This is a genomic window from Bacteroides neonati (assembly GCF_000499785.1).
Classification (GTDB): Bacteria; Bacteroidota; Bacteroidia; order Bacteroidales; family Bacteroidaceae; genus Bacteroides; species Bacteroides neonati.
The window spans coordinates 992,070-1,034,304 of sequence record NZ_HG726020.1; the positions used below are offsets into that span (position 1 = coordinate 992,070).

The 42,235-nt window shown below is 43.5% G+C and carries 34 protein-coding genes (1 of these 34 running past the window's edge); 18 read left to right on the forward strand and 16 right to left on the reverse strand.

Annotated elements, in window-relative coordinates; translation table 11 throughout:
- The 8 genes from TY03_RS07170 to TY03_RS07205 form a co-directional block, all read left to right on the forward strand.
- Positions 1-1,008, forward strand: the 3' portion of a protein-coding gene (locus TY03_RS07170; RefSeq protein ID WP_042368592.1) for an HD domain-containing protein. 219 nt of this gene lie to the left of the window's left edge; 1,008 of the gene's 1,227 nt are visible here — the last part of the coding sequence; the start codon falls outside the window, past its left edge; its stop codon occupies positions 1,006-1,008.
- A gap of 98 nt (positions 1,009-1,106) precedes the next feature.
- Complete coding sequence (lpxD, locus tag TY03_RS07175) at positions 1,107-2,147, forward strand: UDP-3-O-(3-hydroxymyristoyl)glucosamine N-acyltransferase (protein WP_042368594.1); 1,041 nt, start codon at positions 1,107-1,109, stop codon at positions 2,145-2,147.
- A gap of 3 nt (positions 2,148-2,150) precedes the next feature.
- Positions 2,151-3,536, forward strand: a complete 1,386-nt coding sequence (locus TY03_RS07180) for a bifunctional UDP-3-O-[3-hydroxymyristoyl] N-acetylglucosamine deacetylase/3-hydroxyacyl-ACP dehydratase (protein WP_042368596.1) — start codon at positions 2,151-2,153, stop codon at positions 3,534-3,536.
- A 2-nt stretch (positions 3,537-3,538) separates the two neighbouring features.
- Complete coding sequence (gene lpxA, locus TY03_RS07185) at positions 3,539-4,306, forward strand: acyl-ACP--UDP-N-acetylglucosamine O-acyltransferase (protein WP_042368598.1); 768 nt, start codon at positions 3,539-3,541, stop codon at positions 4,304-4,306.
- 25 nt (positions 4,307-4,331) lie between these two features.
- A complete protein-coding gene (locus TY03_RS07190) occupies positions 4,332-4,898 on the forward strand; it encodes an IS1096 element passenger TnpR family protein (RefSeq protein ID WP_042369266.1) in 567 nt (188 codons plus the stop codon).
- A gap of 117 nt (positions 4,899-5,015) precedes the next feature.
- Complete coding sequence (miaA, locus tag TY03_RS07195) at positions 5,016-5,924, forward strand: tRNA (adenosine(37)-N6)-dimethylallyltransferase MiaA (RefSeq protein WP_042368600.1); 909 nt, start codon at positions 5,016-5,018, stop codon at positions 5,922-5,924.
- Positions 5,925-6,586: 662 nt separating this feature from the next.
- On the forward strand, positions 6,587-9,766 hold the full coding sequence (locus TY03_RS07200; protein ID WP_052332420.1) for a SusC/RagA family TonB-linked outer membrane protein: 3,180 nt from the start codon (positions 6,587-6,589) through the stop codon (positions 9,764-9,766).
- Positions 9,767-9,777: 11 nt separating this feature from the next.
- Positions 9,778-11,727 carry a RagB/SusD family nutrient uptake outer membrane protein gene (locus TY03_RS07205; protein ID WP_081713067.1) on the forward strand — a complete coding sequence of 650 codons (1,950 nt, stop codon included), beginning with the start codon at positions 9,778-9,780 and terminating at the stop codon, positions 11,725-11,727.
- 125 nt (positions 11,728-11,852) lie between these two features.
- Here the strand turns inward: TY03_RS07205 and TY03_RS07210 are convergent, their stop codons facing one another.
- Positions 11,853-13,334 carry a M56 family metallopeptidase gene (locus TY03_RS07210; RefSeq protein WP_081713068.1) on the reverse strand — a complete coding sequence of 494 codons (1,482 nt, stop codon included), beginning with the start codon at positions 13,332-13,334 and terminating at the stop codon, positions 11,853-11,855.
- 13 nt (positions 13,335-13,347) lie between these two features.
- Positions 13,348-13,713 (reverse strand): BlaI/MecI/CopY family transcriptional regulator, encoded by a 366-nt coding sequence (locus TY03_RS07215; protein ID WP_042368605.1) that lies wholly within the window; start codon positions 13,711-13,713, stop codon positions 13,348-13,350.
- Positions 13,714-13,954: 241 nt separating this feature from the next.
- On the opposite strand from TY03_RS07215, the gene TY03_RS07220 reads away from it, so the two are divergent.
- Positions 13,955-15,097 carry an OmpA family protein gene (locus TY03_RS07220; protein WP_042368607.1) on the forward strand — a complete coding sequence of 381 codons (1,143 nt, stop codon included), beginning with the start codon at positions 13,955-13,957 and terminating at the stop codon, positions 15,095-15,097.
- 143 nt (positions 15,098-15,240) lie between these two features.
- Here the strand turns inward: TY03_RS07220 and TY03_RS07225 are convergent, their stop codons facing one another.
- From TY03_RS07225 to TY03_RS07245, 5 genes are all read right to left on the reverse strand, one after another.
- Positions 15,241-15,453 carry an Arc family DNA-binding protein gene (locus TY03_RS07225; protein WP_042368609.1) on the reverse strand — a complete coding sequence of 71 codons (213 nt, stop codon included), beginning with the start codon at positions 15,451-15,453 and terminating at the stop codon, positions 15,241-15,243.
- Between the two features lie 97 nt (positions 15,454-15,550).
- A complete protein-coding gene (locus TY03_RS07230; RefSeq protein ID WP_042368612.1) occupies positions 15,551-15,850 on the reverse strand; it encodes a hypothetical protein in 300 nt (99 codons plus the stop codon).
- A gap of 28 nt (positions 15,851-15,878) precedes the next feature.
- Positions 15,879-16,844 carry an SPFH domain-containing protein gene (locus TY03_RS07235; protein ID WP_042368615.1) on the reverse strand — a complete coding sequence of 322 codons (966 nt, stop codon included), beginning with the start codon at positions 16,842-16,844 and terminating at the stop codon, positions 15,879-15,881.
- A gap of 111 nt (positions 16,845-16,955) precedes the next feature.
- Complete coding sequence (locus TY03_RS07240; RefSeq protein ID WP_042368616.1) at positions 16,956-17,762, reverse strand: LytR/AlgR family response regulator transcription factor; 807 nt, start codon at positions 17,760-17,762, stop codon at positions 16,956-16,958.
- 4 nt (positions 17,763-17,766) lie between these two features.
- Positions 17,767-18,510 carry a LiaF transmembrane domain-containing protein gene (locus TY03_RS07245; RefSeq protein WP_042368618.1) on the reverse strand — a complete coding sequence of 248 codons (744 nt, stop codon included), beginning with the start codon at positions 18,508-18,510 and terminating at the stop codon, positions 17,767-17,769.
- 253 nt (positions 18,511-18,763) lie between these two features.
- Between TY03_RS07245 and TY03_RS07250 the strand changes: the two genes are divergently transcribed.
- The 3 genes from TY03_RS07250 (at position 18,764) to TY03_RS07260 (ending at position 23,023) form a co-directional block, all read left to right on the forward strand.
- Positions 18,764-20,983, forward strand: coding sequence for a S9 family peptidase (locus tag TY03_RS07250; RefSeq protein ID WP_042368620.1), 2,220 nt, complete (start codon positions 18,764-18,766; stop codon positions 20,981-20,983).
- A complete protein-coding gene (gene lipA, locus TY03_RS07255; RefSeq protein WP_042368622.1) occupies positions 20,973-21,824 on the forward strand; it encodes a lipoyl synthase in 852 nt (283 codons plus the stop codon). The genes TY03_RS07250 and lipA overlap by 11 nt, the downstream gene beginning before the upstream one ends.
- 77 nt (positions 21,825-21,901) lie before the next feature.
- A complete protein-coding gene (locus TY03_RS07260) occupies positions 21,902-23,023 on the forward strand; it encodes a hypothetical protein (RefSeq protein ID WP_042369272.1) in 1,122 nt (373 codons plus the stop codon).
- Here the strand turns inward: TY03_RS07260 and TY03_RS07265 are convergent.
- The 3 genes from TY03_RS07265 to TY03_RS07275 are packed head-to-tail and all read right to left on the reverse strand — an operon-like array spanning position 22,989 to position 25,581.
- On the reverse strand, positions 22,989-23,693 hold the full coding sequence (locus TY03_RS07265; RefSeq protein ID WP_042368623.1) for an SAM-dependent methyltransferase: 705 nt from the start codon (positions 23,691-23,693) through the stop codon (positions 22,989-22,991). The genes TY03_RS07260 and TY03_RS07265 overlap by 35 nt on opposite strands.
- Before the next feature lie 13 nt (positions 23,694-23,706).
- On the reverse strand, positions 23,707-24,714 hold the full coding sequence (locus tag TY03_RS07270; RefSeq protein ID WP_042368625.1) for a gliding motility protein GldB-related protein: 1,008 nt from the start codon (positions 24,712-24,714) through the stop codon (positions 23,707-23,709).
- A 9-nt stretch (positions 24,715-24,723) separates the two neighbouring features.
- On the reverse strand, positions 24,724-25,581 hold the full coding sequence (locus TY03_RS07275; protein ID WP_042368626.1) for an enoyl-ACP reductase FabI: 858 nt from the start codon (positions 25,579-25,581) through the stop codon (positions 24,724-24,726).
- A gap of 220 nt (positions 25,582-25,801) precedes the next feature.
- On the opposite strand from TY03_RS07275, the gene TY03_RS07280 reads away from it, so the two are divergent.
- A complete protein-coding gene (locus TY03_RS07280) occupies positions 25,802-26,443 on the forward strand; it encodes an HAD family hydrolase (RefSeq protein WP_042368627.1) in 642 nt (213 codons plus the stop codon).
- Between the two features lie 225 nt (positions 26,444-26,668).
- Here TY03_RS07280 and TY03_RS07285 read toward each other — a convergent pair whose 3' ends face one another.
- Positions 26,669-27,013 carry a cupin domain-containing protein gene (locus TY03_RS07285; protein ID WP_042369274.1) on the reverse strand — a complete coding sequence of 115 codons (345 nt, stop codon included), beginning with the start codon at positions 27,011-27,013 and terminating at the stop codon, positions 26,669-26,671.
- A 483-nt stretch (positions 27,014-27,496) separates the two neighbouring features.
- On the opposite strand from TY03_RS07285, the gene TY03_RS07290 reads away from it, so the two are divergent.
- A complete protein-coding gene (locus tag TY03_RS07290; RefSeq protein ID WP_148335595.1) occupies positions 27,497-28,951 on the forward strand; it encodes an MFS transporter in 1,455 nt (484 codons plus the stop codon).
- A gap of 113 nt (positions 28,952-29,064) precedes the next feature.
- On the opposite strand, the gene TY03_RS07295 is transcribed toward TY03_RS07290, so the two are convergent.
- The 5 genes from TY03_RS07295 to TY03_RS07320 all read right to left on the reverse strand — a co-directional run bounded on the left by TY03_RS07295 (position 29,065) and on the right by TY03_RS07320 (position 35,915).
- Positions 29,065-30,693 (reverse strand): tetratricopeptide repeat protein, encoded by a 1,629-nt coding sequence (locus TY03_RS07295; RefSeq protein ID WP_052332421.1) that lies wholly within the window; start codon positions 30,691-30,693, stop codon positions 29,065-29,067.
- A 225-nt stretch (positions 30,694-30,918) separates the two neighbouring features.
- Positions 30,919-31,680: a DUF6261 family protein gene (locus TY03_RS07300; protein WP_042369281.1), complete on the reverse strand. Its 762-nt coding sequence runs from the start codon at positions 31,678-31,680 to the stop codon at positions 30,919-30,921.
- Between the two features lie 910 nt (positions 31,681-32,590).
- Complete coding sequence (locus TY03_RS07310) at positions 32,591-33,445, reverse strand: helix-turn-helix domain-containing protein (RefSeq protein ID WP_042368629.1); 855 nt, start codon at positions 33,443-33,445, stop codon at positions 32,591-32,593.
- Positions 33,446-33,481: 36 nt separating this feature from the next.
- Positions 33,482-34,705, reverse strand: coding sequence for a PLP-dependent transferase (locus TY03_RS07315; protein ID WP_042368632.1), 1,224 nt, complete (start codon positions 34,703-34,705; stop codon positions 33,482-33,484).
- A 43-nt stretch (positions 34,706-34,748) separates the two neighbouring features.
- Positions 34,749-35,915, reverse strand: coding sequence for a MalY/PatB family protein (locus tag TY03_RS07320; protein ID WP_042368634.1), 1,167 nt, complete (start codon positions 35,913-35,915; stop codon positions 34,749-34,751).
- A 211-nt stretch (positions 35,916-36,126) separates the two neighbouring features.
- Between TY03_RS07320 and TY03_RS07325 the strand changes: the two genes are divergently transcribed.
- The 4 genes from TY03_RS07325 (at position 36,127) to TY03_RS07340 (ending at position 42,179) form a co-directional block, all read left to right on the forward strand.
- Entirely contained in the window at positions 36,127-36,912 is a 786-nt protein-coding gene (locus TY03_RS07325) for a Cof-type HAD-IIB family hydrolase (RefSeq protein ID WP_042369283.1), read from the forward strand.
- A gap of 6 nt (positions 36,913-36,918) precedes the next feature.
- A complete protein-coding gene (locus tag TY03_RS07330) occupies positions 36,919-38,925 on the forward strand; it encodes an AAA family ATPase (protein WP_042368636.1) in 2,007 nt (668 codons plus the stop codon).
- Between the two features lie 93 nt (positions 38,926-39,018).
- Positions 39,019-41,562: an AsmA family protein gene (locus TY03_RS07335; RefSeq protein WP_042368637.1), complete on the forward strand. Its 2,544-nt coding sequence runs from the start codon at positions 39,019-39,021 to the stop codon at positions 41,560-41,562.
- A gap of 2 nt (positions 41,563-41,564) precedes the next feature.
- A complete protein-coding gene (locus TY03_RS07340; protein ID WP_042368639.1) occupies positions 41,565-42,179 on the forward strand; it encodes an L-threonylcarbamoyladenylate synthase in 615 nt (204 codons plus the stop codon).
- The last annotated feature ends 56 nt before the right edge of the window (positions 42,180-42,235 follow it).

The window sequence follows — 42,235 nt, forward strand, 5'->3', positions numbered from 1 at the left end:
ATGCAAAAAGGCCATTTTATCTTCGACAGTGAAGCCGAAGCCGTACAGGCAGCCATACTGCTGCACGATATCGGTCATGGCCCGTTCTCTCACGTACTCGAAAATACCATCATCAAAGACGTGTCTCACGAGGAGATTTCGCTGATGTTGATGGAACGGATGAACAAGCAGATGAACGGAAGGCTTAGTTTGGCCATTCAGATATTCAAAGACGAATACCCCAAGCGATTTCTTCACCAACTGGTTAGTGGGCAGCTGGATATGGACAGGCTCGACTATTTGAGTCGCGACAGCTTCTATACAGGCGTCATTGAAGGTAGCATAGGCTCTGCACGTATCATTAAAATGCTCGATGTAGCAGACGATCATCTGGTCGTCGAATCGAAAGGTATCTACTCCATTGAAAACTTCCTTACCGCGCGCCGGCTGATGTACTGGCAAGTATACCTGCACAAAACATCGGTAGGCTATGAGCGTATGCTCATTAGTGCTTTGTTGCGGGCCAAAGAGTTGGCTTCAAAAGGAGTCGATCTATTTGCTTCGCCCGCTTTGAAGTTCTTTCTCTATAACGATATCGACAAAGAGGCGTTCTACAGCCGCTGTGAGTGTCTGGAGAACTTCATCCAGCTAGACGATAACGACATCTGGACCTCTCTGAAGGCTTGGAGCACGCACAGTGACAAGACTCTTTCGACCCTGAGTTTGGGAATGATTAATCGTAACATCTTCAAAGTCGAAATTTCCAATACTCCCATTGGTATAGAAAGAAAAAAAGAATTAACTTTGCGCATCAGCGAACAACTAAACATACCACTTTCCGAAACGAGCTATTTTGTCTCTACCCCCAGTATTGAGAAGAATATGTATAACCCTGCAGATGACAGCATCGATATTATCTACAAGGATGGCACAATAAAAAATATTGCCGAAGCATCGGATATGCTAAACATTTCCCTACTATCTAAAAAGGTAAAGAAATACTATATTTGCTACCAACGTTTGCATTGACAAGTATAAAATATTCATTAAAGAGTAGGGATATCTAAAAAAAAAATCCGTTCTTTGTGTATTGAATCAAAATCATCTAAAATAAAATAGAGTAAAATATGGAGTTCTCGGCTAAGCAAATTGCAGCATTTATCCAAGGGGATATTATCGGAGACGAAAACGCAACTGTTCATACTTTCGCCAAAATAGAAGAAGGCATGCCCGGTGCTATTTCCTTTCTTTCGAACCCGAAATATACATCTTATATCTATGAAACGCAATCAACCATTGTATTAGTCAACAAAGACTTTGTGCCGGAGCACGAGATCAAGGCAACTTTAATTAAAGTTGACAATGCGTACGAGAGTCTCGCTAAATTGATGAACCTATACGAGATGAGTAAGCCTAAAAAAACGGGAATCGACCCATTGGCTTATGTTGCTCCAACGGCCAAAATAGGTAAAAACGTTTATATCGCTCCTCTGGCTTGCGTTGAAGACGGCGCAGAGATTGGAGACAATACAATTATACATCCGCATGTAACCATTGGCGAACAAGCCAAGGTCGGAAACAACTGCATTATCTATCCTAACGTAACGATTTATCATGACTGCCGTATTGGCAACGATTGTGTACTTCATGCCGGTTGTGTGATTGGTGCCGATGGTTTCGGCTTTGCCCCTACCGCAACGGGATATGAAAAAATTCCTCAGATCGGTATTGTGATTATCGAAAACAACGTAGAGATCGGAGCCAATACTTGTATTGACCGTGCTACTATGGGAGCAACCATCGTGCGCAGCGGTGCAAAGATGGACAACCTGATACAGATGGCACACAATGTAGAGGTAGGATCGCATACGGTAATAGCCGCACAGGTAGGTATTGCCGGTTCGGCCAAGATTGGCGAATGGTGTATGTTTGGAGGACAAGTGGGTATTGCCGGACACTCTAAAATCGGTGATAAAGTAGGCTTGGGTGCTCAAACAGGAGTACCGGGCAATATCAAATCGGGAAGTCAGCTCATTGGAACTCCCCCTATGGAGCTGAAACAGTACTTCAAATCATCTATTGCTCAAAGAAGCTTACCCGAAATGCAAAACGAAGTGCGCAGCTTGCGCCGCGAATTAGAAGAATTAAAACAACAATTAAATAAGTAACCAATGTTGAAACAACAAACTCTGAAAGATAGCTTTTCACTGAGAGGAAAAGGTCTTCACACTGGTCTTGACCTGACTGTAACATTTAATCCGGCTCCGGAAAACCATGGATACAAAATACAACGTATCGATGTAGAAGGTCAACCAACGATTGATGCTGTAGCCAACAATGTGGTAGAAACCACACGTGGTACTGTACTGTCGGCCAACGGAGTGAAAGTAAGTACCATCGAACACGGTATGGCCGCCCTATACGCATTGGGCATAGACAATTGCTTGATTCAGGTGAATGGCCCCGAATTCCCCATATTAGACGGTAGTGCCTTGTACTATGTACAAGAGATAGAGAAAGTAGGTATCGAAGAGCAAAGTGCTGTTAAAGATTTCTATGTTATCAAATCAAAAATAGAGTTCCGCGACGAAGAGACCGGTTCTTCTATTATTGTATTGCCCGACGAAAATTTCAGTCTGAACGTATTAGTATCATACGATTCGAGCATTATCCCCAATCAGTTTGCCACACTCGAAGACATGACCAAATTCAAAGAAGAGGTAGCTGGAAGCCGCACCTTTGTCTTTGTACGCGAAATAGAGCCCCTACTCTCGGCCGGACTCATCAAAGGTGGTGATCTGGACAATGCAATCGTTATTTACGAGCGCGAAATGTCTCAGGAAAACTACGATAAGTTGGCCGATGTCATGGGAGTACCTCACATGAATGCCAAACAACTGGGATACATCAACCACAAACCGTTGGTATGGCCTAACGAATGTGCCCGCCATAAGTTGCTCGACGTGATTGGTGACTTGGCACTGATTGGCAAGCCCATCAAAGGACGCATCATTGCTACGCGCCCCGGACATACAATCAACAATAAGTTTGCCCGCCAAATGCGTAAAGAGATTCGTCAACACGAAATTCAGGCTCCGAGCTACGACTGCAATCGCGAGCCGGTTATGGATGTAAACCGCATTCGTGAACTGCTTCCGCACCGCTACCCATTCCAGTTGGTCGATAAAGTAATAGAGATAGGTGCCAACTACATCGTGGGTGTGAAGAGCGTTACTGTAAACGAGCCTTTCTTCCAAGGACACTTTCCCAAAGAGCCGGTTATGCCGGGTGTTCTTCAAGTAGAAGCAATGGCACAAGTCGGAGGTTTGCTCGTATTGAACTCAGTCGATGAGCCCGAACGCTATTCGACTTATTTCATGAAAATCGACGGCATTAAATTCCGCCAGAAGGTAGTACCCGGAGATACACTGATCTTCCGTGTAGAAATGTTAGCTCCCATGCGTCGGGGTATCTCGACTATGAAAGGATACGCATTTGTAGGCGAAAAGGTGGTATGCGAGTGTGAGTTTATGGCGCAAATAGTAAAAAACAAGTAAATATGATAAGTCCCTTAGCATACATTCATCCCGAAGCAATCATCGGAGAAAATGTAGAGATCGGCCCCTTTGTCTATGTTGACAAGAATGTGGTGATCGGTAATAACAATAAAATTATGCCTAATGCCAATATCCTATACGGTTCACGCATAGGAAACGGCAACACCATTTTTCCAGGTGCCGTTATCGGAGCTATCCCTCAAGATCTAAAATTCCAGGGAGAAGAGACACTGGCCATTGTTGGCGATAATAACCTAATCCGAGAAAATGTAACGATCAACCGCGGTACAGCTGCCAAAGGTAAAACGGTGGTAGGTAACAATAACCTGTTGATGGAAGGTGTTCATGTAGCCCATGACGCCATCCTCGGAAACGGTTGTATCATCGGGAACTCCACCAAGATGGCAGGAGAAATCATTATCGACGATAACGCCATCATCAGTGGTGCGGTGCTGATGCACCAATTCTGCCGCGTAGGTAGTTATGTCATGATTCAGGGTGGAAGCCGCTTCAGCAAAGACATTCCTCCTTACATCATCGCCGGACGCGAACCCATTGCTTATTGCGGAATCAATATTATTGGGCTGCGTCGCCGCGGGTTCTCCAACGAAGTCATTGAAAATATTCATAATGCCTACCGCATCATCTATCAAGGAGGGCTGAATATATCTGATGCCTTGAATAAGATTGAAGCAGAAATAACGAAGAGTCCCGAAATAGAGTATATCGTAAACTTTATCCGCAGCTCTGAACGCGGGATCATCAAATAATGTGTCGAATATTAAATTATTCAATATGATATATAGATTTACAATTATATCTGATGAAGTGGACGATTTCGTCAGAGAAATACAGATTGATCCGGAAGCTACATTCTATGACTTCCATGAAGCGATAGTAAAATCAGTGGGTTATACCAATGATCAGATGACTTCTTTCTTTATTTGCGATGATGATTGGGAAAAAGAAAAAGAGGTTACACTCGAAGAGATGGACGACAATCCTGAAATGGATAGTTGGGTCATGAACGATACAACCATAGGCGAGTTGATTGAAGACGAAAAGCAAAAACTGATTTACGTATTCGATTATATGACCGAACGTTGCTTCTTCCTTGAACTTTCTGAAATCATCACAGGAAAAGACATTCAAGACGCTAAGTGTACGAAAAAAGAAGGAGAGGCTCCGAAGCAATTAATGGACTTCGAAGAGATGACTATTACATCTGGTTCACTCGATTTGGACGAAAACTTCTATGGCGACCAAGACTTCGATATGGAAGACTTCGATGCCGAAGGCTTCGACATGGAAGGCGGGTCGGCTGCTCCCGATGCGACTTCGTTTGAAGAAGAGAAATTCTAAATAGAAAAAAGCAAATGGTCAATGACGCGTTTGTGCCCGGCACAGCACGCATCATTGGCCATTTATTACTTAATCAACAACGATCCGTTATTTACTAATCACTCATTCCCAACGTTTATGTCTCAGAAAACGCTGATTGTCCTTATTGGTCCTACAGGTGTTGGTAAGACCGAGCTCAGTCTGCGCTTGGCAGAACATTTTCAAACCGGCATTGTATCGTCCGATTCAAGACAGTTGTATGCCGACCTAAAGATAGGTACGGCAGCTCCTACCGCCGAACAGCTAAATCGAGTGCCTCACTATCTGGTAGGCACATTGCAACTAACCGATTATTACAGTGCCGCCCAATATGAACAGGAAGCCCTCGCGGTGCTCGAGACTCAATTCGAACAACACGATGTGATGATACTGACCGGTGGTTCGATGATGTACGTAGATGCTATTTGCAAAGGCATTGACGATATCCCAAGCATTGACGCCGAAACGCGCGAGATTATGCTCCAACGCTACGAAAGCGAAGGGCTCGAAAAACTATGCGCCGAACTGCGCCTATTAGACCCCGAATACTATAAAATAGTCGATTTACGCAATCACAAACGTGTGATTCATGCACTCGAAATCTGCTATATGACCGGGAAAACCTATACGTCGTTTCGTACGCAGCAGAAGAAAGAGCGTCCGTTTCGTATCATAAAGATAGGCTTAACCCGTGACCGTGCCGAACTGTACGACCGTATCAACCAGCGGGTAGATATCATGATGCAAGAAGGGTTGCTCGAAGAGGCTCGCTCTGTTTATCCATACCGCGAGCTGAACTCGCTCAATACAGTAGGCTATAAAGAATTGTTTCAATACCTGGATGGCAACTGGGAACTACCCTTTGCTATCGAGAAGATAAAACAAAACTCACGTATCTATTCGCGTAAGCAGATGACTTGGTTTAAACGGGATGAAGAGATACAATGGTTTCACCCAGACCAGGAGAAGGACATACTCGATTACCTACAGTTGAAAATTCAAAAATAACGGTAAAATACCACGAGGCCGGGTCACGGACGATTTATGGCGTAAATCATTCCAAGTGATACTCTTTACTCCCAACTTCTTTCTACTAAATTTCTCACAAAACACATCTTATATATAACAAGAGAACTTTGTGCTTCATAATAAGCCCAATAACTAAACGCAAATAAGTACTAAGAGAACTCTAATAAATAATGTAGAGGTGATTTTTCTATTACTATTAACTTAATGAATCCAATTTATCGTTTTCGTCTACTATTTACCGATGGGATAGTGTGCTCAGGTTCTACCTGATCCGATAAAGCTCTTTGTTATAACTTCATTTTTTTATTTATATGATAAAATAATATATTAAATATTGTTTGGTATATAAATATATTTAATATATTTGCCGATAGAAATAAAAAAAACATATATATATTGCTTCTAATAGCAAACGGAATGCTTATTTATTAAGTATGAAACAAAGCTATTCTTTATATTTAATGCATAAAAGAACTTTCAATGGCATGATATTGATTGGTTGATATTATGAAAGATGCTCAAAATGAGTCTCTTTTTTCGAAGTGACAAATTCTTCTTTTATAAAGTTCTCTTAGAACTTTAATAAATAATGTAGAGACAACAAATGTATTTTTTTTATCACACAAATTAACTTAATCTAAATGAAAACAAAAAAGAAAATTCCAAGCATCTCAAAAGCATTCGCCTATGGAGATTCGTGCTCTCGGTACATAGTACTGGCCGTTTTTTTTGCATTACAGACATCGGTAGTTTTAGCAGAAAAAGCATCTGCAACACTGACTACAAACGAGATTCTACAAAAAAAAGTCTTCACAGTTACCGGATTGATTACCGATCAGAATGGAGATCCTGTTATTGGGGTTACTGTATTGGTAAAAGGAACAACAAACGGAGTTATCACCGATCTTGATGGCAAATATTCAATTAAAGCGACCGAAGGAGCTGTTCTTCAGTTTTCTTATATCGGATACACCACACAAGAGAAGAAGATAGAAGGAAAAACACTCAACGTACGTATGGTTGAAGACGCCAAAGTACTGGAAGATGTTGTTGTTGTAGGATTTGGCCGCCAGAAAAAGGCAAGCGTTGTTGGTTCGATCAGCGCCATCAAACCGGAAGCTTTCAAACTGCCGACGAGTTCTCTGAGCAGCAGTTTAGCAGGACGTATCGGGGGTGTGATTGCTGCCCAACGTTCGGGCGAACCGGGAGCCGACGGTGCCGAATTTTGGATTCGAGGCATTGCAACCAGCGGCAGCTCTACACCTCTCATTTTATTGGATGGCGTACAAATATCCGCAGGCGATCTAAACAGTATCCAACCGGATGATATTGAAAGCTTTTCAGTCTTAAAGGATGCCAGTGCCACAGCTCTATACGGAGTACGTGGAGCCAATGGTGTGATGCTCATCACCACCCGTGTAGGCAAAAGTGATGAGAAATTCCGCATCAATGCCCGTGTAGAAAACTCTTGGAGCATGCCATCTTATTCGTTGGATATGGCCGATGGCGTTACCTACATGGAGATGTATAATGAGGCGCTCCATAACGATGACCCTACAGCCACCCCGATGTATAGTCAAGAGCAAATAGAGGGAACCAGAAACAAACTGAATCCTTACTTATTCCCGAATGTAGACTGGAAAAAAGAGATATTCAAAAATGCAACCATGAACCAAAGAGCCAATGTAAACGCATCGGGCGGAGGACGCATTGCTCAATATTTTATTTCTGCCGGTATGTATCGCGACACCGGATTGCTCAAAAGTATCTCGCATTCGAGTTTCGATAACAATATTGATGCCCGGCGCTACAACTTTCAAGCCAATGTAAATGCCAATATTACCAAAACAACGAAAGCATCTATTAAGTTAAGCACCGTTATTTCGGACAACAAAGGGCCTGTAACGGCAACCCAAGATGTTTACCAACAAATTATAACCCGAACCAATCCTGTTAATTTTCCGATCATGTTCCCCTCCGGTTCGGGACCACAAGGAAATGAGAGCAACATTCTGTATGGTAATAAGAATTTTGGAGGACAGGTTTACTATAATCCCTATGCAGAAGTTGCCAAAGGTTATGTAAATACATTTGCCACCACAGCTATCACGACATTCGATCTGAAACAAGACTTATCGATGGTAACCAAGGGACTCTCTGCCCGGGGTATGTTCTCTTATAAAAACTGGAATTCGCAAACATTCAAACGCTATTTCAAACCATTCTATTATCAGGTAAACCAATCCGGTCAAGACCCAGATGGAAATTACAATTACACACTCGAAGGCATCAACACAGACGGTACAGACTATCTTCAATATGAACAATCGAGTACCGGCGACCGTACCCTCTACTGGGAAGGTGCTATTGACTATGCGCGCGATTTCGGTAATCATAGCGTAACGGGAATGTTACTCTACTATCAGCGACAATACAATCCTTTTGCGCCAGGCTCTCTGTTCAATGCAGTTCCTTATCGGACCACCGGTTTGGCAGGCCGCTTTACATACGGTTTCGACAGTCGTTACTATGCCGAAGTAAACTTCGGATATAACGGAACCGAGAACTTTGCACAAAACAATCAGTTCGGCTTCTTCCCCTCCATTGCATTAGGGTACAACATTGCTAATGAAGCCTTTTTCGAACCACTAAAAAAGGCAATCAACGAACTGAAGATCAGAGGTTCGTATGGACTTGTCGGTAACGACCAGATTCAAGGTGCCCGCTTTCCCTATTTAACGGAAATTAGTATGGGAGGAGGTCCTTCATACACCTTTGGACAAACATTTAACAATGGATACACGGGTGTAGGATTCACCCGTAACGGAAATGAGAAAGCAAAATGGGAAGTCGGGAAAAAGCTAAACGTAGGAGTTGACCTCGAACTATTCGGAAAGTTAAATCTTAGCTTGGACTACTTCATGGAAAAACGTACCGGCATTTTCTTAAAGCCCGAAACGGTACCTACCTGGTTAGGATATGGCAGTGTGATCCCTTATTTTAATATGGGAGAAGTGAAAAACAGCGGCTTCGAAATGACATTCAATTACAACCATGCATTTAATAAAAACACGACACTGATGCTTCAAGGCAACTTTGTCTACGCACATAATGAATGGGTAAAAGATAACTTACCGACCAGCTTATACCCTAATATGAGTCACATCGGCAATCCGGTAAACTCCATTTACGGTCTTATAGCCAACGGACTTTTCAAGGATTATGATGAGATACTGAATAGCCCCGCACAGAAATTTGGCAGCGGTGCGAAACCGGGAGATATCAAATATCAGGACGTTGCAGACGATATAGCCAACGGTAAAGGTATCACCTCCAATGACCGTGTGCTTCTAGGACGTCCTACAGCACCCGAAATCACCTATGGCTTTGGTGGCACATTACGATATAAGAAATTTGATGTAGGACTATTCTTTCAAGGTAATGCCCGCACATCATTTATTCTATCGGCTGGTACAATGGCGCCTTTTGGCCGTTGGAATGCCAATGTGGCGCAATGGATTGCCGACAGTTATTGGTCGGAAAGCAACCCAAACATCGATGCAACTTACCCCCGCCTATCAGCACTCGGAAGCGAAAACAATCATCAGAACTCATCCTTTTGGTTACGTGACGGTTCGTTCTTAAAATTAAAGAATGCAGAAATAGGCTATACATTCAAGTTCTTAAGAGCTTATGTAAACGCAACAAACCTACTTACGTTCTCCGACTTCAAGCTATGGGATCCGGAGATGGGTGGCAATGGATATTACAAATATCCAACACAACGTGTAGTTAACTTAGGTGTACAATTCAACTTTTAATAACAAGAAAAATGAGAAAATCAATCATTCTGGCATCCCTCTTTGCGATGCTCACCATATCCTCCTGCGATTACCTTGATGTAGTTCCGACCGAAATTCCAGTACTTCAGGATGCATTTAAAGACAAACCATCTGCCGAACGGTTCTTACTCGGAGGAATCTACGGGTATATACCGGTAGAAAGCTCGATTGCTAATAATCCGGCACACCTAAGTACCGACCAGTTGGATATTCCTTGGAGAAACGACAAAAGTAACTTTTTAGCTTATCATATCAATCTGGGTACGTTAGATGCAGCCAGTCCCTATTACGATCTGATGAATCTATACAAAGGATCTCGTGAAGCATACCTCTTTTTACAGAATATCGACAAAGTGCCCGGAGTAGAAGAGGACATCAGACAACGTTGGAAAGCAGAAGCCAACTACCTGATCGGTTATTTCCATTTCTGCCTGTTCAGACAATACGGTCCGATTATCTTATCCAGAGGAATTACAGAAATGGATGCTCCGGATAATGAAATTTTCGCGAAACGCCGACCGGTGGATGAATGTGTAGCTTTCATTCTTGAAAAAATAAATTATGCAATCGCCAACGGGCTACCCGATAGAATTGAAACTCCTGCAGATTACGGACGCATCACCACGCTGATTGCGCAGAGTATGAAAGCACGTGTTTTACTATACCATGCCAGCCCATTGTTTAACGGCAATGCCAATTATACCGACTTTGCGAATAGCGATGGGGAGAAGCTGTTTCCGGAGACCTTCAGCAACCAGAAATGGGAAGCAGCAGCAGATGCTGCTCTGGCAGCAATTAATCAGGCTCATGCAACAAACATTGCACTTTATAACTGTAGAACCAATAGTACACTTACTTTTGCTGACCCGGCTACACTAACGCGTGCTACCAATACAACGGGTATCACTCCGGTAAATAATAAATTTGTCAACTACAACCAGTTGTCAGCCGAAAAACAAAGAGAGTATGATTATCGCTACTCCATGGTAGATCCTTGGAACTGCGAATTAATCTGGGGATTCACCAACATTGAAGGAAATCAAACCTGGCAGCGCCACTCCATGCTACGTCCATACGTATTTAATGGTATGTCGCCAACACTAAAAATGGTCGAGACTTATTATACCAAAAACGGACTCCCCATCGACGAAGATCCGGCATTTGACTATGATAATCGCTACCAATTAGTTGCAGCCAATCAAACTGGTGAAGTAACAACCGAATCGACTCCAAAGTTACACCTCGACCGCGAACCACGTTTCTATGCCAGTGTTGCTTTCGATGGCAGCGTTTACGAGCTAAGAAGTTCAAACATTGTTTGTGAGGTACGAAAAAACAAAGCATATGGAAAACAAACTCAAGATGCTTCTTCAACGGGGTATTTGGTAAAAAAAGGAGTTCACCCCAAATCGGACTCTAAAGGAAACGGACAGACAAAGGATATCATCAAGTATCCGTTTCCAACCATTCGTTTAGCCGAATTATACTTAAATTATGCCGAGGCACTCAATGAATGCGAAGGAAGCAAGCGAAACGTAGATATCATTATCAGCTATCTCGATAAAATAAGAGAGCGATCGGGAGTACCCGGTGTACGACAAGCTTGGGCAAAAGCCAAACACCCCATCACTTCATTCTCAAAAGACGAATTAAGAAAGATCATCCACACCGAAAGAAACATAGAGCTTTCTTACGAAGGGCATCGTATGTGGGATGTACGTCGCTGGCAAGAGCTGAAGCAAGAGTTTAACGGTCCGATATATGGATGGAATGTTGACGGTACGACATCGGAATCCTTTTACAACACAAGCACTGACAACGTAGCAACTCCCAAAGTGGTAGGCGAACACAATATTCCTTCGGAGTATTACGGCCTATGGCCCATTTCGACCTCGGAGTTGCAAAAGAACAGCAATCTTGTACAGACCAAAGGGTGGTAAGTACCTCTAGGAATAGGAAGCAGAAGGGAGTATCCAAAGTCTCTCTTTAAAAAGATCTCTCCCACCACAAGTGATTGTGACGGGAGAGATTTTTGGCATCAGCATTCAAGTGCTCATGCGTTTCATTACTCGACATCTAAACCTTCAGAGTTACGGTAACGAATAACGATTACCGAATCTGAATATTGTTGGGGGTTATCTTTTGGACCTATAACAACAGCTCCTTTAGCGACAGCTCCTTTCTTCTTAAGCCATTCAGACTTATCTACTCCCTCTTTCAAGGTCAATAGTATCACGCCATGCTTCGCTTTTTCGCCATAAATAGATACGGCCGTTTTGTCTTTCAGTACAGATATGGATTCAATCCAATCAGGAGGAATGGTTTCTAACTTAGAAGCGAAAATCTCTTCTCCATCTACAATTAGCAATGGATCGGGTTTTCCACGTAAAACGATAGTCGGCACAATGTCTTTTTGTACACCCGCTCCAATAGCCCTAACTTGTGGTCGAACAGAATCGATCTTGACCGTTGTCGCAGGTACAAGAGGTGTAGCCACTACTGTTGCCACCTCACGAATATGAGTGGCCTTCACTGTAGCAGGTTGAAGAGGGGTGGACTTCAGCGTGTCACGCACTAATTGCTCTCCTGTCATTTCTTCCACTTTTGTTTCTACAATTGCCGCCAAATCATTAACTTTGATCGCTGAAATCTCATTGACTGTGTCGGAGATTTCGGGACGGGCAAAAGCAGTTACAGCGATAGCTGCCAACGGAAGTACATACAGGTACTTCAGACGTGCCCACGGATTTGATTTTTCTTTTAACATCATAGTGATACGTTTTTTAAGTTTACTGTGATTAAAGCTGTTGGCCATAGAGTAGAGCCTTGTGCCAACGGCTTTTTTTATTAATAATAATTGATACTCTTTCGGATTGACACCCTCGCGGATCACTGTTTCATCGGCCTCGTATTCATGTATATTCTGTAGCTCTTGCTTCAAAAGCCACGATGCCGGATTGAACCATTGAAAGAAAATACAAATATCAGCTATCAGCAAGTCTATCGAATGGCGGTAACGAATATGAGCCTTTTCGTGGATCAGTATTTCGCGTCCGTTCTCTTCGAAATCTTTTTGCGAAATAACGATAAAATTTATCCAACTGAATGGTGCTATATTTTTTTGATGTACAATGCGTATTATACCGTCTGGCAGTTTTTCCCGATGCCCCGAACGAAATAGTCTTACCATTTGCCACAAAGAATAAAGATGACGTCCGATAAAGAAGAAAACACCTATTAAATAAACAAGTAATGCCATTTGCATCCATGTTACAGAGAATTTCTCTGTTTCCGGCGTCACCACTGTGGATGAATCTCCTGCCATCATCAAAAGCATCTCAATCGACAACACGGCTTGATGCACCTCTCCGTTTGCTGCAGTGGAAACCTCGATCAAAGGAATGAGAAGTGATAGTAGTAAAATACTTAAAAGCACTATCCGATTGAAGCGATGAAACGTTTCGCGGCTTAGCAACAAACGGTAAAACAAGTAGAATCCTGCCAGGCAAAGGGTTGTTTTTAGTATATAGACAAAGAAGGTTCCCATAGTGTATCGCGTTTTATTGCTTGTTTGCCTTTTCTACCTCATCAATCAGCTCTTTCAGTTCTGCCAACGAAATATCTTCTTCTTTGACCAAGGAGGAAACTGCACTCAAGTAAGAATTATTAAAGTATTTACTGATCACATTTTTCAGCGTGCCCTTGCGGAAACCTTCCTCATCGATCACGGCATAATACTGATAGGTATTTCCATATACCTGATGCTTGAGGTAACCCTTCTCCTCAAGCCCACGCACAATCGTAGACAAGGTATTAAAGTGAGGCCTGGGTTCTTCGTAAAAAGCGAGTATTTCCTTCACAAACAGAGGCCCTTTCTTCCAAAAAAAGGTCATCAGTTCTTCTTCTTTGGTTGTTAATCCTTTCATCTTCGTATATTTTTTATGCAAATAACGAAAACTTTTAGTTTGCAAACTAATTCATTTAGTTAAAACAAACTAAAGCATTTAGTTTTAATAAAAATAAACCGGAAATAAAAATCTAAAAATTGAAAAGAATGCCTTACAACAAGCTGTGAATAGGGCAAGAATGAAAAGTTGTACAAGAAACATTATTTTAAAAATAAAACGTGTATCTTCGCCACGTTTTTAATAAAAAAAAGAAGTAAACATGAAAAAAACTATTTTGTTGGTAGCACTTAGTGTCGCTACCTTAAGTGTTAATGCACAGAGTTTATTGCGCGGCAGCAAGTTCACAGACAATTGGTCGCTTGGGGTTAACGGCGGAGGGGTTACACCACTTACCCACAGTGCCTTTTTCAAAAACATGCGTCCTACTGTTGGTGTTGAATTAAGCAAACAATTGACTCCAGTCTTTGGCTTTGGACTCGAGGGAATGTGGTCGGTCAACACAAGTTCAAGCCTTACGGCATTCGATCATTCAAATGTAAGTTTATTGGGTAAGGTCAATTTGAATAATCTATTTTTCTCTTATACCGGCACTCCACGTGTATTCGAGGTAGAAGCCGTTGCGGGAGCAGGATGGTTACATTCATATGCAATCGGTTCGGGTGATGCTAATTACCTTTCGAGCAAATTTGGCTTGAACCTAAACTTCAACCTGGGAGCAGAAAAGGCTTGGACCATTGCTGTAAAACCTGCGTTGGTGTACAATTTAGAGGGAACGGAAAATACCGGATGCCGCTTCGATGCCAACAATGCCGCAATAGAACTAACCGCCGGTATCGTTTACCATTTCAAAGGAAGTAACGGAAAGCACCACATGACGTTGGCCAAAGCTTACAACCAAGCTGAGGTGAATGACCTGAATGCAAAAATCAACGACCTGCGTACACAAGCTCAGGAAGATGCAAAGAATGCACAAGCATTATTGGATGCAGCTAACAGTAAAATCAGTGGTCTGGAAACTGAGTTGAAAGATTGCCGCAAGCAGGGTCCTATCGTAAAAACAATTACCAACACCAACCAAACATTGGAGTCGGTGGTTACTTTCCGTCAGGGAAAAACATCTATTGAGGCCTCACAACTACCCAATGTAGAGCGTATCGCGACTTACATGAAGAGTCATCCTTCTTCTACAGTGGTTATTAAAGGTTATGCTTCGCCTGAAGGCAGTGCAGAGATCAATGCAAAGATTGCTCAACAGCGTGCCGATGCTGTGAAAAACTCTTTGATGAGTAAATACGGTATTGCATCAAACCGCATTGCGGCCGAAGGCCAAGGTGTTGGCGACATGTTCTCTGAACCGGATTGGAATCGTGTAAGCATTTGTACGCTCGACGAAAGCAAATAAGCAGCGTTAACTACGTGCTTTCGCACTTACAGAAAGCAAGTGGTTAACCCACAGTTTCGAATAGTAACATCCCCCTTATTTTACTTTGCTCAGTTGGGTAAAGTTAAAATAAGGGGGATGTTTATCTAAAAGAGAGCGATCGTTTATTCATCACTGATCTCTTCTTGAGTGGTCTCTGTTTTCACATTTTTTATTTTCTTCAACCGCCCATTCTTTCGCAACGCTTCAGCTATCATCCACTGAAGTTGACCATTGGTGCTACGAAACTCGTCGGCTGCCCATTTTTCAATAGCGTCCATCGTTTCGGCATCGACCCGCAAGACAAAACTTTTCGTTGAAGATTCTTTTTTAGCCATTGTTATTATCTACATTTTACAAAATATTGCGTACTTATGCGCGTTTAACGTAACAGTTGACTACCGCTCCTTGTTCATAAGAATAAGTGTATACTCATCAAAATTGGGAAAAAATAAAATCGCCAATAAAGAACAAGTCTCCAAAAAACAGAAGACTAAAAATCAGAAAAGCAATACAGGTAGACCAGCTTATGCGCCCCTCTTGGTCGGACATACGGCGCACACGCATCAACGAGCTTCTCAAAAAGTCGCCAACGATTAATAGAATGAGAATACTCAATATCAACCCACGCCATGACTCCAGAAAGAAGGCATCGATCTCACCCAAAATAAACGTGAGTATGACTGCTATCAGAAAGAAAGTAGCATACAGCAAATCTTTTCTTTTCGAATTCATCTCTTTTCCTCCTTATATAGTAAGACAATTAATGATTTAGCGTTCCCGTATTGATCACCGGCTGAGCAGCCTCATCGGCACAAAGTACCACTAGTAAATTACTCACCATTGCAGCTTTCTTCTCTTCATCCAGTTCAACAATCTGCTCTTCGGAAAGTTTATGTAAGGCCATTTTCACCATCGAAACAGCTCCTTCTACAATCTTTTCGCGAGCCGAAATAATGGCCGAAGCCTGTTGGCGACGAAGCATTACCGCAGCAATCTCCGGTGCATAGGCCAGATAATTGATTCGAGCTTCGACTACTTCCATACCCGCCATGGCTAAACGTTCATTTAGCTTTTGTTCCAATTGGTCGTTGATTTCATCGCCACCCGAGCGAAGGGTTAGTTCGGAAGGATTGCCCGCCTCGCTATCATCATAAGCATACTGTCCGGCTACCTGACGAAGTGCGGCATCGCTCTGAATTTTAACGAAGTTCTCAAATGCAGTCATACGACCAACCACTGCATTGGCGGCAGCTGCTTGGTTTCCACTGGTACCGCCGGTAGTCATTGCCATGGTTTGCGAATCGATCTCGAACATCGCTTTATAGGTATCTTTCAGTTTCCATACCAATACAAGACCGATCAGAACCGGATTACCGATCTTATCGTTTACCTTAATCGGTTCTACATCCAGATTGCGTGCGCGCAGTGATAACGTCTTCTTATTCATAAAAGGATTGACCCAAAAGAATCCGGTATTCCTAAAGGTTCCTTTATATTGACCAAAAAACACCATTGCCCGTGCCTCATTGGGCTCTTGAGAAAAGTAGCCCGGAATACACAAAATAAACAACACAAGACATAACGCCACGAGCAGAAAGAGCAAAGTACTCCCCATCAACCAGCTGAAACATAACCAGCAAGCAATAGGGAGTAAAATCAAATGTACAAACAGCACCATAAAGCCATTCATAACAAAGCCACTAAAATCTTTTTCTTTTATTTCCATAATACATAGGTTAATTGATATTATTTTGATATCACAAAAATATCATATATCACTATAGGTGAACAAACAAAATAAAAGAATAAACAGTTGATTAACAATATTTAATAAGAATCACAAGTCAAGTCTTTCTTTCAACAGCCGATAGCCCGAATTACTGACTCTTAATTGCTCTCCATTTTTCAATAACAATCTATAGTTGTCTTTCCCAAACAATTCTACACGAGAAATGTGTTGTAAATTCACAATACTAGAACGATGGATACGCACAAATCCGGTATCGGGCAAATGTGCCTCAAAATACTTCATGGTTTGCTCCTTTACATATTGCCCCGAAGAGGTAATCAGCGCCACATAATCGCCACAGGCTTGAATATATAGTACGTCAACAATCGGGATGAGGTGAATGCGAGTACCGTCCTTCACCGTAATGCGATCGATTGACTCTTTGACTCGCTCTATCGGTTGCGACTGCATTTCTTGTTCCTCAGCCGCTTCTGTGTTAATCAGTAGCAGTTCGCGCACTGCTTGCAAGCGATAGCCCAGCAGAATAAGAAGCCATCCGAGCAAACCGATAAGCAACCGAAATGGCAAAGTAGCAAGGAATGGCGCATACACCGCTCCCAACAAGGTGCCGATGGCTTCTTGCACAATAAAACTACCACCCAGCCAAAACAGCATAGCAAACACCGTCATCAACACATCGACTTGAATCAACGACACGAAGTTGACAACAAACCATGAAAGATAGGCCAAAACAAAGAATAAAGCAATTGAAAATACTCCATCGAGAAGAGCAGGCAGCAAATCGGCAGAAGCATATTCCATCAAAAAAGCCGTCTGCAGCACTACTGCCAATAATGCCAATAACAGGGCAGACAGCCAACGCTTAGGAGTATTGACAAGGGGATTAGCCTTCATCGTATCAACTTTTTAATTCGACTCCACCCAACAATACCGAACCACGAATAACCAATATCCGGCCTTGATCTACCGTTGCAGCTTGAAAGCGTTTATCATCGCATCCACCTAGTATGGTACTACATTGTATATTCACCTTCCAGTCGGAGGGCAGATAAATTTCAATACCGCCGAACGTACAATCAAGATCGATATACGTTTCGCCCGGAGCCAAAGCGGTGCGCCTTAAATCGACAACCGTACCTCCAAAAAGATTACGAATACTGGCTCCTTTAAAAACCTCATCGAGTACGACCTGACGGACACTCCCAAATAAATTCTCGGAACGTAGAAAACCATCCACAGGCTGACTCTGACGATCATCGGTATGAAACTCGGTTTTCATCCGATTTTGCCAGGATGATTTATGATGAGAGCGTACAAAAAATGAAAGTCCGATAAGCACCAATGCCAGCGGGAAAGCTAAATCGCCCATGTGAATAGGAAACCAAGGCAGGTTTAATCGCGATATTAAGAAACAGCCTCCGATAGCCACAAGCACGAATCCGCTGAAAAGTTTTCGTTGAAAGATCGAATAAAGACCGATAACAATAAGAAGCATTTGCCACGACACGAATATCCGAAACAAAGAAGTTTCGATCCATCCCATATTACGTGCAAAAAGTAATATACCCGAAACAATGAATAGGAAGGCAACCAGATACTTACTAATGATGCCTTTTGACGCTGAAGTTTGTTTATGATCCATAATGCTGATTTTAAGTGATTACAAATGAATGATTTGAAACATGACAAAGATACTTTAATTTATTTCCCTCCAAAATGCTTTATCGCTCATTTCGGGTCAATAATCGATGAATCATCGATTACGGTCGACGAATTCGGCAGACATAATGTTAACAAACACCCTTGCAGAAAATAACACCGTCCCTTGTTCGTCTCTCACTTTATTGCTAACTTTGCGCTTCAACCCGAAAACTTAAAAAACCAAAGAAATAATTATGAGAAAGATAACACTGACGCTAATGCTTTGTATGGCTTGTTTGATGGCTGCGGCACAAACGAAGCAGACGCTCGAACTGAAAGACGTGGTAGCAGGTAAGTTTCGCCCGCAAGGTATCCGCAACGTAGTACCGATGACCGATGGAGAGCATTACACGCAAATGAATGCCGAAGGAACCCAAATCACCAAGTATTCGTTTAAAACAGGCAAGCCGGTAGAAGTACTTTTCGATGTAGCAAAGGCACGCGAATGTAATCTGAAGCATTTTGACAGTTATCAATTCTCTCCCGATGGCAGTAAGCTACTCATTGCTACCGAAACAACACCGATCTATCGCCATTCGTACAAAGCGGTACACTATCTCTATCCGCTCAAACGCAATGAGGCAGGTGTGACAACCAATAACATTCTCGAGCGTCTCTCAGACGGAGATCCACAGCAAGCACCCGTATTCTCGCCGGATGGAAACATGGTTGCTTTCGTGCGCGACAATAACATCTTCTTAGTGAAACTGCTCTATGGAAGCAGCGAAAGCCAAGTAACCGAAGATGGTAAACTGAATGAAATCATCAACGGCATCCCCGACTGGGTTTATGAAGAAGAGTTCGGCTACAACCGCGCATTGGAGTTTAGTGCCGATAATACGATGCTTGCCTATGTACGCTTCGATGAATCTGAGGTTCCTTCATACAGTTTCCCTCTCTTTGCCGGCGAAGCACCTAAGATGGATGCCTTTCAAGACTATCCGGGAGAATACACCTATAAATACCCCAAAGCAGGCTATGCAAATTCAAAAGTAGAGGTACGCACCTTCGATATCAAATCTAAAGTAACACGTACCCTCAAAGTACCTGTCGATGCCGATGGATACATTCCACGTATTCGCTTCACCAGTGATCCGAATAAACTGGCCATTATGACATTGAATCGCCACCAAAACCGTTTCGATATGTATTTTGCCGATCCTCGTTCTACGGTTAGCAAATTGGCTCTACGCGACGAAAGCCCTTATTATATCAGCGAAAATGTGCTGGATAATATCCGCTTCTACCCCGATAACTTTAGCTACATCAGCGACAAAGACGGCTACCCGCAATTATACTGGTATAGCATGAACGGCAATCTCGTTAAGAAAGTAACAAATGGTAATTTTGAAGTAAAACAATTCCTGGGTTACGATCCTACCGAAGAGGCTTTTTATTATAGCAGCAACGAGGAAAGCCCCATGCGTCTGGCTATTTATAAAACCGACCGCAAAGGAAAGAAAGTAAAGCTTTCACAGCAAGCAGGAACCAACAATGCTATATTCAGCCCGAACATGAAGTATTACTTGAATACATACTCGAGCCTGAACACTCCTACACTTATCACCCTCAATGATAATACGGGAAAGGTGCTGCAAACGATGGTCACCAACGATCAGTTAAAACAAACATTGGCCGGAATGGCCGTACCGCAAAAAGAGTTCTTCACATTCAAAACACCTGAAGGTATCGAGTTGAACGGTTGGATGATGAAACCAACCGATTTCTCTGCCGGCAAGAAATATCCGGTATTGATGTATCAATACAGCGGACCGGGCTCTCAGGAAGTACTCGATCGTTTTGGAATTAGCTGGGAAACGTATATGGCAAGCCAAGGCTATATCGTCGTTTGTGTAGATGGTCGCGGAACAGGCGGACGAGGAAGTGAGTTCCAAAAGTCTACTTACCTGAATCTGGGAGTAAAAGAGGCAAAAGACCAAGTATATACAGCACAATATCTGGGCACATTACCCTATGTTGACAAAAGCCGTATCGGTATCTGGGGATGGAGCTATGGCGGTTATACTACGTTGATGAGTATGAGTGAAGGAACACCGGTATTTAAAGCCGGCGTAGCTGTAGCAGCACCTACCGACTTCCGCTTTTATGATACGGTTTATACCGAACGTTTTATGCGCACACCCAAAGAGAATGCTGAGGGGTATAAAGCAACTTCTGCTTTCACTCGGGCAGATAAATTAGCCGGCAACTTATTGCTAGTACACGGTATGGCTGATGATAATGTGCATTTCCAGAATGTGACCGAATATGCCGAGCATTTGGTACAGTTGGGTAAGCAGTTTGACATGCAGATATATACGAACCGTAATCACGGTATTTACGGTGGCAATACACGCCAACACCTATACACCAAGTTAACAAACTTCTTCAACACACAACTCAATGGCCGATAGAGTACGCAAGCCCGAATGGCTTAAGATACGTATCGGTGCCAATGAACGATACACCGAAACAAAACGCATTGTTGAATCCCACTGCCTGCATACTATATGCAGCAGTGGTTTGTGTCCCAATCGCAGCGAATGCTGGGGCAAGGGAACAGCCACGTTTATGATAGCTGGCGAAGTGTGTACACGTAGTTGTAAGTTTTGTAATACCCGATCGGGGCGGCCACTTCCACTGGATGCGGGAGAACCTGTACATGTAGCCGAATCGATTGCACTAATGAAGCTATCTCATGCCGTTATAACTTCGGTAGACCGTGACGATCTGCCCGATTTGGGTGCCGGTCATTGGGCACGTACGATTACAGAAATTAAACGGATCAACCCTCAAACGACGATTGAAGTCCTCATACCCGACTTTCAAGGACGATCTTCACTGATCGACTTGGTGATTCAGGCCAAACCGGAAATTATCTCACACAATATGGAAACAGTGCGACGCATCAGCCCGATTGTTCGCAGCGCAGCTCATTACGAGACAAGCCTTTCTGTTATTTCCCACATTGCCGAAAGCGGCATAGTATCCAAAAGTGGAATCATGGTGGGCCTAGGCGAAACGACAAGCGAGGTAGAAGAATTGATGGATGATTTGCGAAGTGTCGGTTGCCAGATTATAACGATCGGTCAATACCTGCAACCAACGCATAAGCACTACCCTGTAGCAGAATATGTTACTCCTGCTCAATTCGATAGTTATCGACAGATAGCTCTTGCAAAAGGCTTCGCACAAGTTGAAAGTGGCCCTCTGGTTCGCTCCTCGTATCATGCTGAGAAGCATATAGTTCAATAATTCATTCGGGTAACCAAAACTAAAATGAACTCTTTTTTGTTCTATAGGGAAACAGACAAAATACAATGAAAGTCAGCATGAGACATAAGGGAGTATTATCTTCTTCTTTTAATATGTCATTGGGTTTTTTCCCCGTTATTGTCACTATTATATTATGTGAATTTATAACGCAAGACACAGCAATCTACATCGGTACAAGTATGGGTGTAGCTTATTTATTCTATTCGACACGCAATAATACGAGTAAAATTCCAAACTTTATTCTGTATATTTCGGTCGGTATTCTGGTATTATTAACTTTGTCAACTTTCATTCCCGGGCACTATATCCCCGCACGATCCTTACCATTGACTCTCGAAGTGAGTATTCTTATCCCGATGATGATACTGTTTCAGCATAAGCGTCAATTTATCAATCATTTTCTAGAGAAGAAAGAGTCCTGCAAGCGTCGTTTCTTTGCACAGGGAGCCGAATCGGCTATTGTATCGGCGCGTATTGTATTAATATTTGGCGTTTTACATTTCATACTGATTAGTTTAGGTATTCTATCCAGCAAAGGTCAGTTGGATAAAGAAACATCTATTTTGTTCTACAAAGTGATTCCTCCTGCCATCTTCGCTTTGGCTATTGTACTTAACCAAATCGGTATTCGTTACTTTAACAAACTAATGCTGCATACAGAATATGTACCGATTGTTGATACCAAAGGAAATGTTATTGGAAAAAGCCTGGCTATTGAGGCGCTGAACTACAAACATAAATATATCAATCCGGTCATTCGTATTGCAGTCTCGGTAAATGGTAAATTGTTCTTATGCAACCGCTCTATGAAATGTTCTTTCGACAAAGGAAAGGCAGACTATCCAATGGAATGCTACCTACACTTCAACGAAACACTGACTTGCGGTGTAGAGCGAATACTTAAGCAAAGTTTCGGAGAAACAAAAGGACTGCACCCTACCTTTAGCATTAACTATCATTTTGAGAACAAGCAGACCAACAGACTCATCTATCTCTTTCTTCTCGAAGTAGAGGATGAGTCTATATTAAATCTACCACGCTTTAAAGAGGGTAAATTATGGGGATTTCAGCAGATAGAGGACAATTTGAACAAAAACTTCTTCAGTGAATGTTTTGAAAAAGAATACGAACACCTAAAATCGGTTATTGATATAAGAGAAAGATACAAGGTATCTTAGCCAAATCGGGCACTTTCCCTTGCCACTCTTTTACGGTGCGCGTTTTTATGTATTCTCCCTCGCATGTTATATTAGCAGCAATGCAAAGTTTAGTTTGCGGACGGCAATTCAAAAGAATATCATCGACCATCTTATTATTCCGATAAGGTGTTTCGATAAACAATTGAGTCTGGCTTTCGCCATAGATGCGTTGTTCGAGTACCTTTAATCGTTTGGCACGCTCGGCTGGTTCAATCGGCAGGTAACCGTGAAATGCAAAGCTTTGTCCGTTAAAACCGGAACCCATCACCGAAAGAATAATCGATGAAGGCCCTACCAACGGAACCACTTTCAGGTTTTTACGTTGTGCAATAGCCACTACATCGGCACCCGGATCGGCAACAGCGGGACAACCTGCTTCCGAAATCACTCCCATTGACTCACCATGCAGCAAAGGTTTCAGGTATCCGGAGATATCTTCGGGCGAAGTATGTTTATTGAGCGGATAGAATTGAAGGGTATCAATATCGATCTCACGCTCTACTTTTTTCAGGAAGCGACGTGCCGAACGAATATCTTCGACAATGAAGTGTCTGATATTCAAAATAACTTCTTTATTATAAGAAGGCAACACCGATTCGATCGCTGTGTCGCCAAGTGTTACGGGGATGAGGTAAAGGGCTGTTTCCACGTTGGGATATGTATTAATCTAAATAGTTCGACTCTTCGAGCATCAGTTTGTAATCAGTCATACTAAGTAACTGCTGCAACGAAACCTTTTTATGGTTTTTCATGTATTCGGAAATGATACGCGATCCGAGCCATGTACCAATAAGCGGAGGAGCACCTTCACCAAAAAAGGTAGTAACCGGGGACGGCCTCATATACTGACGGATCAACATCGGATCTCGGGCATAGAGATGACCATTGGTCACCATGTATTCCCATACTCGCTCTTCATTAGAGCTACACCACTTCTTCTCTGCTTTGGAGTAGCCGAGCACATCGTAAATGGAGTGATTGCCCAGTATTTGCTGAACAGCATAATTGATCTTTCCGTAATGAAGCATTACATCAACCAAACTATTACCATTTTCGAATGGGAAAGGGTATTGTCCCATTAAGTAGTAAACAAAGCAATCGGGAAGAATGCGGTCGGGACGCATCGTACGACGCTGATAGTCGTAGTAAAATCTTTTATAAAGAGGATAGTCCTCGCCCATATACTTATCAAGGCTTATACCCAACAGTGTATCAGTGAGCACAATCGACTCATTAAGCGCAGAAACCTGCGAATAAATAACAGGGATACGAATGCTTGGTATCTCTTTGATAAGTTTTTTGAAACCTTTGGTCAATCCCTCTTCGAGATGATCGAGATTAGGGAAACGGTCATCCACATCATTCATCAATCGAAGAAGCGTAGTATCCGAGTAAAACGTTTTCAACTTCTGCGAAATCGTATCATCTCCTACCCGTCCGATAGCCAGCACATCTTCAATCAATATCTTAGTGGGCTGGCGATACTCCATATTCATCTTTTGCAAAGCAGAAAAGCTGTTGGAACGCACATACTCGTTCAACAGCTTATCGTATCGAAGAACTGAAACCTCTTTTTGCTTCTGATGCTCCATACCATTCCCTGTACTCAACCGACAGGAGACGGTGAGCAGACTAATTAGAATGAAAAAAAGAGGATTCAGTCCTTTCATTCCCAATAATTATCCGTAAATAATGTTTCCTTCTTGATCCATATATTCCTCAAGGCCTTTTTCATACGTAGCCATGGCACGGAGGCTCATACCTACACTAGAGAAACCACCATCGTGATAAAGATTCTGCATCGTTACTTTACGAGTGAGGTCAGAGAACATCACAATACAGTAATCGGCACATTCTTCGGCCGAAGCATTACCCAGCGGAGACATACGGTTAGCAAAGTCAAACAGTTTATCCATTCCTTTCACACCCGAACCCGCGGTAGTCATGGTAGGCGATTGCGAAATGGTGTTTACGCGCACGCTATGTTCGCGTCCATAAATATAACCAAAGCTACGAGCGATAGACTCAAGCAATGCTTTTGCATCGGCCATATCGTTATAACCAAAGAATGTGCGTTGTGCTGCCACATAGCTCAAAGCCATGATTGAACCGTACTCGGCGATGGCATTCATCTTCTTAGCCACTTGAATCATCTTATGGAAAGAGACAGCAGAAATATCCAATGTCTTATCCAACATATCGTAATCAAGATCATCATACGTACGTTTCTTACGCACATTGGGCGACATGCCAATAGAGTGAAGCACGAAATCTATCTGACCTCCAAGAATATCCATGGAGCTTTTGAACACGTTTTCCAAATCTTCAACGCTGGTAGCGTCGGCGGCAATTACTTGGCAATTCAACTTTTGAGCCAAAGCATCTACCTCGCCCATACGAACTGCAATCGGAGTATTTGATAATGTTATAGTTGCACCTTCTTCAACTGCCTTTTCTGCCACTTTCCATGCAATGGATTGTTCGTTAAGCGCACCGAAGATAATACCTCTTTTTCCTTTCAACAAATTGTAACTCATACCTTTTAATTAGTTAAATTAGGTTGCAAAGATAGGTATTTATTGCATAAAAACACCAAAAGTGTGCAAAGAAAAGCCCAAAACGACAAAAAATACACCTAAACGAACCGTAACCTACCTTTTGAAAATGGATAAAATCGATGAATAATATCTCCCCGCCGAAGATTTTCCTTGCAAAGACATCACTATTTTCATACTTTTGCAAAAAACAAATTGCATCATGAAGAAACTCGTTATATTCGATTTAGACGGAACATTGCTCAACACCATAGCCGATTTGGCTGCCAGTACCAATCACGCACTTGCCTCACTGGGATTTCCCACACACGATACAGCGGCTTACCCATTTATGGTGGGCAACGGTATTAACAAGCTTTTCGAAAGAGCTTTGCCCGAGGGAGAGAAAACAGAGGATAACATTCGGCGGGTACGCCAAGCGTTTGTGCCTCATTACGATGTGCACAACGCAGATGCCAGTTCTCCCTACCCGGGTATCCCTGAGCTGTTGCATACGCTACAATCACAAGGCATACAACTGGCCGTTGCCTCCAACAAATACCAAGCAGCTACCGAAAAGCTGGTTGCTCATTATTTTCCCCATATTACTTTCACAGCAGTATTCGGACAGCGCGAAGGAATTAATGTAAAGCCAGACCCCACTATCGTTTTCGATATTTTGCGCATTGCCAACGTATCTAAAGACGAAGTACTATACGTAGGCGATTCGGGTGTTGATATGCAAACGGCTATCAATGCAGGAGTTACTTCGTGTGGGGTAACTTGGGGATTTCGCCCACGTGCGGAGCTGGAGGCGCTTCAGCCCGATTACATCGTTGATAAGGCAGAGGAGATACATCTCTAAAGCTTCGGACTATCCGGGTGGGATATTCCAGTTATTCCACCCAAACGTCCGACCATATCGAGCAAAGTCTCCGCCCCCCCATTTTCTCTATACTTTTCTGTAAACACGTTAAAACCAATATGACACATCGGAGGGTCAAGTTGTATAAAGCTCCAATGACGAGCTTTATACAACTTGAACGCGTATCATTCAACATACGGTTTTCTTTGATTGTACAATAGAGATTCAATGATCAATAAAGTCGGCACGCATCGGACTGAAGCAATCGATAAGCACGCCGGGCTCCAGACAAGTGCATCCGTGTACTAAATCGGGCGCAATGTATAAACCGTCACCTGTCTCTACAGTCTTTGTTTCTTCATTAATGGTAAACTCAAATTTACCGCTAGCCACATACGTTGTCTGCGTATGATGATGTGTGTGCAAGCTGCCCACCGCTCCTTTTTCAAACTTAACTTTTACCAGCATCACTTGTCCGTTATACCCCATAATCTGACGCACTACCCCTTCACCGGCAGGTTCCCATTCTTTACCATGTTCATATATCCATGTTTCGCTTCTTGTTTCCATTTTTTTATTTACTGTTAGTATTGTTTCCATTCAATATTGATTGTATGCTCACTTAATCAAGCTCAAAAGTAAGAAAAAAAATCTCATTCGCAAGCGGACTCCAACTATCTCCGCCTCGGATTATTATTTGTACAGCTATCGATTGAGAAGCAACCCAAGTAATATAAATATTTTACAAACAAAATTATTTTTCATTCTCGTATTTGATATTGGTATTATAGATTCATTATCTGAATACACAAAGATAGCGACTCTTTCTTTATGATATGTGTTCTTTTCGTTTGAAAAGGTGGGTTAATCAATTTCCGTGTACGTAAACATCACTTTTCGTGCACGCTAACGTGCTTTTATCCCCAAATTGAACAAAATTGTAAGAAAACGACCAATTTGTTCACTCTTTTAGGCAATTATTATGGTTGATATCAGTTAATAATGTGTATTTTTGACGCCAGAATTAGAACTAATTATATTAAATCAATTATCATGAGTACATTTCAAAATGCAAATGGGAAGATGACAAACTACAGATGGATCATCTGCTCTATGTTATTTTTCGCGACAACAGTTAACTATCTAGACCGCCAGGTACTTTCCTTGACCTGGAAGGATTTTATTGCTCCGGAGTTTCACTGGACCAACGACGACTACGGTAATATCACTGCTTTGTTCTCCATCATTTATGCGTTCAGTATGTTATTCGCCGGTCGTTTTGTCGATTGGTTAGACACTAAAAAGGGATTCCTTTGGGCCATCGGTGTTTGGTCGTTCGGTGCCTGTCTTCACGCGTTCTGTGGTATTGCTACTTCGGGTATCGTTGCCGGAGAGTGGTTTGTAGGATTCGAGGGTGCACGCGAGGCCATTGGTCATGTAAATAATGTAGGTCTGATTGTAAATGTTAGCGTTACTTTGTTCATCTTTGCCCGTTTCGTATTGGCAGTGGGTGAGGCCGGTAACTTTCCTGCTTCGATCAAGGCTACTGCCGAGTATTTTCCTAAAAAAGACCGTGCGCTCGCTACCAGTATTTTCAATGCCGGTGCAACGGTAGGTGCACTTGCTGCTCCCATCACGATTCCTATCATCGCCGAACACTTTGGTTGGGAGATGGCCTTTATCATCATCGGTGCTATCGGTTTCATCTGGATGGGATTCTGGATTTTCATCTACAAGAAACCCGAAAAGAACCCCGGGGTCAATGCCGCCGAGCTTACCTATATCCAACAAGATAAGGACGATGCTCCTATGGACAAGAACAATAAGCCTCAACGCAAGCTAACGTTCGGTGAGTGTTTCAAATTCAAACAGACATGGGCGTTTGCCTTCGGTAAATTCATGACCGATGGTGTATGGTGGTTCTTCCTTTTCTGGACTCCTGCTTATCTGAGTTCTGTTTACGGAATGAAATCGTCCGAACCGGCTGCTCAGTTGGCACTGTTCGTTCTGTATGCCATCACGTTGCTTTCGATCATTGGTGGATGGCTGCCTTCTTATTTTGTAGATAAAAAAGGCATGAACCCTTACGCCGGCCGCATGAAATCAATGTTGATCTTCGCTTTCTTCCCACTACTGGCCATTCTGGCACAGCCATTGGGACACCTCACGTATTGGTTCCCGGTAATCATTATCGGTATTGCAGGTGCAGCTCACCAAGCATGGTCGGCCAATATCTTCTCTACCATTGGCGATATGTTCCCTAAATCGGCTATTGCTACCATCACCGGTATCGGTGGTATGGCAGGTGGTGTAGGTTCTTTCCTTATCAATAAAGGTTCGGGACTTCTATTCGACCATGCCGAGACAACCAATATGAAGTTTATGGGTTTTGAAGGCATCGAATCGGGCTACTTCATCATCTTCTGTATCTGCGCCGTTGCTTATCTGATTGGCTGGATCGTAATGAAGGCATTGGTTCCTACATATCGACCGATCGTAGTGGAGTAATCTACTCGACAAGCATATATACCTCATCTAACTAATCGGATAGGATGGAACGTAGCCGTTCCATCCTATCCGATTAACTGTATAAGCCCACTCGGTATTAAGAGAAGATCGTTTTATAGATTTTGAACATATGTGGCCAGATTTGTATCACGATCAATCGCCATTTTTCTGCGTAGCCTCAGGCGCGCTTTTTTAAGAGCCTCCTCGGACTGAAAGGTTATCTGCGAGATATGATTGTTGCTCATATTTAATTTGAGAAAGACACAAAGCTTTCTTTCATTGGGAGTAAGGTTGGGATAGTACGCGCTGAGTTTTTCGTAAAAGGAGCTATTCACCTTCTGAAAAAGAATCTCAAACTCCTTCCAGTTCGTGTTGGAGGATTTAAATTTGTATTCGGCTATCAATGTTCTGATCTCATTGCGGCCTTCTTCTATCGTATTCTTTTTGATGTTCTCGAGCATCTTGACGCTATGGGCATCTCGTTCGGAGTTCTCCATTAATTTGAGCGTAGCGGCTGCCATTGCCTTTTGATTTATCTCGAGTTCTTGATTCATGTTTGCTATTTGCAGCTTCAAGACTCTTTTTTTCAGTTTGTTTGTCCAATACACGGCAAAGGCCAGCATCAATATGAGAATAGAAAGAATGACCAGAAAAAGTATGGTTCGTTGCTGGTTATCGATTTTCAACGCCTGGTTTGCCTTCTCTTTTTCGTATACCTGCCTCTCCTTGTCGTATCGGTAGGTGCTCTCCAAGAATGCTATTTTCCGCACATTCTTATCATTGAATATACTATCGCTCAACAGCTTATATTGGACCTGATTATTGTAAGCTTCGTGAAACGATCCTGTAGCGGCATAAAACTCGGACAGCTGTTTATAACTCTCTTTCTTGAGTTCGAGCAGGTTCATCTCCACAGCCAGATGAAAGGCTTTTTTTGCATAGTCGATAGCCGGTGCGTATTGCTGCTGAGCGAAATAGAGAAGAGCCGTTTTACTCCATATTTCTCCGTACGAACGTTTCAGCTCGAGCTTCCGAGCCAATTCCATCGCTTCTTCGAGATAGGCCGTTGCTTTGCCAAACTCTCTTTGGTCGGTATAGAGCGATCCGAGTTTCGTGAGTATGATGACCCGTTGGCTGGTGTGGCTGTTTTGAGCCATGGAAAGTGCTTGTCGGAAATAGTTCAACGATGTCGGCTTATCCGAAAGAATGGAGAAGTTGCCCAGATTGATCAGACTGGTGGTCATTTGCAGGGAGTCGCCCGCTTCTTTGGCAAGCAGAAAGGCTTTTCGAATGGTTTGGAGAGCCGATTCGCGGTCTTTTTGGTCGGCTTGCAAACTTGAGATATTGACCAGATTATAAAATACACCTGTCTTGTCACCCCTCTCTTCGTTGATTTTTAGAGCAGATAGATAATGTTCAACCGCCACCGAATAACTGGCCTGACGAGCATGAATGAATCCCAACTGCCCGTATGCTTTGGCAGTCATTTGCCGGTCACCGATTTCATCTGCCACACGAATAATCTCCCGAAGCTGTTTAATGGCTTCGAGGTAATTGCCATCTCTCGAGAGTTTTTGTGCAAACTCATACGATGTCCTTATCTCTGTTTTCGAGTTGTTAACCTCACTGGCCTTCCAAAGAGTCTTTTTCGTTTCTGCCAAGTAGAGACTGTCGACAGGCTTGTTTTGTGCATTCGCCATTCCGAACAAGAGCCACAGTAATAGAAGGGATAGGTGTTTCATCGTATATTGATTTAATTTATGCGACAAATATACATAAAAAAGCCGACTCATAGGAGGCTACAGACTTCTTTACGCTCAGCTTGTTTCTCTTTCATTTTACCACGAGCCATCTTATGGGAATAAAAAAGAGTACACTGTTTATACAAGTTGTGTATTACTGACAACCGGCATAAATCATTGTACTCTCAAGGCAAGCTCCCTGTGTTTGGTTTACTCTTCGACAGGTTATTCGAATGGATTTTCGGGTACGTCCTCACTCTCTTCGCCCGATTTGGACGATTGGGCTCTTGTGGCTCCTTGTCCGAGCACCTGACGTTTGTAGCGTACTATTTCGGTATTGGTCACATCGATAAAACCCTGATAATCGGCATCGCCTTCGATCAAAGCATAGGCATTGATATACTTTACTATGGTACGGTAACGCTCATCCACTGCGCTTCGAGCGTTTTTCAAGGCTCCTATTTCTTTCGCCGCCAGTTCGGAGGTTCGTATGCTCATTGCCGTGCGCACGGATTCGTTGGCGGTTTTCAAGGCTGCCAACAGCCCGGTGAGCGAAAGTGCGCTGACTTGGCTGGCGTATTTACCTTCCAGATCGCTTATTAGATTGTACAACAAGCCTGTTTCGCGATCGAGTTGCATGCTGGTTTCTATTTTGTAGTCCTTGAACAGCTGTGTCAACTCGTCGGCAGCCTGTTGCATGTCCGGGTCGGCTGCATTCTCAAAGGCTCTTACGGTATTCTTGATGCCGATATATAAAGAGTCTCGTTGCGAGTCGGCTCGAGATATTTCATCGGTTCTCTGGTTTTTGCGCGATAGAACCAAGGCAGTATCTTCTTTGTCGAGAGCTGCTCGGTAGGCGGTGAGTTGTGCACTGATTTTGGTTTTAACTTTACTGTCGGCATTGGCTCGCGCCAGTACTTCGGTATGATAGGCAAAATGGGCACCATTGTTCATTCGTTCGGTACTAATCGAAATAATTTCAGGCATAAGATTTAAATTTTAAGGGTTATTATTTATGTAATTGATCTGAAAACCGGGTTTCTAAAAGCAATATTGGTAGAGCGACATCAAAAACACGGTTTATCTTATCTTTTTTATTCGGGGGCATCGAAAAACGGTTGCATGATCGTATCCGACAGCGTGGCGGACTGAAAAACTCGGTTTATCTTATCTTTTTCTTTTTAAGGGTTTAAAAAACAGTGTTTCCAGGCTCGTCGGGATAAAAATGAATTAAAAAACAGTGTTTTCGAATTATTGATATCAGAGTTGGACTTAGAAACAGTGTTTTTCTATTTATTTTCCCTTTAAGCTGCTCATTGATTGTTCTCAGAAGCTATTATTTTTAAGGTTCATCTCTGCTATGTTGTTTGGGGGGATTCTTCTTTTTCTGGCTCCAAATAATTAGCAGGATGGTACTCATGGCAAATAAAGCGAATATCATATTATACCAAACGCCATGCTCTCGGGAAAAGTCGACAAGCGTTAGAAGCTGGATGGACAATCCCAGTATAACAACAGTCCCGATTAGTAATATATTTACTATTTTATCTCTCCCCGCTAATTGTAGCCTCTTACCTCTCATGTATTTATAACAAAAGAGTCCGACAGGAATAGCCGTTAAGTTATGGAAAAGAAATTTATAGAAAGCATCATCGGGATCTTGCCATAGAAGATAAAGCCCTATACAGTAACATAAAATTGTGAATAAATAGATCATAATATCAGCATGTTTCATTTACAGATTTAACGCAGATTGTCTTAAAGAGATAGGCTAACTGCTCGGCCAACGGGGTTACTTGCTCACACATCGAAGGTACTTAACCCTGCTGTCTGCGTTGTATGGAAACAAAGGTATGGGATAAAACAAAGTGGCATCTTACATCTTTCTTGCAAAAATTTACGGTTTTCTTGCAAAAGCTCGGTTTCTAATCTCCGTAGGTGTTTGTCGGAAATGTTTCTTGCAGAATTCGGTAAAGCGGCTTTCGGACGAGAACGCCAGTTCGTTCATAATGAAGCTAAAGCTCGTAGTTGTTTGTTCCAGAAGATAGCAAACTCGCATCACCTTCTGCTTATCTATCCATCTTTTGGGGCTGTCGCTAAAGTTCTGTTTGAAGCGGCGCAGAAAAGTGGCATAGGTCATATTGCATCTTCGGGCGAGGTCTTGAACCGAATCGCTGTGGGCAGACTGTTTGCGCACGAGCGATTTAAAATCCATCTGTTTGCCTACAAGCGGAGCGAAGAAGGTGGCCTTTTCTTGGGTTGTGTATTGGTGTTCTAAAAGGAAGAAGAGTTCTTGATGCTTTTTGTCGGCTACGAACTCTATTTTTTGATGCGAGGTATAGAGCAAAATGCCTTTGAGAAAATGTTGCAAAAGAGCATCGGTGGGCAAAGGATAAAACTTTCGGTTAATCGTTTGGCAGGTCGCAGGCATCGCCTCGGCAAAAAAATCGACCGACAGCGGTAGTACTTCCTGAAAACTATGCAACACAAACATCGTATCCGCTAAAGCTGTGATGATAATGGTATTATTCTTGTGCAGAAACAACATCTCATCCATCTTTATCTGTTTCTTTACCGAAAGATCGGAGCAAACAACTTCGGCTCTTCCTTGCAGAAGAAAGAGGATATGATGATTCCGACTCGAAGGAAGTGTCCATGTGGATCGTTGCTCGAAGTGCTTCGTGGCAAAGCAACTCTGCGCCAACTCACTGTTAAGCGCAGAGGTATTATATAATTTCTTGATCCATTTCATTCACCTAATAGTAAGTTATGCCTGTATTACTGCTTCCTACAACGCCTGCACGATATCATGAAGCAAATCATCGACACTTTCGAGCCCGATAGACAGGCGGATCGTATTCGGATCGACATCCATAGATCGGCGTTGCTCTTCGGTAAAAGTGCCGAAGATGGTACTGGCCGGATGAATGGCCAAGGTTTTATTATCGAATAAATTCGTAGCCCGCCGAATGAGCTTCAAGCGATTGATGAAACCGAAACAGGCTTCGCGCGAAGCCAGGTCGAAGGTAAGCATCGCACCGGGAAGCGAGCCAAACTGCGCCTTGCTGAGTGCAAAAAACGGATTATGCTCCAATCCGGTGTAGTTTACCTTCGCGATAGCGGGCAGTGTCTCCAACCGACGGGCAAGTTCCAAACAAGTAGTTGCCTGACGGGCATAGCGAAGCTCCATCGTTTCTAATCCCAATGTTTGCATATAGGCAACTTGCGGAGTCATATAAGCCCCCAGGTTGCGGTGCACCTCTTTGCGAAGCTTTGCCGTAAAGGCCGAAGCCCCAAACTGGGCAACCATCGGCGAGAGTTTCTCCGACCGGCTCCAATCAAAAGTACCGTAATCAATAATCAGACCACCAATGCTGGTGGCTCCTCCCGAAATGTATTTGGTACTCGAGATCAATTCAATATCCACCCCGAAATCACGGGCATGAAACACATGAAAGGGCACTACCGTTGTATCGGCTACCAAAGGCACACCTGCCTGATGAGCAATCGATGAGAGGGTTTTTAAGTCGGCTACCTCGAGTTGCGGATTCGTGATTACTTCGAGAAAGAGCGCACAGGTGTGCTCGTCGATTTGCGCACGAACCTCGTCGGGAGAAGTCAGATCGCAGAAACGAACCTCAACGCCAAAAGCACCCAAGGTACTCTTCAGGAAAGAATAGGTGTTGCCAAACAGGTGGGCAGAAGTTACCACGTTTCCCCCCGCATGAGCCAATGTTATCAAGGCATTGCTGATGGCGGCCATGCCCGAGTTCAGCGCAGTGACGCTAAGTGCATGGGTAAGGTGCTGTATCCGTTTTTCAAAATACTGAACGGTGGGGTTCGTTATACGCGAATAGGCATGATCGGCCGTACGTCCGCAAAAAGCCTCCTCCATCGCTTCTGCCGAATCAAATTCATAGGCAGCAGTGTTGTAAACCGGCATAGACAGGGAGTGATAAGCATCTTCTTTATCAAAAGGAGTATGCAGCAACTGAGTTTCGAAACTGTTCATAGTAAGTTCTGAATGATAAATAATAAATATTCAACCCCATTAATTATTGATTAATAGCGTTTTGAAGTTGATTCAACGCTTTTTCGAGCACACTACGCGGACAAGCCACATTGAGACGCATGAATCCCTCGCCCTCTTTTCCGAAAGTAGTACCGTTGTTGAGTGCCAGATGTGCGCCGTTCACAAAGAGATCGACCAGTTTCTCTTGACTCAACCCCAGTTCCCGACAATCGAGAAAGACCAGGTAAGAGGCCTGTGGACGAATCACCCGGATGCCCGGAATATGTGTGCGTAGGTAGGTATCGGTGAAATCGATATTTCCCTGAATATAGGCCAACGCCTGATCGAGCCACTCTGTTCCGTTGCTATACGCTTCGGCCACACTGAGATAAGCAAACAAATGCCCTTCGCTAAGCTCACTGGCTTCCATATACGCTTGAAATTGATGACGCAATGCCTCGTTCTCAATCACACAGTACGAGCTAGCCAACCCCGGCATATTAAATGCTTTGCTGGGCGACATGAAAATAAGCGAATTCTGCCGTGCCTTTTCAGACACAAGTGCATAGGTGGTGTGTTTATAGGGAGGCAACGTGAGGTCTGCATGAATTTCGTCAGAGATGACCAACGTGCCGCTTTCGGCACAGAGCTCGGCAATCATCGCCAACTCTTCGGGTGTCCATACACGGCCACCGGGATTGTGAGGATTGCTTAAAATAAGCAATTTGCACCCTTGCAGGTCGGACTTGAAACGGTCGAAATCAATTTCATATTGTCCGTCGCGCAACACCAAGGGGCTATATACGACTTCGCGTTTATTCTTTTGTGTCACAAGGAAGAAAGGATGATACACCGGCGGCATCACCATCACCTTGTCTCCCGGCCGGGTAAAGCAATGAATGGCAAAAGCCAGTCCGCGCACAATACCGGGCATAAAGGTTAGCATCTCACGCTGTATGGTCCAGCCGTAGCGTTTTTGAAGCCAGGCAATGATAGAGGTGTACCATGCTTCGGAGGTAAAGGTATAACCCAATACTTCGTGTTCCATTCGTTTACGTAAGGCCTCAATGATAAACGGAGGCGTACGGAAATCCATATCTGCCACCCAAAGCGGAAGCAGGTCATTACGCCCAAAACGCTCGCCCACTGCGTCCCACTTTACAGAGTCGGTGCCGCGGCGATCAATAATTTCATCAAAATTGTAATTCATATCTTTCCAATTTGTACGTATATAGGGTTACAAATGTACAACTCATCTGTTGTATAGAAAAAACAAACAGCAAAAAAAAGCAGGATAAAGAACAAAAATACCATCATTGTGGTAGATAATGTTTATTTCTGTATCGAATGGTATTTTGATATGGCTGCTCTGATTTCTTTTTCGTACTTTTGCATGCATAATGATAAACGAACGTACACACATGACGAAAGCATTGTTTTTTGATATTGACGGAACATTGGTCAGTTTCAACACGCATGCCATACCGGCATCGACTATCGAAGCCATCAAGGCTGCCCGCAAGAAGAATATTAAAATATTCATTGCCACCGGACGGCCGAAGGTAATCATCAATAACCTAACCGCTTTGCAAGAAGAGGGACTCATCGATGGCTACATCACGATGAACGGCGCATACTGCTTTGTAGGAAACGAGGTGGTTTACAAAAGTGCTATTCCTACTGCCGATGTGCGTGCAATGGCAGAAGTCAGCCGACAAAAAGGATTTCCTTGCATCTTCGTAACGGAGCACGGCATATCGGTATGTCAGCCCAACGAGCTGGTTACTCAAATCTTTCATGACTTCCTACATGTCGAGACCCTTCCCACAAAGAGTTTTGAGGAGGCTACCCGGGAGTCTATCTTCCAAATGAGCCCCTTTATCACCGTCGAGGAAGAGGTCGATATACACCCGCTGATACCGAATTGCGAACTGGGACGCTGGTTCCCGGCCTTCACCGATATTACCGCCAAAGGAAACACCAAACAGCGGGGTATCGATGAGATGATTCGCCACTTTGGCATCCGGTTGGAAGAAACCATGTCTTTTGGCGATGGAGGCAACGATATCAGCATGTTGCGCCATGCCGCTATCGGTGTGGCAATGGACAACGCCAACGATGTGGTGAAACAAGCAGCCGACTATGTAACCGCCTCGGTCGATGAAGACGGTATCTGGAAAGCGATGAAACATTTCGAAATCATATAATATATCGTGACCAAACCCGTTGTAGACACCCAAAACAAAGAGTTTCAAGATGCATTGAACCTCATTCAGTATACACGCCAATCGGTATTTCTAACCGGAAAGGCGGGTACGGGTAAGTCTACCTTCCTGCGATACATTTGCGAGCATACGAAGAAGAAATACGTAGTGCTTGCTCCAACCGGCATTGCTGCCATCAATGCAGGTGGAAGCACCATGCATAGCTTCTTCAAACTACCCTTTCATCCGCTACTGCCGGACGATCCTAATTTAAGCCTGCAACGGGGGCGTATTCACGAATTCTTTAAATATACCAAACCACATCGCAAGCTACTCGAATCGATAGAGTTGGTCATTATCGACGAGATTTCGATGGTGCGAGCCGATATCATCGATGCGGTCGACCGTATACTGAGGGTTTATTCACGCAACCTGCGCGAACCTTTCGGTGGCAAACAGATACTGCTTGTAGGCGATGTGTTTCAGCTCGAACCGGTGGTTAAGAACGATGAACGGGAGATACTGAACCGCTTCTACCCCACCCCTTATTTCTTCTCGGCTCGTGTATTCGGGGAGATCGACCTTGTTTCGATTGAGCTTCAAAAGGTATACCGGCAAACCGATGCGGTATTTGTCAGCGTACTCGATCATATTCGTACCAATACAGCCGGTGCGGCCGACCTGCAGTTACTCAACACCCGCTTTGGTACCAGCATCGAAGCCTCCGAAGAGGATATGTACATCACCTTGGCTACCCGACGCGACAATGTAGACTTTATCAACGACAAGAAGCTACTGGAACTTCCGGGCGACCCCATGAGCTTCATGGGCGAGATAGAGGGCGACTTTCCCGAAAGTAGTCTGCCCACTTCAAAGGAGCTTATATTAAAACCCGGTGCACAAATCATCTTTATCAAAAACGACTACGAACGCCGGTGGGTCAATGGTACCATTGGTGTGGTAAGCGGCATTGACCCCATTGAGGGTACTATTTATGTACTTACCGATACGGGCAAAGAGTGCGATGTGAAGCTCGACTCCTGGCGAAACATCCGTTATCGCTACAACGAAGAGAAGAAAGAGATCGAAGAAGAGGTATTGGGCACGTTCAAACAGTATCCCATCCGGCTGGCTTGGGCCATTACCGTACATAAGAGTCAGGGACTCACCTTCAGTCGTGTAGTCATCGACTTTACCGGAGGGGTATTTGCCGGTGGACAGGCTTATGTGGCTTTGAGCCGTTGCACCTCACTCGAAGGTATTCAGTTGAAGAAGCCGATCAACCGCGCCGATATCTTTGTGCGACAAGAAATAGTAAGCTTCTCCGAACGTTTCAATAACCGCCAAGCCATAGATAAAGCACTGAAACAAGCACAGGCCGATGTACAGTATGTAGCCGCTGCACGTGCTTTCGACCGGGGAGATATGGAAGAGTGCCTTGAACAGTTTTTCAAAGCCATTCATTCGCGTTATGATATAGAGAAGCCTGTTCCCCGCCGGCTGATACAGCGTAAGCTACACATAGTCAACACCCTCAAAGAGCAAAATAAACTACTCAAAGAGCAGATGAGGGCGCAACAGGAATACCTGAAAAAATATGCACGCGAATACTTGCAGATGGGTAATGAATGTATTACACAAGCGCATGATGCCCGCGCTGCCCATGCCAACTATGATAAAGCACTCGAACTGTATCCCGATTATATCGATGCCTGGATACGAAAAGGAAATACGCATTACAATGACAAGGAGTATTTCGATGCCGAACACTGCCTCAATACGGCAGTGAAGATCAATGGGGCAGACTTTAAAGCCGTTTACAACAGAGGAAAGCTCCGCCTGAAAACCAATAATATCGAAGGAGCCATTGCCGATCTGGACAAGGCGACCTCTCTCAAAAAAGAACATGCCGGGGCTCACGAACTCTTCGGAGATGCCCTGATGAAAGCAGGCAAAGAAGAAGAAGCAGCTTTACAATGGCGCATCGCCGATGAGCTAAGAAAGAAGAAAGCATGATGACTTTAATCATAAATTAACTCAACGTGAGTGATTTATGAAAACTTTTTGTTAAATTTGCCATTATATACTTACCTAAATAACTGCATCATTATGAAAAAGAACCTCAAAATAACAGCGACGGTCATAGGCGTAGTTTTAATACTCATGTTTCTACTTCCTTTCGCTTTTCGCGGAAAGCTAGAAACCCTTGTCAAAACAGAAGGGAATAAAATGTTGAATGCCAAGTTCGACTTCAGCGATCTTGATATCAGCTTGTTTCGCAACTTCCCCAAAGCCTCGGTTACGTTAAGTAACCTGCGGATATGCGGAACCGGCGAGTTTGCCAACGATACCTTGATTCAGGCCGGCGAAGTAGTGGCTGCCTTCAACCTCTTTTCGCTTTTTGGAGACAACGGCTACGATATCTCCAAAATACAGATTGACAATACCACCGTACATGCCATTGTATTGCCCAACGGGAAAGTGAATTGGGACATTATGAAGCCCGATACAACCACACAGGCATCAACTCAGGCAGCATCAGATGAGTCTCCTTTCAAAGTGAAACTTGAAGATTTTATTATCAAACGTATGAATATCGTTTACGATGACCGCCAGGCCGATATGTATGCCGATATACGGAACCTGAATGCCCGGTGTGCAGGCGATTTGGGTAGCGAACGTACCACGCTTCAAGTCGAAGGAGAAACAGAGTCCTTTACATATCGTGCAGATGGAATTCCACTCCTGAGCAATGCCAATATATATACGAAGATGGATTTGGACGCCGATCTGGTCAATTATAAGTTTACGTTCAAAGACAATGAAATCAGACTCAATGCCATCAAAGCGGATATCGACGGATGGGTAGCTATGAAAGATCCGGTTATCGACATGGATCTGAAATTAAACACCAACGAAGTTGGATTTAAAGAAATACTTTCACTCGTTCCGGCACTTTATGCCAAAGAATTTGCCCAGCTCAAAGCCGAAGGAACAGCTACATTGACGGCTGCTGCCAAAGGCACCCTGCAAGGCGACAGCATCGTTCCGCAATTCAATATAGATTTGAATGTAAAGAATGGAATGTTCCGTTATCCGTCGCTACCGGCAGGGGTCGACCAGATACACATCCAAGCCAATATACAGAACCCGGGCGGTCCTATCGACGGTACCGTTATTACGGTCAATCCATTTAGTTTCCGATTGGCAGGCAATCCTTTTAGTGTTATCGCTTCGGTTAAAACACCTGTCAGCGATCCCGACTTCAGAGTCGAAGCCAAAGGATTGCTCCGCTTGGGTATGATCAAAGATGTATATCCGCTCGACAGCATCAAGCTAAACGGTACCATCAATGCCAATATGCAGGTAGCCGGGCGACTGTCGAATATCGAGAAAGAGCAATATGAGCAGATAAAAGCCTCAGGAACGATTGCCCTGTCCGATATGAACCTTCAACTCAAAGACCTGCCCGAGGTACAGATACACAAATCATTATTTACCTTTACGCCCAAGTATTTGCAGCTGAGCGAGACTACTGTCAACATCGGAAAGAATGATCTCACAGCCGATAGCCGTTTCGAAAACTATATGGGCTACGCACTGAAAGGAACTACGCTCAAAGGTACGCTCAACATTCGTTCCAACTATTTGAATCTGAATGATTTTATGCAGACTGCCCCAACAGACAGTACAGCCAAAGCAGCACCGCAAGGCACCACTGCAACCGCTTCTGCAAACCAGAGTGCATCGGCTTCGGGTATCATTGAGATTCCTCGCAACATTGACTTCCAAATGGATGCCAACTTAAAGAAAGTACTGTTTGATCAGATGGTGTTTACGCAGATGAACGGTCAGCTACGCGTTAAAGACGGGAAGGTAGACATGAAGAACCTATCGATGAATACCATGGATGGCAATGTGGTCATGAATGGTTATTATTCGACTGCCGACCTCAGCAAACCCGAGATGAATGCTCACTTCAAGCTCTCCAATCTAAGCTTTGCGCAAACGTACAAAGAGCTGAATATGGCTCGCCAAATAGCACCTATATTCGAAAATCTGAAAGGAAACTATTCGGGATCGCTCAATATACAAACATTACTCAACAGCGACATGAGCCCAATGCTTCCTACCATGGAAGGCAACGGTAGTCTTTCGACCAAAGACCTTAGTCTGAGTGGTGTAAAGGCCATTGAACAGATAGCACAGGCGATCAATAAACCCGGATTAAAGGAAATGAACGTGAAGGACATGACGCTAAACTTCACCATCAAGGAAGGGCGTGTATCGACTCAACCGTTTGACATTAAATTGGGAGATTATGTACTTAACCTCTCGGGTAGTACGGGGCTCGATCAGACCATTGACTACTCGGGCAAAGTTAAATTACCGGCCTCTATGGGTGGCTTTGCCAAGATTAGTAGCATCGACCTAAAGATAGGAGGAACATTTACCTCACCTAAAGTTTCGCTCGATACAAAGAGCATGGCCAATCAGGCAGTAGAGTCAGTAGCCGAAAAGGCGGTTGGCGAGTTAGGCAAAAAGTTGGGATTAGATTCGGCCATCACCGCTAATAAAGATTCACTCAAACAGAAAGTTACCGAGAAAGCCACAGAAAAGGTGTTGGACTTTCTAAAGAAAAAAATTAAATAAGCATGTTACTCAAATTATACGAAAAAAACAATGATCCGAATGATCTGCAAGAGATTGTAGATATTTTGAATGACGGCGGGCTCATTATCTACCCCACCGATACGATGTATGCCATTGGGTGTCACAGCCTCAAAGAACGTGCCATAGAGCGTATCTGTCGCATCAAGAATATTGATCCGCGAAAGAACAACCTTTCTATCATCTGCTATGATTTGAGTAGTATCAGCGAATACGCCAAGGTGAACAACAACGTATTCAAATTAATGAAACGCAATCTGCCCGGTCCCTTTACGTTCATTCTGAACGGAACGAATCGGCTGCCCAAGATCTTTCGTAACCGAAAAGAAGTCGGTATCCGTATGCCGGATAACCACATCATCCGCGAGATAGCCCGCATGCTCGATGCACCGATTATGACAACAACGCTTCCCCACGAAGCCAACGAAGACATGGAGTACCTGACAGATCCGGAACTTATACACGAAAAGTTTCATGAGTTGGTCGATTTGGTTATCGATGACGGTATTGGAGAGACCGAACCGTCTACCATAGTCGATTGTACGGGCGATGATCCGGAAATACTCAGACAAGGAAAAGGGTGGCTGGAAGAGAGCTAAATGGAGAATATAAAAAGACGGTTCCCGGATACACACGCATGTGTTGTCGGGTACCG

Coding starts and splice junctions, on each gene's coding strand:
- TY03_RS07230 (WP_042368612.1), bottom strand. CDS start 15,850: ATGAATTCGAAAAGAAAAGATTTGCTGTATGCTACTTTCTTTCTGATA.
- lpxA (WP_042368598.1), top strand. CDS start 3,539: ATGATAAGTCCCTTAGCATACATTCATCCCGAAGCAATCATCGGAGAA.
- TY03_RS07315 (WP_042368632.1), bottom strand. CDS start 34,705: ATGAACAGTTTCGAAACTCAGTTGCTGCATACTCCTTTTGATAAAGAA.
- TY03_RS07310 (WP_042368629.1), bottom strand. CDS start 33,445: ATGAAATGGATCAAGAAATTATATAATACCTCTGCGCTTAACAGTGAG.
- TY03_RS07280 (WP_042368627.1), top strand. CDS start 25,802: ATGAAGAAACTCGTTATATTCGATTTAGACGGAACATTGCTCAACACC.
- TY03_RS07225 (WP_042368609.1), bottom strand. CDS start 15,453: ATGGCTAAAAAAGAATCTTCAACGAAAAGTTTTGTCTTGCGGGTCGAT.
- TY03_RS07200 (WP_052332420.1), top strand. CDS start 6,587: ATGAAAACAAAAAAGAAAATTCCAAGCATCTCAAAAGCATTCGCCTAT.
- TY03_RS07245 (WP_042368618.1), bottom strand. CDS start 18,510: ATGGATCATAAACAAACTTCAGCGTCAAAAGGCATCATTAGTAAGTAT.
- lpxD (WP_042368594.1), top strand. CDS start 1,107: ATGGAGTTCTCGGCTAAGCAAATTGCAGCATTTATCCAAGGGGATATT.
- TY03_RS07215 (WP_042368605.1), bottom strand. CDS start 13,713: ATGAAAGGATTAACAACCAAAGAAGAAGAACTGATGACCTTTTTTTGG.
- TY03_RS07290 (WP_148335595.1), top strand. CDS start 27,497: ATGAGTACATTTCAAAATGCAAATGGGAAGATGACAAACTACAGATGG.
- TY03_RS07235 (WP_042368615.1), bottom strand. CDS start 16,844: ATGGAAATAAAAGAAAAAGATTTTAGTGGCTTTGTTATGAATGGCTTT.
- TY03_RS07260 (WP_042369272.1), top strand. CDS start 21,902: ATGAGACATAAGGGAGTATTATCTTCTTCTTTTAATATGTCATTGGGT.
- TY03_RS07295 (WP_052332421.1), bottom strand. CDS start 30,693: ATGAAACACCTATCCCTTCTATTACTGTGGCTCTTGTTCGGAATGGCG.
- TY03_RS07250 (WP_042368620.1), top strand. CDS start 18,764: ATGAGAAAGATAACACTGACGCTAATGCTTTGTATGGCTTGTTTGATG.
- lipA (WP_042368622.1), top strand. CDS start 20,973: ATGGCCGATAGAGTACGCAAGCCCGAATGGCTTAAGATACGTATCGGT.
- miaA (WP_042368600.1), top strand. CDS start 5,016: ATGTCTCAGAAAACGCTGATTGTCCTTATTGGTCCTACAGGTGTTGGT.
- TY03_RS07190 (WP_042369266.1), top strand. CDS start 4,332: ATGATATATAGATTTACAATTATATCTGATGAAGTGGACGATTTCGTC.
- TY03_RS07300 (WP_042369281.1), bottom strand. CDS start 31,680: ATGCCTGAAATTATTTCGATTAGTACCGAACGAATGAACAATGGTGCC.
- TY03_RS07325 (WP_042369283.1), top strand. CDS start 36,127: ATGACGAAAGCATTGTTTTTTGATATTGACGGAACATTGGTCAGTTTC.
- TY03_RS07210 (WP_081713068.1), bottom strand. CDS start 13,334: ATGGGAACCTTCTTTGTCTATATACTAAAAACAACCCTTTGCCTGGCA.
- TY03_RS07320 (WP_042368634.1), bottom strand. CDS start 35,915: ATGAATTACAATTTTGATGAAATTATTGATCGCCGCGGCACCGACTCT.
- TY03_RS07275 (WP_042368626.1), bottom strand. CDS start 25,581: ATGAGTTACAATTTGTTGAAAGGAAAAAGAGGTATTATCTTCGGTGCG.
- TY03_RS07205 (WP_081713067.1), top strand. CDS start 9,778: ATGAGAAAATCAATCATTCTGGCATCCCTCTTTGCGATGCTCACCATA.
- TY03_RS07180 (WP_042368596.1), top strand. CDS start 2,151: ATGTTGAAACAACAAACTCTGAAAGATAGCTTTTCACTGAGAGGAAAA.
- TY03_RS07285 (WP_042369274.1), bottom strand. CDS start 27,013: ATGGAAACAAGAAGCGAAACATGGATATATGAACATGGTAAAGAATGG.
- TY03_RS07240 (WP_042368616.1), bottom strand. CDS start 17,762: ATGAAGGCTAATCCCCTTGTCAATACTCCTAAGCGTTGGCTGTCTGCC.
- TY03_RS07220 (WP_042368607.1), top strand. CDS start 13,955: ATGAAAAAAACTATTTTGTTGGTAGCACTTAGTGTCGCTACCTTAAGT.
- TY03_RS07340 (WP_042368639.1), top strand. CDS start 41,565: ATGTTACTCAAATTATACGAAAAAAACAATGATCCGAATGATCTGCAA.
- TY03_RS07270 (WP_042368625.1), bottom strand. CDS start 24,714: ATGAAAGGACTGAATCCTCTTTTTTTCATTCTAATTAGTCTGCTCACC.
- TY03_RS07335 (WP_042368637.1), top strand. CDS start 39,019: ATGAAAAAGAACCTCAAAATAACAGCGACGGTCATAGGCGTAGTTTTA.